General features: G+C 62.7%; 47 protein-coding genes and 1 tRNA gene (1 of these 48 only partly in view). 19 read left to right on the plus strand and 29 right to left on the minus strand.

The genetic code is table 11. The features are described 5' to 3' along the window. The 10 genes from HU770_RS18470 to HU770_RS18515 form a co-directional block, all read right to left on the minus strand. Positions 1–1,210: the 5' portion of a S9 family peptidase gene (locus HU770_RS18470; protein WP_186664775.1), read on the minus strand. 623 nt of this gene lie to the left of the window's left edge; only the first 1,210 of its 1,833 coding nucleotides appear in the window; its start codon is at positions 1,208–1,210; its stop codon lies off the left edge, out of view. Then, positions 1,176–2,306: a pyrroloquinoline quinone biosynthesis protein PqqE gene (gene pqqE, locus HU770_RS18475; protein ID WP_077068780.1), complete on the minus strand. Its 1,131-nt coding sequence runs from the start codon at positions 2,304–2,306 to the stop codon at positions 1,176–1,178. Before pqqE ends, HU770_RS18470 begins: the two co-directional genes overlap by 35 nt. Position 2,307: 1 nt before the next feature. Beyond that, on the minus strand, positions 2,308–2,583 hold the full coding sequence (pqqD, locus tag HU770_RS18480; protein ID WP_033703078.1) for a pyrroloquinoline quinone biosynthesis peptide chaperone PqqD: 276 nt from the start codon (positions 2,581–2,583) through the stop codon (positions 2,308–2,310). Beyond that, positions 2,580–3,335 (minus strand): pyrroloquinoline-quinone synthase PqqC, encoded by a 756-nt coding sequence (gene pqqC, locus HU770_RS18485; RefSeq protein WP_047583697.1) that lies wholly within the window; start codon positions 3,333–3,335, stop codon positions 2,580–2,582. The genes pqqD and pqqC overlap by 4 nt, the downstream gene beginning before the upstream one ends. Positions 3,336–3,344: 9 nt before the next feature. Then, complete coding sequence (pqqB, locus tag HU770_RS18490) at positions 3,345–4,256, minus strand: pyrroloquinoline quinone biosynthesis protein PqqB (protein ID WP_186658671.1); 912 nt, start codon at positions 4,254–4,256, stop codon at positions 3,345–3,347. A gap of 78 nt (positions 4,257–4,334) precedes the next feature. Continuing rightward, complete coding sequence (gene pqqA, locus HU770_RS18495) at positions 4,335–4,406, minus strand: pyrroloquinoline quinone precursor peptide PqqA (protein ID WP_003243383.1); 72 nt, start codon at positions 4,404–4,406, stop codon at positions 4,335–4,337. 170 nt (positions 4,407–4,576) lie between these two features. Continuing rightward, positions 4,577–6,853 carry a pyrroloquinoline quinone biosynthesis protein PqqF gene (gene pqqF / locus HU770_RS18500; RefSeq protein ID WP_186664778.1) on the minus strand — a complete coding sequence of 759 codons (2,277 nt, stop codon included), beginning with the start codon at positions 6,851–6,853 and terminating at the stop codon, positions 4,577–4,579. Positions 6,854–6,865: 12 nt separating this feature from the next. Then, entirely contained in the window at positions 6,866–7,660 is a 795-nt protein-coding gene (locus HU770_RS18505; RefSeq protein WP_186658681.1) for a carbon-nitrogen hydrolase family protein, read from the minus strand. 14 nt (positions 7,661–7,674) lie between these two features. After that, positions 7,675–9,357 carry an NAD(P)/FAD-dependent oxidoreductase gene (locus HU770_RS18510; protein WP_047583699.1) on the minus strand — a complete coding sequence of 561 codons (1,683 nt, stop codon included), beginning with the start codon at positions 9,355–9,357 and terminating at the stop codon, positions 7,675–7,677. A gap of 237 nt (positions 9,358–9,594) precedes the next feature. Continuing rightward, complete coding sequence (locus HU770_RS18515; RefSeq protein WP_033703070.1) at positions 9,595–10,056, minus strand: Lrp/AsnC family transcriptional regulator; 462 nt, start codon at positions 10,054–10,056, stop codon at positions 9,595–9,597. 114 nt (positions 10,057–10,170) lie between these two features. Here HU770_RS18515 and HU770_RS18520 point away from each other — a divergent pair, with 114 nt between their 5' ends. The 4 genes from HU770_RS18520 (at position 10,171) to HU770_RS18535 (ending at position 15,718) form a co-directional block, all read left to right on the plus strand. Beyond that, the gene (locus tag HU770_RS18520) at positions 10,171–10,725 is read left to right on the plus strand and encodes a serine acetyltransferase (RefSeq protein WP_186658684.1); all 555 of its coding nucleotides are present in this window, start codon (positions 10,171–10,173) and stop codon (positions 10,723–10,725) included. A gap of 128 nt (positions 10,726–10,853) precedes the next feature. Beyond that, complete coding sequence (locus tag HU770_RS18525) at positions 10,854–11,525, plus strand: hypothetical protein (RefSeq protein WP_033703068.1); 672 nt, start codon at positions 10,854–10,856, stop codon at positions 11,523–11,525. Between the two features lie 350 nt (positions 11,526–11,875). After that, positions 11,876–14,308 (plus strand): membrane-bound PQQ-dependent dehydrogenase, glucose/quinate/shikimate family, encoded by a 2,433-nt coding sequence (locus HU770_RS18530; protein ID WP_186658756.1) that lies wholly within the window; start codon positions 11,876–11,878, stop codon positions 14,306–14,308. A 117-nt stretch (positions 14,309–14,425) separates the two neighbouring features. Next, positions 14,426–15,718, plus strand: coding sequence for a carbohydrate porin (locus HU770_RS18535; protein WP_186658687.1), 1,293 nt, complete (start codon positions 14,426–14,428; stop codon positions 15,716–15,718). Positions 15,719–15,804: 86 nt separating this feature from the next. Here the strand turns inward: HU770_RS18535 and HU770_RS18540 are convergent. From HU770_RS18540 to rpsU, 5 genes are all read right to left on the minus strand, one after another. Beyond that, positions 15,805–15,881, minus strand: a tRNA-Ile gene (locus HU770_RS18540). Positions 15,882–15,896: 15 nt separating this feature from the next. Beyond that, positions 15,897–19,640, minus strand: coding sequence for a bifunctional diguanylate cyclase/phosphodiesterase (locus tag HU770_RS18545; protein ID WP_186664781.1), 3,744 nt, complete (start codon positions 19,638–19,640; stop codon positions 15,897–15,899). Positions 19,641–19,771: 131 nt separating this feature from the next. Beyond that, complete coding sequence (gene rpoD / locus HU770_RS18550) at positions 19,772–21,619, minus strand: RNA polymerase sigma factor RpoD (protein ID WP_033703065.1); 1,848 nt, start codon at positions 21,617–21,619, stop codon at positions 19,772–19,774. A 67-nt stretch (positions 21,620–21,686) separates the two neighbouring features. After that, positions 21,687–23,669, minus strand: coding sequence for a DNA primase (gene dnaG, locus HU770_RS18555; RefSeq protein ID WP_186658693.1), 1,983 nt, complete (start codon positions 23,667–23,669; stop codon positions 21,687–21,689). Positions 23,670–23,979: 310 nt separating this feature from the next. After that, positions 23,980–24,195, minus strand: a complete 216-nt coding sequence (gene rpsU, locus HU770_RS18560) for a 30S ribosomal protein S21 (RefSeq protein ID WP_003255575.1) — start codon at positions 24,193–24,195, stop codon at positions 23,980–23,982. A gap of 204 nt (positions 24,196–24,399) precedes the next feature. Here rpsU and tsaD point away from each other — a divergent pair, with 204 nt between their 5' ends. Further along, the gene (gene tsaD, locus HU770_RS18565; RefSeq protein WP_047583864.1) at positions 24,400–25,425 is read left to right on the plus strand and encodes a tRNA (adenosine(37)-N6)-threonylcarbamoyltransferase complex transferase subunit TsaD; all 1,026 of its coding nucleotides are present in this window, start codon (positions 24,400–24,402) and stop codon (positions 25,423–25,425) included. Positions 25,426–25,431: 6 nt separating this feature from the next. Here the strand turns inward: tsaD and plsY are convergent, their stop codons facing one another. Continuing rightward, on the minus strand, positions 25,432–26,001 hold the full coding sequence (plsY, locus tag HU770_RS18570) for a glycerol-3-phosphate 1-O-acyltransferase PlsY (RefSeq protein WP_033703062.1): 570 nt from the start codon (positions 25,999–26,001) through the stop codon (positions 25,432–25,434). A gap of 74 nt (positions 26,002–26,075) precedes the next feature. Between plsY and folB the strand changes: the two genes are divergently transcribed. Continuing rightward, positions 26,076–26,432: a dihydroneopterin aldolase gene (gene folB / locus HU770_RS18575; protein WP_033703061.1), complete on the plus strand. Its 357-nt coding sequence runs from the start codon at positions 26,076–26,078 to the stop codon at positions 26,430–26,432. Further along, positions 26,423–26,932 carry a 2-amino-4-hydroxy-6-hydroxymethyldihydropteridine diphosphokinase gene (gene folK, locus HU770_RS18580; RefSeq protein ID WP_033703059.1) on the plus strand — a complete coding sequence of 170 codons (510 nt, stop codon included), beginning with the start codon at positions 26,423–26,425 and terminating at the stop codon, positions 26,930–26,932. The genes folB and folK overlap by 10 nt, the downstream gene beginning before the upstream one ends. A 56-nt stretch (positions 26,933–26,988) precedes the next feature. On the opposite strand, the gene HU770_RS18585 is transcribed toward folK, so the two are convergent. The 11 genes from HU770_RS18585 to HU770_RS18635 all read right to left on the minus strand — a co-directional run bounded on the left by HU770_RS18585 (position 26,989) and on the right by HU770_RS18635 (position 41,020). Continuing rightward, complete coding sequence (locus tag HU770_RS18585; RefSeq protein ID WP_186664785.1) at positions 26,989–28,107, minus strand: multifunctional CCA addition/repair protein; 1,119 nt, start codon at positions 28,105–28,107, stop codon at positions 26,989–26,991. A gap of 60 nt (positions 28,108–28,167) precedes the next feature. After that, positions 28,168–29,736 carry a SpoVR family protein gene (locus HU770_RS18590; protein ID WP_033703057.1) on the minus strand — a complete coding sequence of 523 codons (1,569 nt, stop codon included), beginning with the start codon at positions 29,734–29,736 and terminating at the stop codon, positions 28,168–28,170. Continuing rightward, the gene (locus tag HU770_RS18595) at positions 29,733–31,004 is read right to left on the minus strand and encodes a YeaH/YhbH family protein (RefSeq protein WP_033703056.1); all 1,272 of its coding nucleotides are present in this window, start codon (positions 31,002–31,004) and stop codon (positions 29,733–29,735) included. The genes HU770_RS18590 and HU770_RS18595 overlap by 4 nt, the downstream gene beginning before the upstream one ends. Positions 31,005–31,145: 141 nt before the next feature. Next, complete coding sequence (locus tag HU770_RS18600; RefSeq protein WP_027594382.1) at positions 31,146–33,068, minus strand: PrkA family serine protein kinase; 1,923 nt, start codon at positions 33,066–33,068, stop codon at positions 31,146–31,148. A gap of 283 nt (positions 33,069–33,351) precedes the next feature. After that, positions 33,352–33,681, minus strand: a complete 330-nt coding sequence (gene glpE, locus HU770_RS18605; RefSeq protein WP_047583863.1) for a thiosulfate sulfurtransferase GlpE — start codon at positions 33,679–33,681, stop codon at positions 33,352–33,354. Between the two features lie 14 nt (positions 33,682–33,695). Next, positions 33,696–34,562, minus strand: coding sequence for a symmetrical bis(5'-nucleosyl)-tetraphosphatase (locus tag HU770_RS18610; RefSeq protein WP_186664789.1), 867 nt, complete (start codon positions 34,560–34,562; stop codon positions 33,696–33,698). Further along, positions 34,562–34,942, minus strand: a complete 381-nt coding sequence (gene apaG, locus HU770_RS18615; protein ID WP_033703052.1) for a Co2+/Mg2+ efflux protein ApaG — start codon at positions 34,940–34,942, stop codon at positions 34,562–34,564. Before apaG ends, HU770_RS18610 begins: the two co-directional genes overlap by 1 nt. 154 nt (positions 34,943–35,096) lie before the next feature. Then, complete coding sequence (rsmA, locus tag HU770_RS18620) at positions 35,097–35,897, minus strand: 16S rRNA (adenine(1518)-N(6)/adenine(1519)-N(6))-dimethyltransferase RsmA (protein ID WP_033703051.1); 801 nt, start codon at positions 35,895–35,897, stop codon at positions 35,097–35,099. Next, positions 35,894–36,883: a 4-hydroxythreonine-4-phosphate dehydrogenase PdxA gene (pdxA, locus tag HU770_RS18625; protein ID WP_186664792.1), complete on the minus strand. Its 990-nt coding sequence runs from the start codon at positions 36,881–36,883 to the stop codon at positions 35,894–35,896. Before pdxA ends, rsmA begins: the two co-directional genes overlap by 4 nt. After that, the gene (gene surA / locus HU770_RS18630; protein ID WP_033703048.1) at positions 36,880–38,199 is read right to left on the minus strand and encodes a peptidylprolyl isomerase SurA; all 1,320 of its coding nucleotides are present in this window, start codon (positions 38,197–38,199) and stop codon (positions 36,880–36,882) included. Before surA ends, pdxA begins: the two co-directional genes overlap by 4 nt. Then, positions 38,180–41,020 carry an LPS-assembly protein LptD gene (locus tag HU770_RS18635; RefSeq protein WP_186658704.1) on the minus strand — a complete coding sequence of 947 codons (2,841 nt, stop codon included), beginning with the start codon at positions 41,018–41,020 and terminating at the stop codon, positions 38,180–38,182. Before HU770_RS18635 ends, surA begins: the two co-directional genes overlap by 20 nt. A 130-nt stretch (positions 41,021–41,150) precedes the next feature. Here HU770_RS18635 and HU770_RS18640 point away from each other — a divergent pair, with 130 nt between their 5' ends. Genes HU770_RS18640 through HU770_RS18650 form a run of 3 tightly spaced genes read left to right on the plus strand, consistent with a single transcriptional unit; the run spans position 41,151 to position 43,604 of the window. After that, positions 41,151–42,170, plus strand: a complete 1,020-nt coding sequence (locus HU770_RS18640; RefSeq protein WP_033703045.1) for a phosphotransferase — start codon at positions 41,151–41,153, stop codon at positions 42,168–42,170. Further along, positions 42,167–42,838 carry an N-acetylmuramate alpha-1-phosphate uridylyltransferase MurU gene (gene murU / locus HU770_RS18645; RefSeq protein WP_186664795.1) on the plus strand — a complete coding sequence of 224 codons (672 nt, stop codon included), beginning with the start codon at positions 42,167–42,169 and terminating at the stop codon, positions 42,836–42,838. The genes HU770_RS18640 and murU overlap by 4 nt, the downstream gene beginning before the upstream one ends. A gap of 1 nt (position 42,839) precedes the next feature. Beyond that, on the plus strand, positions 42,840–43,604 hold the full coding sequence (locus HU770_RS18650; protein ID WP_033703043.1) for a TerB family tellurite resistance protein: 765 nt from the start codon (positions 42,840–42,842) through the stop codon (positions 43,602–43,604). A gap of 41 nt (positions 43,605–43,645) precedes the next feature. On the opposite strand, the gene HU770_RS18655 is transcribed toward HU770_RS18650, so the two are convergent. After that, positions 43,646–44,644: an alpha/beta hydrolase family protein gene (locus HU770_RS18655; protein ID WP_186658710.1), complete on the minus strand. Its 999-nt coding sequence runs from the start codon at positions 44,642–44,644 to the stop codon at positions 43,646–43,648. Positions 44,645–44,739: 95 nt separating this feature from the next. Between HU770_RS18655 and HU770_RS18660 the strand changes: the two genes are divergently transcribed. From HU770_RS18660 to trpE, 9 genes are all read left to right on the plus strand, one after another. Then, positions 44,740–47,127, plus strand: coding sequence for a sensor histidine kinase (locus HU770_RS18660; RefSeq protein WP_186664798.1), 2,388 nt, complete (start codon positions 44,740–44,742; stop codon positions 47,125–47,127). Between the two features lie 7 nt (positions 47,128–47,134). Continuing rightward, positions 47,135–47,767 (plus strand): response regulator transcription factor, encoded by a 633-nt coding sequence (locus HU770_RS18665; protein ID WP_177326514.1) that lies wholly within the window; start codon positions 47,135–47,137, stop codon positions 47,765–47,767. A gap of 305 nt (positions 47,768–48,072) precedes the next feature. Further along, on the plus strand, positions 48,073–49,197 hold the full coding sequence (locus HU770_RS18670; protein WP_033703038.1) for an ABC transporter ATP-binding protein: 1,125 nt from the start codon (positions 48,073–48,075) through the stop codon (positions 49,195–49,197). A gap of 40 nt (positions 49,198–49,237) precedes the next feature. Further along, positions 49,238–50,272 (plus strand): ABC transporter substrate-binding protein, encoded by a 1,035-nt coding sequence (locus HU770_RS18675; RefSeq protein ID WP_186664801.1) that lies wholly within the window; start codon positions 49,238–49,240, stop codon positions 50,270–50,272. 66 nt (positions 50,273–50,338) lie between these two features. Then, entirely contained in the window at positions 50,339–51,586 is a 1,248-nt protein-coding gene (locus HU770_RS18680) for an ABC transporter permease (RefSeq protein ID WP_186664804.1), read from the plus strand. Positions 51,587–51,597: 11 nt separating this feature from the next. Then, a complete protein-coding gene (locus tag HU770_RS18685) occupies positions 51,598–52,425 on the plus strand; it encodes an ABC transporter permease (protein WP_186658720.1) in 828 nt (275 codons plus the stop codon). A 161-nt stretch (positions 52,426–52,586) separates the two neighbouring features. Continuing rightward, positions 52,587–53,261, plus strand: a complete 675-nt coding sequence (gene rpe / locus HU770_RS18690; RefSeq protein ID WP_033703334.1) for a ribulose-phosphate 3-epimerase — start codon at positions 52,587–52,589, stop codon at positions 53,259–53,261. Continuing rightward, the gene (locus tag HU770_RS18695; RefSeq protein ID WP_033703034.1) at positions 53,258–54,076 is read left to right on the plus strand and encodes a phosphoglycolate phosphatase; all 819 of its coding nucleotides are present in this window, start codon (positions 53,258–53,260) and stop codon (positions 54,074–54,076) included. The genes rpe and HU770_RS18695 overlap by 4 nt, the downstream gene beginning before the upstream one ends. A gap of 70 nt (positions 54,077–54,146) precedes the next feature. Next, positions 54,147–55,628 (plus strand): anthranilate synthase component I, encoded by a 1,482-nt coding sequence (gene trpE, locus HU770_RS18700; protein ID WP_186658723.1) that lies wholly within the window; start codon positions 54,147–54,149, stop codon positions 55,626–55,628. Positions 55,629–55,665: 37 nt separating this feature from the next. Here trpE and estP read toward each other — a convergent pair whose 3' ends face one another. Beyond that, a complete protein-coding gene (gene estP, locus HU770_RS18705; RefSeq protein ID WP_186664807.1) occupies positions 55,666–57,555 on the minus strand; it encodes an esterase EstP in 1,890 nt (629 codons plus the stop codon). Positions 57,556–57,671 lie beyond the last annotated feature (116 nt).

The following is a 57,671-nucleotide window of genomic DNA, read 5'->3' on the forward strand; positions in this document are numbered from 1 at the left end:
TGCGGGGGTCGAGCGCCGGGTAGCAGGCCGACGTCGGCCCGCCATGGATAAACACCACCAAGGGTGCGGGCGCCTTGGCGTGCATGGCCGGGTAGAAGAAGCCATGGGCGAGGCCGTTGCCACTGGTGTAGCGAATGGACTGCGGCATGCTGATGGCTTCGGCGGGCAGTACCTCGGCACCCCCTGCCAGCACGCGTACCTCGTGATTGCTGCGGTCGATGGCAATGACTGCCGCCGGGCTGACGGGGGATGCGGCGATGGCATAGAGGTGCCCGTCATCTATGGCCAGGCTGCGAAAGCGCGTGTAGGCACTGGCGAAACGTTCTACCGGTTGCTCGGCGGTGCGCAGCCCCAACTGCCCAAAACCGCCCTCGAACCAACTGGCCACATAGCTTTGCGGCCCCAGGGCCAGCCAACTGCTGGCGCCAAGTTGCCAGGGCGCCGAGGCATGGTCGGCGGGTTCGGCGGGCAGGGCCTGCCAGTGCCCGTTGACTTCCCCCCAGGGCTGCCAGAAACCGTCGCGATCAGACAGGCAATACAAGCGGCCCTGCGCGTCGAAACGCGGTTGTTGCAGAGACTCGTCCTGGCCTGCCACGCAACACGCTGGCCCCCATGCGCCGCTGCTGTCGCGTTGGCGAAGTAGCAGGCGCGTGTGTGTCCAGGGTTGTGCCGGGCGGTCCCATTCGACCCACGCCAGGCGCTGCCCATCACTGCTCACGGTGGGTGATGCGTAGAAGTCGGCGCCTTCAGCCAGCACCTCGCGCGAGCCTTCGCGCAGGGCAATCAGGCGATGCTCAACGGTTTGCCCATGGCGCTCTTCGACCGCCAGCACTTGGCCGTCGTGCCAGTGCACATCGCCGTAGCGGCACTGCTGGTCGTCGGTAAGCCGCTTGGGTACGGCGCCGTCCAGCGTCTGTGTATAGAGCTGCTGATCGTTCTCGTTGACGAAGACCAGCCCTTCACCGCCGAGGCAAAAGCTGCCCCCGCCATATTCGTAAACCCGGCTGCGCACGCTGAAACCATCCGGCGTCAGGCACTGGGCCTGGTGTTGATGCCAGTGCCAGATTCGGCAGGCACCGTCGGCCGGGCGAAACTCGTTCCAGAACAACCCGGTGGGGCCGACCTTGAGCTCGGCGAAGTCGGTACCAGCGGCGACGGCCTGGGCTGCGCTGAATTCAGCCGCGGGCGATGACACGGGAGTTTCGATCATTGCGGAAGGTCATCTCTTCAATGGCGAGTTGGGCGGTTTCTGCCTCCTCGCGGGCCTTGAGGATGATGCCGTGATCCGCCGATTTTGCGCACACCGGGTCGGCGTTGCTGGCATCGCCGGTGAGCATGAAGGCCTGGCAACGGCAGCCGCCGAAGTCCTTTTCCTTCTCGTCGCAGGAGCGGCAGGGCTCAGGCATCCATTGGTAACCGCGAAAGCGGTTGAAACCGAACGAGTCGTACCAGATGTGGTGCAGGTCGTGGTCACGCACGTTGGGGAACTGCACCGGCAGTTGGCGGGCGCCGTGGCAGGGCAGGGCGGTGCCGTCCGGGGTGATGGTGAGGAACAGGTTGCCCCAGCCATTCATGCAGGCCTTGGGGCGTTCTTCGTAGTAGTCAGGGGTGACGAAGATCAGCTTGCACGGGTTGCCTTCGGCCTTGAGCTTGTCACGGTATTCATTGGTGATGCGTTCGGCCCGCTGCAGCTGTGCGCGAGTCGGCAGCAGGCCCAGGCGGTTGAGGTGCGCCCAGCCATAGAACTGGCAAGTGGCAAGCTCGACGAAGTCGGCCTCGAGCGCGATGCACAGCTCGATGATGCGGTCGATCTTGTCGATGTTGTGCCGATGGGTAACGAAGTTGAGCACCATCGGGTAGCCGTGGGCTTTTACGGCACGGGCCATCTCCAGCTTCTGCGCGAAGGCCTTCTTCGAGCCGGCCAGCAGGTTGTTGACCTGCTCGTCGCTGGCCTGGAAGCTGATCTGGATGTGGTCCAGGCCGGCGGTCTTGAACTCGGCGATGCGCGCTTCGGTGAGGCCAATGCCCGAGGTGATCAGGTTGGTGTAGTAGCCCAGCCGGCGCGCCTCGCCGATCAGCGCGGCGAGGTCCTGGCGCACCAGCGGTTCGCCACCGGAAAAACCGATCTGCGCGGCGCCCATTTCGCGCGCCTCGGCCATCACCTTGAACCACTGCGCGGTGCTCAGCTCCTGGCCCTGGGCTGCGAAGTCCAGCGGGTTGGAGCAGTACGGGCATTGCAGCGGGCAGCGGTAGGTCAGCTCGGCCAGCAACCACAGCGGCAGGCCGACCTCGGGCGTGGCCGGCAGGTCAGGCGAGGACGATCCAGTGTTCGCCACGGGCCACCTCCATGAACTGCTCGATGTCGTCGGCCACTTCCGGGACATCCGGGAACTGCTGGGCCAGTACGGCAATGATCGCCGCGACGTCGCGTTGGCCGTCGATCAGGCCGCCGATCAGCGCGGCGCTGTCGTTGAGCTTGATCATGCCCTCGGGGTACAGCAGCACATGGCCTTTCTGGGCCGGCTCGTATTGGAAGCGGTAGCCGGGGCGCCAGTTCGGCACCTGCTTGCGATCGAAACTCATAGGGCGATCCCCTTGTGCCAGACCCGTTCCTGGGTGACCGAATGATAAGGCGGGCGGTTCAGCTCGTAGGCCATGCTCATGGCATCGAGCATGCTCCAGAGGATATCCAGCTTGAACTGCAGGATCTCCAGCATACGCTCCTGGCCCGCGCGGGTGGTGTAGTGCTGCAAGGTAATCGCCAGCCCGTGCTCGACATCACGCCGGGCCTGGCCCAGGCGGGTGCGGAAGTATTCGTAGCCGGCCGGGTCGATCCAGGGGTAGTGCTGTGGCCAGCTGTCCAGGCGCGACTGGTGGATCTGCGGGGCGAACAGCTCGGTCAGCGAGCTGCTGGCCGCCTCTTGCCAGCTGGCGCGGCGGGCAAAGTTGACGTAGGCGTCTACGGCAAAGCGCACGCCGGGCAGCACAAGCTCCTGGGAGCGCAGTTGCTCAGGGTCCAGGCCAACGGCCTGGCCAAGGCGCAGCCAGGCTTCGATACCCCCGTCTTCGCCAGGGGCGCCATCGTGGTCGAGCAGGCGCTGGATCCACTCGCGGCGCACTTCGCGGTCCGGGCAGTTGGCCAGGATCGCGGCATCCTTCATCGGGATGTTGACCTGGTAGTAGAAGCGGTTGGCTACCCAGCCCTGTATTTGCTCACGGGTGGCGCGGCCCTGGTACATCGCCACGTGATAGGGGTGATGAATGTGGTAGTAGGCGCCTTTGGCGCGCAGGGCCTGCTCGAACTCGGCAGGGGACATCGGCAATGGGTCGCTCATCAGGCCTCCTTACAACGTGATGCTCATGCCATCGAAGGCGACTTCTACGCCCCGACGCTGGACCTCGGCCCGTTCAGGCGAGTCTTCATCGAGAATCGGGTTGGTGTTGTTGATGTGGATAAGTACCTTGCGCTGGCGCGGGAAGCCATCGAGCACTTCGAGCATGCCGCCTGGCCCGTTCTGCGCCAGGTGGCCCATCTCGCGGCCGGTGCGGGTGCCGACGCCACGGCGCTGCATTTCATCGTCTTCCCACAAGGTGCCGTCGACCAGCAGGCAGTCGGCACCGTGCATCATCGCCAGCAGCTTGTCGTCGACCTGGCCAAGGCCTGGGGCGTAGAACAGCTTGCCGCCGGTGCGGGTGTCTTCGACCAGCAGGCCCAGGTTGTCGCCCGGGTGAGGGTCGAAGCGGTGCGGTGAATAGGGCGGCGCGGCGCTGCGCAGGGGGAAGGGGGTGAACCGGAGGTTGGGGCAGGCGTCGATGACGAAGCTGCCTTCCAGCTCGATGCGGTTCCACTGCAGGCCGCCGTTCCAGTGGCTGAGCATGTTGAACAGTGGGAAGCCGGTGGTCAGGTCCTGGTGGACCATGTCGGTGCACCAGACCTGATGCGGGCAGCCTTCGCGCAGGCTGAGCAGGCCGGTGGTGTGGTCGATCTGGCTGTCGAGCAAGACGATGGCATTGATGCCGGTATCGCGCAGGGCGCGGGCCGGTTGCATCGGCGCAAAGGCCTGAAGCTGGGCGCGGATATCGGGCGAGGCGTTGCACAGGACCCAGTGCTCGCCGTCGTCGGACAGCGCGATGGACGACTGGGTGCGCGCCGTGGCACGCAGGCTGCCGTCGCGATAGCCCTTGCAGTTGACGCAGTTGCAGTTCCACTGGGGGAAGCCGCCGCCGGCGGCGGAACCGAGAATCTGGATGTACATGGCCACTCTCTACCGGAAAACCGTATCCGAAAAACACAAACGCCCCGGCGGGCCGAGGCGTCGAACCGTAAGCAGAGCTTAGCGGTTGGCGAAGTACATGGTGACTTCGAAGCCGATACGCAGATCAGTGTATGCAGGTTTGGTCCACATGGGATGACTCCTTCCGAACGGGTTGGGTTGGTCAGCTACTTGTTGGGTACCGCCGGGCGCCGGAGGTTCCCTTGACTGAGATTGCGCTATCTTACAAGAAAAATTTGTACTGAAAGGTTAATTATTGGAAAAGCGCCCTTGCAGTTCACGTAACAATACTCCTTTGCTCTTCACCAAGCCGGGCCTGGTGCGGCCGCATTGGCCAGGCAGAGCCAAGGGGCGCGGTGGGCAAGAAGGCTGCCTAGCAGCACGTCCAGATCGGCCTGTTGCGTCATCAGGATAGACCGGTGCAGGTCATTCAGCCTGTCGGATTGTATCGCCATGTGTGCCTGCCATACCCATTCGGCCACCTCGGCATTGGCCATGGCCGACTCGACGAACTGCTCGGCCAAGGCTTGCCGGGCGGTGCAGTCCAGTGTCACGCCCTGGCTTAGCAACGCATGCAGGTGGGCGAGTATTTCGGCATGGCTGGCATGGGGCGACTGCACGCCGAACAGCAGGCCATTGCAGCCTTCTATCTGACGGAAGGCGCTGAAAACGGCGTAGCCCAATTGCAGCTCCACCCGTAGGCGTTGGTACACCGGCCCTTGCAACAACTGGGCGAGCAGGCGGCCGCTGGCTTGCTGGTTGGCCGCCACCGGGCAGAACAGCAGCAGGGCGTTTTCGCTGCCGGCGAGCGCAGTGTCAACCCAGCGACGGCCCTGCCAAATGGGCAGTGGCGTCGCTGTGGCGCCCTGGCCTGGGCAGGCGCCCAGCACGGCGCCAAGGGCGGCCAATTCATCAACGCCCAGCGCCAGGCCGTGCCAGCGGGCAGTTGCCCATACCTGGTCAAGCAGTGGCTGGTCGAGTGTGCAAGGCGGCAACGGCTCGGCATTGCTGCCAAGAATGGCGTCAGGCAGTTGCTTGAGCAGGGCTCTGATCGGGATCTGCGCGGGTTCTGGGTTCGGCTGCCCTTGCCAGCTATCGTGTGAGGGCGCGTTCAGCAAGGCGAGGGCTTCATCGACGGCGCGGAGCACCGCTGAGGGTTGGCCGGCGCAACGTAGCTGCCAATACTCGCCAGCTTCGCTGAACTGCAGTTGCAACGCCGCCTGTTCGGCGCGTTCCTGCAAGGGACGCAAGGCCTGGCCCAGGATGGGAAACAGCGCACGTCGAAGAGGTGAAGGCAGGTGCCAGCGCAGGTACAGCGCCGCGTACTCGCGTGTCGGTGGCAGCGCGTCGCTGATGGCCAATGCCACGGGTAACGGTGCCTTTGCGGCGAGCGGCTCGGCCGTCAGCAGAGGGTCGGCGGCGGGTATCTGCCATTGACCAAGGCTGGCGTAAGGGAGGCTGGCAAGCAGCGCCTCCAGTGCGCGTAAAGCTTGCTTGTCGAGTGCTGAGAAAGGCTGGTCTGCGCTGTCCCGTCGTGCCAGTTCAAGCGGGCTGGCGGCCCGCTCGCGGCTGCGTTGCAGTTGGCCGAACTGGGCATTGAGGTGCTGCAGGTTGCTCTGGCGAATAAAGCCGAACCAGCCGTGCAGCAATGCGATAGCTTCGTCGACAGAGGCGTCGGTACCGAGCTGCAAGTCGATGTGCCAGAGCATCTGCCCGGCGAAAGCATACAGCGGTTCGGCTTTGACTCCCCGCAGCCAGCCGCGCTGGCGAAGCGCGTTCAGCCATCCGCCCGGGCGGCTGTCGCCTAGCAGGTCGATCAGTAAGCCAAGCGCGCGTTCGCCACCTTCGGGCAGGCCTTCATGGGCGAAGATGAACGGCTGATCGGCCGCCAGCAGCGGCGGCGGCATTGCTTGCTCGACACGCCCACCGGCCGGGAACAGGCTGCCAAATTGCCGGCCCAGACGCTCCAGTGCATCCAAGGGTTGTGGGCCGCACAGGCTCAGGGTGACCTGCCCGCCCTGGTAGAAGCGTTGGTGAAACACCCCGAGAGCCCGTTGGAACGCGGGGTCCTGCAGGGCAAGGGTAAACCGGTTGCCGGCATGAAAGCCGCTTAATGGATGCTGCGGCGAAACCGACTGCAGCAAGGCGAACTGCTGTTGTGCCTGCGGGTTACGTGACCAGGCGATGAACTCGGCGTGAATCACCTCACGCTCTTGGCGCTGGCGCTCGATGCCAAGGTCGGGCTCGACCAGCATCTGGCACAGGCGCTCCAGCCCTCCGGCCAGCGCCGCCGGTGGGACTTCGAAGAAGAAGTCGGTGGTGCGCTCACGGGTGCTGGCGTTGACCTGGCCGCCGAGGGACTGGACGTAGCGCATCAGCCCATGCTGCTGCGCGAATGTACGGGTGCCGAGAAAGAACAGGTGTTCAAGGAAGTGGGCCAGCCCAGGCCATTGCGCCGGGGCATCGTGGCTACCCGCGTGCACCCGCAACGCGGCCGCCGCGCGCTTGAGGCGCGGGGCATGGCGCAGGGTCAGCTGCAGGCCGTTGGCGAGGGTGAGGTGGCGCGTAGCGTCAGGCATGAGGGGTTCCGGTCAGCCTTTACTCAGATGCAGCTCCTGGCGCAAATCGGTCAGGTAGGGAAATGCCTTGCGCCCCTCTATCACGCGCTCATGTGCAAGCTCCGCCAGCAACTGGCATTCATCCCGCCCGGCCATGGCCAGCAGGCTGCCATCCGGGCCGATGATGCTGCTCTGCCCGCAATACTGGATTTCATCCTCGGCCCCGCAGTAGTTCGCATACACCAGGTAGCACTGGTTCTCCTGTGCGCGTGCCCGTACCGTCACCTGGCAGATGAAATCGTAGGGCGTCATGTTTGCCGTCGGCACCAGGATCAGTTCCGCGCCCGCCAGCGCCAGGCGCCGGGCGTTCTCCGGGAACTCGATGTCATAGCAGATCAGCATGCCGACTTTCCAGCCATCCAGTTCCACAACCGGGAAGTGATCGGGGCCTGCGCTGAACATCGACCGGTCAAGCTCCCCGAACAGATGCGTCTTGCGGTAGTTGCACAGGCTGCGACCCTGGGCATCGATCAGTTGCACGCTGTTATAGATCGCGCCGTCATCGCCCCGCTCCGGGTAGCCATAGACGATCGCGATGCGATGGGCCTGGGCGATTTCCACCACATCCATGGCCGCTAGGCCATCACTGGCCTCGGCCAGGCGTTCGACCTGGGCCAGGCCGATGTTGTAGCCGGTCAGGAACATCTCCGGGCACACCAGCAGTTGAGCGCCGCGCTCAGCCGCCAGTTGGGCCTGGTGCTGCAGCCGTTGCAGGTTGCCTGGCACGTCCAGTGGGTTGGGTGCGCCTTGGAACAGAGCGATGCGCATGGCGCCTCCTTGTTTCAGTCGGCCAGCGCGATAGGGCCGATTTCATCGAACACATCGCCTGGGCCTGGGTTGTCCGGGTGGGTCTGGCCACCGAAGTGGTTCATGATACCCCACACGGCATTGAGCGAAGTCTGCACCGCGCCTTCTACCCAGGCCGGCGTCCACGACACGTCGTCACCGGCGATGAACATGCCGCGTTGTTCGGCGGGCATGTCCTGCTGCATGAAGTGCGCGTACATGCGCTGGTTGTAGCGGTAATGGCCCGGCAGCGCGCCCTTGAAGGCGCCGAGGAAGTGCGGGTCGGCCTCCCAGGAAATGGTGATCGGGTCGCCGATGATGTGCCCGGCGATATCGGTCTTCGGGTAGATTTTCTTCAAGGCGTCGAGGGCCAGTTGCACGCGCTTTTCGACCGGGTGCGGGAGCATTTTCAGCGCATCGCTCATCCACGCGTAGGACAGGCAGATCACCCCGGGTTTGTCGTCGCCGTTATCGAACAGATAGGTCCCCCGGGTGAGGCGGTCGGTGAGGGTCATGCTCATCAGGTCGCGGCCGGTTTGCGGGTCTTTGTCCTTCCAGAACGGGCGGTCGACCATGACGAAGGTTTTCGACGATTGCATGTAGCGGGTGCGGTCCAGGGCCATCCACATCTTCTGCGAGAACAGCGATTCTTCGCAGTCGATCTGGGTGGTCAGCAGCCAGGTCTGGCAGGTGGCGAGCACGGCGGCGTAATGGCGGGTATCACCCCAGTTGTCGGTGACCGCAAGCCGGCCATCGGCGGCACGGGCGATGCGTTTGACCCCGGTGCGTGGCGCACCCCCGTGTAACGAGCTGAGGCTGGTGCCTTCAGGCCAGTGGGCGCAGCGCTCTGGCGCATGCCGCCAGATACCTTGCGGCACCTGCTCCACGCCGCCCACCACCAGGTGCTGGTGATCGTCGCAGTTGGTCATCACCACGCGAAAGATTTCCAGCATCGAATTGGGGAAGTCCGAGTCCCAGCCACCGGTGCCGAAGCCGACCTGGCCGAACACCTCCCGGTGCTGGAAGCTCAGCTTGGCGAATGAGCGCGAAGTGGCGACGAAGTCGTAGAAGGTGCGGTCGTCCCACAGGGGCACCAGCGTGTTCCACAGTTCTTTGAGGCGCGGTACGTCACGGTCGCGGATCGCCTGCTGGATGTCGGCAAATTGAGCGCCGCTCTCCAGCGCGTCGGCCCAGGCGTTGGCCACTTCATGGAACAGCTCAGGCAGGTCGGCGACTTTCTCGGCGTAGTAGGTCTGGCCTTCCAGGTCGATCACCGTGCTGCCGGAGGCCGGCGTCAGCGGGTTGGGGAAGGGTTTGGTCTCCAGGCCCAGCTTGTCCACATAGTGGTAGAAGGCCGTTGAAGAAACCGGAAAGCGCATGCCGCCGAGCTCGGCGATGATTCCGTCGGTGCCGTTGAAGGCTTGCGAGCGCAACCGGCCACCGAGCTTCGAGGCCTCATAGACCACCGGTTTGAGGCCCAGCTTCATCAGCTCGTAGGCCGCCACCAGGCCGGCGATACCGGCACCCACGATCGCCACTTCTTCGCCATGCCGCTGGGCAGGAATGCTGCCCAGGCCAGCCGGGTGTTCCAGCCAGTCATCGAAGGCGAAGGGGAAGTCCGGGCCGAAGATGGTGATGGGTTTTTTGCCGTCGGCGGGGTGGCGGTTCTTGTTGTTCATGAAGTGACCTTGCCAGAGGGGCTGCGCGGAGGGCGGAGCCTGAGTATAGGAGATGCCTGGGGGTCATTTTAGGGAGCGGGGTGTTCGTAATTAAGGTGCAGAGTGTTGGAGGAATGTAGTGGTTTTAGTCGAAATGTATCCAATTAAAGTCATTATGACGAATCAGGCCAGCGTGGCGGGAGAATCCACGGTTTAGGAGGCATACTCGCCAGTCAGTAAGCCTGATCGCCAGCCACTTCAGAGCGGCTGCCCGCGGTCGACCTTGCTGCTCAAGATGATCGACGTAGTGGTTTTTTCCACCCCGTCGACACTGCCGATCTGGTCGAGCATCTGGTCCAGTTGTTCTGGCGAATCGGTCCGCAGCCAGGCCACATAATCGAATTCGCCACTCACCGCGCACAATTGCTGCACCTGCCCCATGGCACTCAAGCGCCGCACCACTTCCTTGCCGGAGCGGGGCTGCACCTTGATCCCGACATACGCCTGCAAACCACCCCCGATCACGTGCTGGCCAAGGCGCACGCCGTAGCCTGAGATCACCTTGTTCTTCTCCAGCCGCTCCAGGCGCGAGTTGACCGTGGTGCGCGCAATACCGAGCAGGCGGGCGAGGGTGGCAACGCTTTCGCGGGCATTGATCTGCAGCAGGGCGATCAGCTGGCGATCGATTTCATCCAGCGTGATGGGGCGGGCATCCGACATGGCAAGTCTCTACAGTGGGCCCGCTAGCCTAGCCAGCCAGTGGCCGCCAGGGCAAGGCTGCGTCGCTGGCTTTCTTTCGGCATCATGGCAGGCCGTACGCAGTGGAGCCATGCCATGAACCTCGCAAACCTGCTCGAATGCTGGCGACTGGAAGTCTCCAACAAGAAAAAGCCCGGGCGCCGTATCAGCCTGCTGTTCAACGTGCTGCGCCGTGCCCGCAAGGACAACAAGCTGCGCTTTCTCTTCGCCTTCCGCCTGGCCCAGTATCTGGATGCACGAGGCGGCCTGGCCCGGCGGCACGCCAAGCGCATGCAGCAGCGGCTTAATCTGAAGTATGCCGTGGACATCGACATCGGCGCACAGATCGCGCCCGGGCTGCGCATCGCCCACCTGCCTGGCGTGGTGATTACCCGTCACGTGAGCATCGGGCGCAATTTCTTCATTCGGCAGAATTGCTCGATCGGCATCAAGACCCTTGGGCTGCAGGCGTATGCGCTGCGCATTGGCGATAACGTCAGCTTGGGCGCCAACAGCTGCATTGTTGCCGACCGGATCAGCATTGGCGATAACGTGGTGATTGGGGCCATGTCGCTGGTGATGCGCGATATTCCGGCTGACACCACGTTCTACAACCCCCGCCAAGCAGAAATGCGCGGAACCACCCTGTAATCCTTGGTCGTTGATCTTCAGCAAACTTGCCGGCCGGTTGATCTGCGTGGACGGAATGGTGGCCGATTGATATCTTCCGCCGCCCCGCTCACTGCGATTTAACCTCACGTCATGCAAGGATTCGCGCTATGAACAAGATGACAGTCAGCCCCTGGTTGATGGTCTCACCGGATGGGCCGCTGACCTATGCTCGTGGCGGTCAGTTGGTGCATTTGCGCCAAGGTGGACTGGACGGTGCGTGTGGCCCATACAGTGTGGTGATGGCCCTGATTACCCTGGGCGTCATGGGTTATGGCGAAGCCAGGAACATGTATCTCTGGCATGGCAACAGCCGCGAAGGGCGTTTTCGTTCCGAAATACGTAGTTTGGGCGCACTGGTTTCAGAGGGCACCGACCACAAGGACATGCTGAGGCTGGTCGAGTGCTTCAGTGGTGTGGGGGTGGGCGCTGAGTACGTTACCGGCAGTAAAAAAGACATTGTTCAACAGGTCCAGGATTCAATCGACTGCATGTCTGCCCCGATTATCGGGGTGCGCTGGCCTGGTGGCAGTGGCCACTGGATGATGGTGGTCGGTTATCAGGGTTATGAAAACGAGGGTGATTTCCAGATCACTCACTTGTTATGCCTGGACCCCGGCAGCGAAACACCTCGCACAAGTTTGTGGAACGCGGTTATTGAAGTGTTCAACGAAGATGGCAGTTCTGTGGCAAGCGGCCCGCTCCCCTCCATTCATTGGGGGTATGACGGTAAACAGGAAAGCTGCCGTATCGAAGATGCAATCTTGATCTGCAAAGCCTGACCAAGTTGAAATGACAAAGCCGCGCGATGGCGCGGCTTTGTCATTGTTACAGGTTCGTATAAAAGCTGTTGCAGACGCGTTGGTTTATCCTGGCGATAGTCGGACTTATCCTTTAAGCAACGTCAAACCTCGGTATTCAGGTTGCTGACGTTGAATAATTGTTCGTTTTACAAGGTTTCGTGCCAACAGGGCCTTTCTAGCGGCCTGCCTGAATAACTGACCTCTCATCCAACGCTGATGATCTTGGCGATTCTTGCTACTGGCAGGCTGCGCAGCCTGACTTCTCTGGCGGCGTGCTTGCGCCCTGATGGAACAACCATGCATATACCCACAGAGCTTACACAACCATGATGGATGACACGTGTTCCAACGCGGGGAGGCGCTCGTTAAGCAGTGCCGCTCGATTGCTATTTGCGCTACTTGTAATGTGTGTGGCGCTGGGTTTGATTTACGGCGGTTGCAAACTATTGGCACTGGGCGGGTCAAGTTACTACCTGCTGGCGGGGCTTGCCTACGCCGTGCTGGCCGTAGCCGTGTGCTTGCGCAAGCGTATCAGTATTGTACTTTCGATCCTGATATTCCTGGCCACCTGCGCCTGGGCATTTTACGAAGTGGGGCAACTTAGTTACTGGCCACTGCTGCCGCGTCTGGTGGTCCCGGCCATCATCCTGACCCTGAGCCTGTGGGTGGGCGCTGCACTGCCCACTACCTCTTCGCGCACACGCCGAACCGCCAATCGCTCCGGGTTTGCCCTGTTGCTGGCATTGATCGCCACGTTCATCGCCGCCTTCTTCCCACATGGCGGCATCTCGAACCCCATCGCAGCAGGTAGCCTGACAACCCCAGACGCTGCCTCCACAGCCCCGGAAAACTGGGAGTTCTTCGGGCGCAGCGCCTCGGGCACGCGCTTCGCGCCCTACACGCAAATCACCCCGGAAAACGTCAAGGACCTGCAAGTTGCCTGGACCTACCGGACCGGCCGCAGAACCAGCGGCCCAGGTGCGGGTGTCGACGAGAACACGCCATTGCAGATCGGCAACGTCCTGTACTCGTGCACGCCGGAAAACCTGATCACCGCGCTTGATGGCGATACCGGCAAACCTCTCTGGAAGTTCGACCCTCACGCCAAAAGCGAAGAGCACGTGACCTGCCGTGGCGTGGGCTATTACGACATCGACCGGGACGACAGCCTGAGCGCCGAGGTAAAAGCCTCTCACGCCAGCGAGCAGCAATGCCGCCAGCGCATCCTGGTATCGTCGGTCGATGCCCGGCTGTTTGCCCTGGATGCACACACCGGCACCCTTTGCCCCAACTTCGGCGAGGACGGTTACGTTGACCTCAAGAAGGGCATGGGGCCAACGGAAAACAGCAAGCGCTACCACCCGACGTCTCTGCCTGTGGTCATGGGCCACCTCACGGTGGTGGGTGGCTGGGTACGTGACATCGTGGCCGGCGAGCCTTCTGGTGCCGTGCGTGCATTCGATGTGCTGAGCGGTTCGTTGGTATGGGCCTGGGATGTCGGTGCGCCTGAGGGCACCGACACTGCGGCGGCTGACCATCAGTTCGCGCTTGAAACACCTAACGTATGGACCATTCCCACCTACGACAAAGAACTGAATCTGGTCTACCTGCCTACCGGCAATGGCCCACCTGACTATTGGGGTGGCGACCGTAACCAGGTGAAAGAAAAGTTCGGCACAGCCATTGTCGCGGTCGATGCATCGACGGGTAAGGCCAAGTGGGTTTTCCAGACTGTCCATCATGATGTCTGGGACTACGACCTGCCTTCGCAACCCGTGCTGTACGAGATGAAAAACGCCCAAGGCACCAAGACCCCGGTGCTGATCCAGACCACCAAGACCGGCCATATCTTCGTGCTGGATCGCCGCACTGGCCAGCCGGTCACTGAAGTTCAGGAGCGCCCTGTTCCCACTTCACCGGCCGCAGAAGGCGAACACCTGTCACCGACCCAGCCGTACTCGGCGGGTATGCCCGTCATTGGCGCGGACCCGCTGACCGAGCAATCGATGTGGGGTGTGTCCACTTTCGACCAGCTCTACTGCCGGATCATGTTCAAGGACTCGGTGTATGTCGGCCCGTTCACACCGCCCTCTGAAAAGCCGTACATCGAATGGCCAGGGCTGTTGGGTGGCATGAACTGGGGTGGCATTTCTATTGATGAAAACACCGGCATGATGTTCGTCAACGACATGCGCATGCCACTGCGCATGTCGTTGGTAACCCAGGAAAACACCCGCAAGTACAAAGTGTCGACCGATGAGGTGCCTGGCTTCATGGGCACTATTCGGCCGCAGGTCGCGGGCATCTATGGCGGTGTGAAGATCGACATCCTCCAGTCGCCGCTGGGCGTACCGTGCAATACGCCACCGTTTGGCAGCATGAGCGCGATTGACCTCAACACCCAGAAACTGGTGTGGCAGGTGCCACTGGGCACGGTTCAGGATACCGGCCCACTGGGCATCAAGACGCACCTGCAGATCCCTTTGGGTATGCCGACACTCGGCGGCCCTACTTCGACGGCATCCGGCCTGGTGTTCTTCGCGGGCACCCAGGACTACTACCTGCGTGGGCTCGACTCGGCAACCGGCAAAGAAGTGTGGAAGGCCCGCTTGCCAGTAGGTGCCGTAGCAGCGCCGCTGATCTACAAGTCCCCCACGACCGGCAAGCAGTATGTGGTGATTTCCGCTGGCGGCATGAGCCACTCGCCAGATGTGGGCGATTACATCATCGCTTACGCATTGCCTGACGGCAGCAAGCCGTAACGGCTCTGGTGCACTACGAAAAATCCCCGCTCGCGGGGATTTTTTTTCCCGCCAGTCAGCCCATCACGCAAAAGCCAGAACTGTTCAACGACTTCTCAAGCAAGGAACCCGCGCAAAATGTCATTACCCCTCCGCGCCGTGCTGGCCGGCAGCCTGTGCAGCGGTTTATCGCTTTGCCTTCTGCCACTGCCCTGCGCATTGGCCGATACTGCCCACCTGATGACCCAACCTACACTCACCGGTAACTGGGGCGGGCAGCGTCAGAGGCTGGAAGACCAGGGTATCAAGCTGACGGGCGACTACACCTCGGAAACCATTTCCAACCTGCATGGCGGTATCAAACGCGGTACTCGCTATGCACAACAGATACGTTTGGGCGCTCAGTTTGATTTGAGCAAACTGCTCGACACCCCAGATGCCGGGCGCGTGCAAGTACTGCTCAACGATCGTCGCGGCCACAGCGCCACCGAAGACCTGATTGGCAACCGCATGTCCGCGCAAGAGGTCTACGGGGGCGAATATACGCGGCTGACCGAGTTGAGTTACCAGCGCACGCTGTTCTCGCCCGACCTGTCCACCAAGCTCGGTTACATGGTCATGGGCACCGATTTCGGCGGCATGCCGATCCTGGCCAACTTTGTCAGTGCAGGCTTTTGTGCGCATCCGCTGACCATGTCCAGCGGCAGTGGCTGGGGCAACTACCCGACCGCACATTGGGGGGGCGAGTTGCGCTATGACGTCAACCCGTCGCTGACGCTGCAAACGGCACTGTTCCAGGTCAACCCGGGGTACAACGCGCGCGTCTCCAAAGCGTTCGCTATGCCCAGCAACGGCACGACGGGCGCTATCTTGCCGCTGGAGGCGATCATCAATAACCGTGCATTTCTCAATGGCCAATACAAAGTTGGCTGGTACTACGACACGTCCGATTACGCCAAGATTGGCGGCACCGGCAAAAGCAGCAGCCGTACTGGCGCTTACCTGCTGGTGGATCAGGCGATCTGGCGCGACGAGCAAGACCCGGCCAGTGTGCTGAGGTTGTTCGGGCAAGCAGCCACCAGCAACGCCGCGACCTCGCCAATGCGCCGCTGGTACTCGCTGGGCCTGGTTAAACAAAAGCCGTTTGCCAGCCGCCCGCAAGACTCCATTTCCTTTGGCTATGGCCGCGCCGTTATCAACCCGCGCACGCGGGGTGTGCAGGAAGCTGCTGCGGCCTACCCAGAAGACGCTGCCGTCATTACCGGGCTCGATAGCGGGGAGCAAGTACTGGAACTCAACTACGGTGCGCAAGTAACACCGTGGCTACTGCTGCGCCCGGACGTGCAGTACTACATCGAACCTGGGGCTTTCTTTGGCAAGCAAAGAGGCAATGCGCTAGCGGCTGGGTTGCAGGTGAAGATGACGTTTTAACCGTCAACCTTCGGACCCAACCTAGGACTGATACGGGTGCGAAAAACCCGAAAAGCAGAAAGCCGCGCAGTGCGCGGCTTTGAGTTTGGTGGGCCCACACGGACTCGAACCGTGGACCAAAGGATTATGAGTCCTCTGCTCTAACCAACTGAGCTATAGGCCCTCAGAGGTGGCCGGATTATAACGAGGGTTTTGAAAGGGTGCCATCCGAAAGATCGGTTAGTGCTATACGAAGAAACGCCGCAGCGAATTCCTCCGCCGGCAGGGGCAGGCTGACGATGTAGCCTTGGATCTGCTCGCAGCCTTCGGCGGCCAGGAAGCGCTGTTGGGCCTGGTTCTCCACGCCTTCGGCAATGATGGTGAACTGCATGCTGCGGCCCAGGGCAATGATTGCGCGGGCGATGGCGGCGTCGTGGGGGTCCTCGGGCAGGCCGCGGATGAACGACTTGTCGATCTTGAGGATGTCCAGCGGCAGGCGTTTGAGGTAGCTGAGCGACGAATAGCCGGTGCCGAAATCGTCGATGGCCAATTGCACGCCCAGTTTTTTCAACTGGTGCAGCACGGCCAGGGCTTCCTCGGCCTGGCTCATGATGAAGTTCTCGGTGATCTCCAACTGCAGGTCACCCGCCTTCAGTTGATAGGTCTTGAGCAACTGTTCGATGCGCCGCGCCAGGTGCGGGTGACGCAGTTGGGCGCCGGCCAGGTTGATCGACAGGGGGCCGAAGTCTTCGTAGTGCATCTTCCAGAGGTGCATCTGCCGGCAAGCCTGCTCCAGCACCCAGTCGCCCAACTGAAGAATGGTGCCGTTCTCTTCTGCCAGGTGAATGAAATGCTCTGGCGGCACCTCGCCAAAGGTCGGGTGGCTCCAGCGGATCAGCGCTTCGGCACCGACCAGGCTCTGGGTCTTGAGGCTGAGCTTGGGCTGGAAGCACAGGCTCATCTCGTTGCGCTCGACGGCGCGGCGCAACTCATGTTCGAGGGCGATGCGTTCGCTGGCCTGGGCGGTGAGGTCGCGGGTGTAGGCTTCTACACGGTTGCGGCCTTTGGCCTTGGAGCGGTACATGGCAGCGTCGGCATTGCGAATCAGCGTCGAGACGTCGCTGCCGTCCTGGGGGTACAGGCTGATGCCGATGCTGGCGCTGGTGAAGAACTCGTGCTCGCCGGCCTGGAACGGCGCGCTGAAGCAGGCCAGCAACTTGCCGGCGATGCTGTTGGCGTCGCTGGGCCTGTGCAGGCCGGGCAGAAGGATGATGAACTCGTCACCGCCCAGGCGGGCCACGGTGTCGACGTCACGCACCTGCTCTTTCAGGCGCTGGGCGATACCCTTGAGCAACAGGTCGCCGACCGGGTGGCCAAGGCTGTCGTTGATGTGCTTGAAGCGGTCGAGGTCGAGGAACAGGACCGCGCCCTGGCGGTTGGAGACCTGGGCGCAGGTGAGCACCGCCTGCAGGCGATTCTCGAACAACGCGCGGTTGGGCAGGCCGGTCAGTGGGTCGTGGTGGGCCTGGTAGTCGAGCTTGGCCTGGGCGTGCTTGAGGCTGGAGATGTCGGCGAACACGGCGACGAAGTGGGTGATTTCATGCTCGCTGTTGCGCACCGCGCTGATGGTCAGCCAGCCAGGGTAGAACTCGCCATTCTTGCGCTTGTTGTAGATCTCGCCCTGCCAATGGCCTTCGGCGGTCAGTTGGTGCCACATGGCGGCATAGAAGGCGCTGTCGTGCTGGCCGGAGGCAAGCAGGCGCGGGGTCTGGCCGAGCGCTTCGATCTCGCTGTAGCCCGTGATTTCGCTGAAGGCGCGGTTGACCGCGCTGATGCGCTGGTCGATATCGGTGATCAGCACGCCCTCGGCGGTGTTCTCGAACACGGTAGCGGCCAGTTGCAGTTTTTCCTGCATCAGGTGGCGCTCGGTGATATCGCGGGCGATGGTCAGCATGCAGTCGACACCGCCGATCGGCAGGGGCCGGGCAGACAGCTCGCACAGGCGGATCTGCCCATCGCTGCGGCGGATGTGGCAGCTGAAATCACGCACGAAGCCATCACGCTTGAGTTGGTCGACCAGGCGCTTGCGTTCGTTCAGGTCAACCCAGATGCCGAGGTCGAGGGAGGTCTGGTCGATGCTCGGGTTCAGGTCATAGCCGGTGAGGCGGCAGAAGCCCTCGTTCACTTCAATCAGCAGCCCATCACTCTGGCGTGACAGCAGCAGGCCATCGGGCGAGGCGTGGAACGCCTTGGCGAACTTCTCTTCCGAGGTTTGCAGTTGCTCCTGGGTTTCCTTGAGCTGGCTGATGTCGCGCACGGCCACCACCAGCGCCGGTGTGCCATCGAGTTCGAAGGTTTCTGCCGAGGTCAGGCCCGTGAACAGCTGGCCGTTGCTGCGCCGGAAGCTCATTTCGAGGTTGCGGATGCCGCCTTGGTGCAGGCGTTCGAGCAAACGTGGGCCGCTGCCTTCTACGGCCCACAGGTCCAGCTCGGTGGCGGTGCGGCCGATGACTTGGCCCGGGGTCAGGCCGATCTGCTCCTCGAAGGCCTCGTTGACCTCCAGCAGGCAGCCGTCGCTGTGGCGGGCGATCAGCAGGATGTCCGGGCACTGCTGGAACACCGAAGCGAATTTCTGCTCCGACAGGCGCAGGGCATCCTCGGTGCGTTTGGTCTCGCTGATGTCGATCATCAGCCCGCGCATCACCGGCCGATGCCCATGCTCGATCAGGCTGACGATGTTGCGCACCCAGAGCGGTTGGCCATCGGCGCGGATCACCCGGTAGTCGAGGCTGTGATCACGCCTGGCGGCGGTCTCGCTGTCGCAGTAGGCCTGGGCCCAGAGCGCGTCCTCGGGGTGCAGGATGCTCCGCCAGAAGCCCGGTTTGAGCCAATCATGCAGCGGGTAGCCGAGCAGGTCCTCGGCGTGGGGCGAGACATAGCTGTAGGTAAAGTCGTTGGCGTCCGCCTCCCAGGCGATTGCCGACAGGCTTTCGACCAGGCCGCGGTAGTGATACTCGCTGCTGCGCAGTTCTTGTTCCAGGGCGATGCGACGGGAAATTTCCGAGCTGAGCCGACGGTTGATACGAATGACTACTGCGAGAATCGCCACCAGTAGCAGCACTGCAGGCAAGCCATAGATGAGCATGTCGGACCAGAACATGCGCTGGTCCACCACGTTGCCGACCCAGCGCTGCTGAATATGGCTGACTTCGGCGCTGGTCATGTCGGCCATGACCTTATCGAGAATGCCCACCAGCACTTTGTTATCCCGCGGTGCGGCCATGGCCAGCTGGTAGCGGTAGGGCGTTTCGCCGCTGACGTAGAGGCCGTCGAGCTTGAGCTGGCGCAAGCTCCAGATGCTCGAGGCGAGGTCGCCGACCACGGCATCGACCTCGTCTGTGGCCAGGGCTTGCAGCGTTGAACTGACATTGGGCATGGCCACCAGGTTGAGGTCCGGGTGGTGGGTGCGCAGTAGTTCGTGTGGGGCGTAATCCTCGACCACGGCGATTTTCAGGCCGTACAGGTCTTTCAATGAACGGGGTTGTGCACCGCCTTTGTGGGCAAGGATGACAATGGGGAAGTCGAGGTAGGGGCGGGTGAAGGCCAGATAACCCTGACGCTCTGGGGTCGACATGATGCCGGGGAGCAGGTCGAGCTTGCCATCGCGCGCTTGCGCCAACACCTCGGTCCAGCTCTTTGGCTCGACCGGTTTTAGCGTCACACCCAGGCGTTCCTGGATCATGGCGATGTAGTCGGCGGCCAATCCCTGGTACCGGCCCTCCTGGTCGCGAAACTCGAACGGTGGCCAAGAGGCGTCTACGCCCAGGCTCAACTGCGGGTGGGCAGCCAGCCAGGCTTTTTCCTCGTCTGTCAGGGTCAGGGCGCCGGCCGTTGTGGTCCACAGAATCAGGAGCAGCAACAGGATGGCCGGCATCAGGGGCATAGCGGCCTCGCGATCAGAGTGTCTGACGACGAGTGTAGACCGGCATTCAGGGGGATGTGGGGCGGAAGTCGGGCATTGTGTTGCAGCCGGGGCCGTAAAAGAAAAACCCCGGCCTGGGCCGGGGTTTGTTATCACTCGTCGAGGAAGGAGCGCAGATGCTCGCTGCGAGTTGGGTGGCGCAATTTGCGCAACGCCTTCGCCTCGATCTGACGGATCCGTTCACGGGTCACGTCGAACTGCTTGCCCACCTCTTCGAGGGTGTGGTCGGTGTTCATGTCGATGCCGAAGCGCATACGCAGCACTTTGGCTTCGCGGGCGGTCAGGCCCGAGAGCACGTCGCGGGTGGCTTCCTTGAGGCTTTCGACCGTGGCTACATCGATCGGGGACTGCATGGTTGAGTCCTCGATGAAGTCGCCCAGATGCGAGTCTTCGTCGTCACCGATCGGGGTTTCCATGGAGATCGGCTCTTTGGCGATCTTCAGTACCTTGCGGATCTTGTCCTCAGGCATTTCCATGCGCTCGCCCAGCTCTTCCGGGGTCGGTTCACGACCCATTTCCTGCAACATCTGCCGGGAAATACGGTTGAGCTTGTTGATCGTCTCGATCATGTGCACCGGAATACGGATGGTGCGCGCCTGGTCGGCGATCGAGCGGGTGATCGCCTGGCGAATCCACCAGGTGGCATATGTCGAGAACTTGTAGCCGCGACGGTATTCGAACTTGTCCACCGCTTTCATCAAGCCGATGTTGCCTTCCTGGATCAGATCGAGGAACTGCAGGCCACGGTTGGTGTACTTCTTGGCGATGGAGATCACCAGACGCAGGTTCGCCTCGACCATTTCTTTCTTGGCGCGGCGGGCCTTGGCTTCACCGATCGACATGCGACGGTTGATTTCCTTGATCTCGGCGACGGTCAGGCCAGTCTCGGTCTCAAGGTCGATCAGCTTCTGTTGGCAAGCGACGATGGCAGCGTCTTTTTCACCCAGGGCGGCAGCCCACTTGGTGCTACGCTTGGCCAGGTCACCGCTCCAGGTCTGGTCGGTTTCGTTGCTTGGGAACATGCGCAGGAAGTCGGCACGCGGCATGCGGGCGTCACGGACGCACAGTTGCATGATGGCGCGTTCTTGCTGACGCAGGCGGCTCAGTGCATCACGCACGCGCTCGACCAGTACCTCGAACTGCTTGGGTACCAGCTTGATCGGCATGAACAGGTCAGCCAGGGCCTGAAGGGCCGCGATGCTTTCCTTGGCGCTGCGACCGCTCTTCTTCAGCACCTTGTTGGTGACTTGAAGCTGATCGGCAACGGCACCGAAACGCTGAGCTGCTACGACGGGGTCCGGGCCACTTTCGGCCTCTTCCTCGTCATCGCTCTCTTCGCTTTCTTCTTCGTCGTCTGTTTCTTCCTTGGTAGCCGCGGCCTTGGCGCCTGGAACAGGCACTTCTTCGGTCGGGGCAGCGATGTTGTCATCAGGGTCGATGTAACCGCTGAGCACATCGGACAGACGGCCACCTTCGGTGGTGACACGATCGTATTCGCTGAGAATGTAGTCGACAGTACCCGGGAAGTGAGCGATGGCGCCCATGACTTCACGGATGCCTTCCTCGATACGCTTGGCGATTTCGATCTCGCCTTCGCGGGTCAGCAGCTCGACAGTACCCATTTCACGCATGTACATGCGCACCGGGTCGGTCGTGCGGCCGATATCGGTTTCAACTGCCGCCAACGCAGCAGCGGCTTCTTCGGCCGCGGCTTCGTCGGTGTCGGCTTCCGCCAACAGAAGGGCATCCGCATCCGGAGCACTCTCGAATACGTTGATCCCCATGTCGTTGATCATGCGGATGATGTCTTCCACCTGTTCAGGATCTGAAATATCCTCAGGCAGGTGGTCGTTGACCTCCGCGTAAGTCAGGTAGCCCTGCTCACGACCGCGGGTGATCAACTCTTTGATACGAGACTGCTGTTGCGCTTTTCCGGACATAACACCCTATCCACTGAAGGTCTTGGCGGGCAAAAAACAAGCCGAGGATTATACCCGAGCATGGGCCTCACGCGCCAGATGAGGTCGGCGTTTGTGCGGGAACATTCCTGCTAAGCAGGGCGAGAAGCTGAGATTTTTCCTCACTGCTCAACTCGCTTTGACGTGCTTTCCTGAGCAGATGTTCCAGGCTGCGCTCGCGTTGGCGGGCGGACAAGCTAGTTATAGTGTCGAAAAACTGTTGTTCAAGGTTGTCGGCCACGATCAGCCATTCCTTCTCAGCCAATGCCCGCAGTAAACGGCCCTGTTCGGTGCCGTGCCAGCGTGCAATCAGCTGCATTGAGCTTAGCCCAGGATTCTTCTGCGCGGCTTCGATCAATGCCACCAGCAACTGGCTGTAGAGGTGCTCTTCGTCGGCGAAGTGGCTGGCATCTTCCACCTTTCCGGCCAGCAGCGGGTGGTGCAGCAGGGTGCGCAGGGCGGCCAGCGTAGGCGGCTCCACGGGGGCTGGCGTGCGCGGTGGCGCCTCATCGCGTTGCTGCCAGGGCTTGCCGCCTTTGCGGTTTTTGTCCCAGGGCTTGTCGCTCCACGGTTTCTTGCCGCCACCCTTGTTCGGCTTCCATTGCTGCTCTTGCTGCGCCGGGGCGTAGTCGTGCTGCGGCATGTCGCCGAAGTCCGGGGTGTAGCTGGCCATGGCGTCGTAGTCATAGCCCGGGTCGTAGTCCGGTACGCTGCTGTTGGCAGCCGGCTGTTGGGCCAGTTGCTCTACTTGCTGCGGGTCGAGGCCGGTAATTTCTTTCAGGCGGTTACGCATCAGCTGGCGCAGGTTGGCGCCCGGGATTTTTTCGACCAGCGGTGCAGCCAGGGTGGCCAGATGCGCTTTGCCTTCCAGCGAGCGCGGGTCGGCCTCAATGCTCAATTGCTCGAAAAAGTAATCCGCCAGTGGCTGGGCGTGCTGGTTGATGCGTGCCATGAAGGCGTCGGTGCCTTCGGCGCGCACCAGGCTGTCCGGGTCTTCGCCTTCGGGCAGGAACAAAAAGCGTGCGCGGCGGCCGTCCTGCAGCGCCGACAGGGTCGACTCCAGTGCGCGCCAGGCGGCTTTGCGCCCGGCTTGGTCGCCGTCAAAACAGAACAATACGCTGGGCACCACACGGAACAGGCGCTTGAGGTGTTCTTCGCTGGTGGCGGTGCCGAGGGTGGCGACGGCATTGCGCAGGCCTTGCTGGGCCAGTGCGATAACGTCCATGTAGCCCTCGACGACAATGATTTCATCGAGGTTGCGGTTGTGCTTGCGTGCCTCGTAAAGCCCGTAGAGCTCTTGGCCCTTGTGGAAAACCGGGGTTTCCGGGGAGTTGAGGTACTTGGGCTTGTCGTCCCCCAGCACGCGGCCACCGAAGGCGATCACCCGGCCACGGCTGTCGCGGATCGGGAACATCACACGGTCGCGGAAGCGGTCATAGCGCTTGCCGCTCTCGGCGTTCTCGATCAGCAGGCCGGCGTCGATCATCACCTTTTGCTGCAGGCTGTCGGCGCCCAGGTGCTTGAGCAGGTTGTCCCAGCCTGGCGGGGCAAAGCCCAGGCCGAAGTCGCGGGCAATCTCACCGGACAGGCCGCGCCCCTTGAGGTAATCCACCGCCGCCTTGCGGGTCGGGTGGCTGCGCAGGGCCTGGCGATAGAATTCGGTGGCAGCATCCAGTAGCGGGTACAGCGGCGAATCTGTCGGCTGGCGTGGCTTCTGCGCGCGCCGGCCTTCCTCGCGTGGCACTTCCATGCCGGCGGCACGGGCCAGCTCCTCGACTGCCTGGGGGAAGTCCAGGTTGTCGTGGTCCATGACGAAGCCAAGGGCGTTGCCGCCGGCGCCGCAGCCGAAGCAGTAGTAGAACTGCTTGTCGGGGCTGACCGTGAAGGAAGGGGTTTTTTCCTTGTGGAACGGGCAGCAGGCGGAGTAGTTCTTGCCGGTTTTTTTCAGCTGGACGCGCGAACTCACCACGTCGACAATGTCGAGGCGGTTGATAAGGTCGTCAATGAAACTCTGGGGAATCAGCCCGGCCATGGCAGTCTCGTCATCTGGCAACTGGCAAGTCTAATCGCTCACGCGCCGGTTGGGGCGAATGCTGCAAGGGGAAGTGCGAGGGAGGTATGTGCTCGTCGCCAGCCAATGAAGGCTCGTCAGACAGGACGTGCACGCCTGGTCAAGGACCAGCTCTGACGTTTCAGGCAGGTTGCCCTGCTGCAGTTCGCATGACGCGAGTGCGTAGGGGCCTTGAGCTAGCTGCCCAAGTTTGAAGCAATTGTGTAGCAACCGCTGCCATCGGCCCGGCGGTGAGCCGGGCAGGGCAGAAGCTTTGCGTAGAACGTCTGTATTAGTACAGACGAACGGCGCGGCGCTGTTCGCGCTGAACTTTCTTGGCGTGACGCTTAACAGCGGCAGCTGCTTTACGCTTACGCTCTGCGGTCGGCTTCTCGTAAAACTCGCGGCTACGAACTTCAGCCAGTACACCGGCTTTTTCGCAGGAGCGCTTGAAACGACGCAGAGCTACGTCGAAGGGTTCGTTCTCTTTAACTTTGACGGCTGGCATCCAGGGCTACCTTAATTCATTACCGGGGTAGACGTGCTCCTGGCAAAACAAAGGTGTGCTGGAGAACGTCGGTTTTCAAGGGTTGCGGATGTTAACCCTTAGCTGGCCGGAATGCAAAGCCTCTGATCGAAAACCGCTGGTCGGCACCCGACACGGCGACTATCATGCGCGGCTTCGAATTCAGCCCCCACAAGGGACGAACCCATGCTAGTACTGGGATTGGAAACATCCTGCGACGAAACTGGCGTCGCATTATATGACAGCGAACGCGGCTTGTTGGCCGACGCGCTGTTCAGCCAGATCGACCTGCACCGCGTGTTCGGCGGTGTGGTCCCCGAGCTTGCCTCACGCGATCACGTCAAGCGCATGCTGCCGCTGATCCGCCAGGTGCTGGACGAGGCTGGCTGCGTGGCCACCGAGATCGACGCCATCGCCTACACCGCGGGTCCTGGGCTGGTCGGCGCGTTGCTGGTCGGGGCTTCCTGCGCCCAGGCGCTGGCGTTTGCCTGGGACATTCCGGCCATTGGTGTGCACCACATGGAAGGCCATCTTCTGGCGCCCATGCTGGAAGAAACCCCACCCGAATTCCCGTTCGTCGCTTTGTTGGTGTCGGGCGGCCATACCCAGCTGGTACGGGTCGATGGCATCGGCCATTACCAACTGTTGGGCGAGAGCCTGGATGACGCGGCCGGTGAGGCCTTCGACAAAACCGCCAAGCTGATCGGCCTGAACTACCCAGGCGGCCCTGAAATCGCCCGGCTGGCCGAGCAGGGCGTACCGGGGCGCTTTGTCTTCCCGCGGCCGATGACTGATCGCCCAGGCCTGGAATTCAGTTTCAGCGGCCTCAAGACGTTCGCCCTGAACACCTGGCAGCAATGCCGCGATGCTGGCGACGACGGTGAGCAAACCCGTTGCGACGTGTCCCTGGCATTCCAGCAGGCGGTGGTGGAGACTTTGACCATCAAGTGCAAGCGGGCCCTGAAGCAGACTGGCCTGAAGCGGCTGGTGATCGCCGGTGGCGTCAGCGCCAACAAGGCTTTGCGCGCGTCCCTCGAGGACATGCTGGGCAGCATGAAGGGCAACGTGTACTACGCGCGCCCGCAGTTCTGCACCGACAACGGCGCCATGATCGCCTATGCCGGCTGCCAGCGCCTGTTGGCGGGGCAGCAGCAGGACCTGGCGATCAGTGTGCAGGCGCGTTGGCCGATGGAGCAGTTACCGCCGGTCTGAAAGGTGTCAGAAGTGGCGTTCGCGCCCGGCGAACAGGTCGCGCAGGTTGTTGCGATGACGCCAGACGATCATCACCGTGAGTACGCTGATCGGTAGCAAGGCCTCTGGCTCGCGCCAGGCGAGCAGGGGCAGGGTCAGCGGCGTGGCGATCAGCGCCGCCAGCGAGCTGGTGCGGGTGAGGTAGAAGGTCAGTAGCCAGGCGGCGATGGCCAGCAGTGCGGCTGGGAAGTACAGGGCCATGAGCAGGCCGGCGGCAGTCGCCACGCCCTTGCCGCCCTGGAAGCGAAAGTACAGCGGGAACAGGTGGCCCAGCACCGCGCATACGCCAACCCAGGCCTGTGCGTGCAGGTCGAGCCCGGCAAGGCGGGCGAGCAATACTGGCAACAAGCCCTTGCACAGGTCGCCAAGCAGGGTCAGGATCGCCAGCTTGCGGCCTGCCAGGCGTAGCATGTTGGTGGCCCCGGCATTGCCCGAACCGCTGGAACGGGGGTCCGGGCTACCGAACAGGCGGCTGAGGACGATGGCGAAGGACAGCGAGCCGAGCAGGTAGGCGAGCAGCGCCAATAACCAAAACATGCTAACTATTCCGGGCGAGGACGCCCTGATTCTAACGGCGCCAGTCGCCCTTGTCGTGCTGTGGAGAGAAGTGCTTGGACAGAGTGTTCATCGAAGGCCTGGAAGTCGATACCGTCATCGGTGCCTATGACTGGGAGCGGGATATTCGCCAGTGCTTGCGCCTGGACCTGAGTTTCGCCTGGGATAACCGCCCGGCAGCGGCCGGCGACGATCTCAGCCTGGCGCTGGACTACGCCAGTGTTTCGGCGCGTATCCAGGCATTTTCCGAGCAGGCGCGCTTCGAACTGGTGGAAACCTTCGCCGAGCGCCTGGTCGCGGTGCTGATGGAGGAATTCCAGATCCCGTGGGTGCGGCTGAAACTGACCAAGCCAGGCGCGGTCCCCGCTGCCCGTGGCGGTGTTGGCGTGGAGATCGAGCGCGGATGTCTCTGAACACGGTTTATCTGGGCCTGGGCAGCAACATCGACCGCGAGGCGCACCTGTGCGCGGGTCTCGATGCCTTGGCGGGCATCCTCACCGACATGCGTTGTTCGCCGGCGTTCGAGAGCCAGGCGGTGGGTATCAAGAGTGGCCCGTTCATCAACTTCGTGGTGACCGGCAAGACCGATCTGCCACTGATGGAGCTGGACCGCCGGCTCAAGTTCATCGAAGCCGACAACGGCCGCTACGCGCCCGAGCGCAAAGGGCTGCCGCTGGATATCGACGTGTTGATGTATGACGACCTGCACGGCACGTTCGATGGGTTGGTGCTGCCGCGGGCCGAGATTCTGAAAAACGCGTTCGTGTTGTGGCCATTGTCGCTCTTGGCGCCCGAGCTGGTGCACCCTGGGGTGGGCAAGCCCATGGCGCAGGTGTGGCAGGAGGCGCGGATTGATCAGGTGCTGGCCCCGGTCGCCTTCGAGTGGCGAGGGTTGCAGCTGACGCCGGCCTGAGCCTTGCCCTTTCGGTGCCTTGCCGGGCCTCTTCGCGGTGCCCGGCAATCGTGAAATCAGCCTTCTGCAGCGCTTTTGTAGGCCGTCAGCGCCTTTAATCGCTCACCTTTAAGCGACTCGCCCAACGCCTGCCCGGTCAGCCCAGCCTGCACCAGCGGCTTCACATCCACAGCCCTTGCCGCCGCTGCGGCCCCTCGCAGGTAGTCAGCCTGTGGATAAGCCAGGTTGCCCTGGCGCGCGCGCGCATCCATCTCGCAGGCGCTGATGAAGTCGTCGAAGCGCTGTGGCCGCCGATACACATCGAACTTCTGCAACAGCTCCAGCAATGCCGTGGGCGGCAACTCAAGGGCCTGGTTGCATTGAGACAGGCACTCACCCACCAGTATGGCCAGCTCCTGGCAGTCTCGCGGCGCCTTGAAGCGCTGGCTGACCGCCTTGATCGTTGCTGGCTGCAGCTCGCGCAGCAGGCAAGCCCAGCGCACATGCAGTGGTTGATCATGCTGCGCGGCCTGCTCCAGGCCCGCCAAGGCGTGGGGGCTATCCTCAAGCTCTGGCAACAGTGCCTGCAAGGCATCGCAAGCGCGCAAGACCTCGAAGAACACCTGGGGTTGCGGCTCCATCAGCGCGCGCTCGATCTCTTTCCAGCTGCGTTCGGCGGTGAGCGCCTGCAGTTCGCCAGAGGCACTGATCTGACGCATCAGCGCCAGGGTTTCGTCAGCCACCTTGAAGCCCAGTGGCGCGTAGCGTGCGGCAAAGCGGGCAACCCTGAGTACCCGCAGGGGGTCTTCGGCGAACGCGGGGGATACGTGGCGTAAAAGGCGCCTTTCGAGGTCCTCTTTGCCGTGATAGGGGTCGTAAAGCGTGCCGTCGTCGTCCTCCGCCATCGCATTGATGGTCAGGTCGCGGCGGATCAGGTCTTCTTCGAGGGTGACGTCGGGGCTGGCATGGAAGGTAAACCCGCCATAGCCACGGCCACTTTTGCGCTCGGTGCGCGCCAGGGCGTATTCCTCACCGCTTCGGGGGTGGATGAACACCGGGAAATCAGCGCCTACCGGGCGGTAGCCCAGGGCCTGCATCTGTTCGACGGTGGCGCCAACCACCAGCCAGTCGATGTCGCTGACGGGGCGCCCGAGCAAGCGGTCGCGCACGGCGCCGCCAACTTTGTAGATGTGCATGTACAGCCTCCATAACTGCCCACAGGATAACCTGTTGGCAGTTATGCGGGGGCGTCGCTGCTAGAGGTGGTGGATGACGGCCAGGTCCATGCGGCCATAGTCGGCGCTTTCGCCATGCTCACCGCGCGGAGGCATGTGATGGGTCTTCATGACCTGGTCGCCTTGTACGGTCTCCAGGTGAATGTCGAAGCCCCACAGGCGGTGCAGGTGCTTGAGCACTTCCTCGGTCGAGTCGCCCAGCGGTTTGCGGTTGTGTTGTTGGTGGCGCAGGGTCAGCGAGCGGTCGCCGCGGCGGTCGATGCTCCAGATCTGTACGTTGGGTTCACGGTTGCCCAGGTTGTATTGGGCCGCCAGTTGTTCGCGGATGAACCGGTACCCTGCCTCGTCATGGATAGCGGGTACCAGCAGGTCATCACGCTGGTCGTCGTCAAGAATGCTGAACAGCTTGAGGTCGCGGATCACCTTGGGCGACAGGTACTGCAGGATGAAGCTCTCGTCCTTGAAGCTGCTCATGGCGAACTTGATGGTCGAGAGCCAGTCGCTGCCGGCAATGTCGGGGAACCAGTGGCGATCTTCTTCGGTTGGGTTTTCGCAGATGCGGCGGATGTCGGTGTACATCGCAAAGCCGAGTGCATAGGGGTTGATGCCGTTGTAGTACGGGCTGTCGAAACCTGGCTGGAACACCACGCTGGTGTGCGACTGCAGGAACTCCATGATGAAACCGTCGGTGACCAGGCCCTCGTCGTACAGGTCGTTCATCAGCGTGTAGTGCCAGAAGGTGGCCCACCCTTCGTTCATCACCTGGGTCTGGCGCTGCGGATAGAAGTACTGCGCTATCTTGCGCACGATGCGCACCACTTCGCGCTGCCAGGGTTCGAGCAGGGGGGCGTGCTTTTCGATGAAGTACAGGATGTTTTCCTGAGGTTCGGCGGGGAAGCGCGCATCATCACGCTCACCACCCTTCTCCGCGCCCTTGGGGATGGTGCGCCACAGGTCGTTGATCTGCCGTTGCAGGTGCTCTTCACGCTCCTTCTGCCGGCGCCGCTCCTCCTCGGCAGAAATGGGGTAGGGGCGCTTGTAGCGGTCGACACCGTAATTCATCAGCGCGTGGCAGGAGTCGATGAGGTCTTCGACGGCATCGATGCCGTGGCGCTCTTCACACTGGGCGATGTACTGCTTGGCAAACACCAGGTAGTCGATGATCGAACTGGCATCGGTCCAGGTGCGGAACAGGTAGTTGCCCTTGAAAAAGCTGTTGTGGCCATAGCAGGCATGGGCGATCACCAGTGCCTGCATGCACATGGTGTTTTCTTCCATCAGGTAGGCGATGCACGGGTCGGAGTTGATCACGATCTCGTACGCCAGGCCCATCTGGCCCCTACTGTAGGACTTTTCGGTACTGAGGAACTGCTTGCCATAGGACCAGTGGTGGTAGCCCAGCGGCATGCCTACCGAGGCATAGGCATCCATCATCTGTTCGGCGGTAATCACTTCGATCTGGTTGGGATAGGTGTCCAGGGCGTAACGCTCGGCCAGGCGGCTGATTTCCCGGTCGTAGGTCTGGATCAGGTCGAACGTCCATTCGGACCCGGTGGAAATAGGTTGGCGTTTCTGAGCTCTGGCGGTCATGTGGCTAACCTGCGCTGGAAGAGTTCACGGAAGACCGGGTAGATGTCGCCGGCCGATACCAACTGCTGCTGGGCGAACGTGTCGGGAAAGCCTTCGCCGATTCGCTCGTACTCGTACCACAGCGCCTGATGCTCACGGGGGGTGATCTCGACGTAAGTGTAGTACTGCACGTGCGGCATGATCTGCTTGGAGAGGATCTCGCGGCAGATCGGCGAGTCGTCGTTCCAGTTGTCGCCGTCGGAGGCCTGGGCGGCATAGATGTTCCAGTCACTGGCCGGGTAGCGCTCGGCCATGATTTCCTGCATCAGCTTGAGCGCGCTGGAGACGATGGTGCCGCCGGTCTCCCGCGAATAGAAGAACTCTTCCTCGTCCACTTCCCGCGCACTGGTGTGATGGCGGATGAAGACCACTTCGATGCGGTCGTAATTACGCTTGAGGAACAGGTACAGGAGGATGAAGAAGCGCTTGGCGATGTCCTTGGTGGCCTGGGTCATGGAGCCGGAGACGTCCATCAGGCAGAACATCACCGCTTTCGAACTGGGGTTGGGCTGCTTGACCAGCAGGTTGTACTTGAGGTCGAAGGTGTCGAGGAAGGGCAGGCGGTTGATGCGTGCCTTGAGCCGTTCGATTTCTTGCTCGACTTCCTGGATGTCGGTGAAGTTGTCAGGTTCCTCGACCTTCAGGCGGTCGAGTTCTTTCTGCGCTTCGCGCAACAAGGCACGGCTGCTGCCGGTCAGGGCAATACGCCGGGCATGGGCCGAACGCAGGGTGCGAACGATGTTGATGCGTGATGGGTTGCCTTCGTTAGCAATACCGGCACGTACAGTCTTGAAGGTGTCGGCACCGGTCAGGTGGCGTTTGACCAGGTTGGGCAGTTCGAGGTCTTCGAACATGAATTCGAGAAACTCTTCCTGGGTGATCTGGAAGACGAACTCATCCATGCCCTCGCCAGAGTTGCCGGCCTTGCCGCGGCCACCGCCGCCGCCGCCACCCTGGGGCCTGGGGATGTGTTCGCCGGCGGTGAATTCCTTGTTGCCAGGGTGCACGATGGTCTGCTTGCCGCCACGACCGTGGTGCAACACCGGTTCATCGATGTCCCGTCCCGGAATGCTGATCTGCTCGCCATGCTCCATGTCCATGATGGAGCGGCGGCTCACGGCCTCTTCGACGGCCTTTTTGATGTGCTCACGGTAGCGCCGCAGAAAACGCTGGCGGTTGACCGTGCTCTTGTTCTTGCCGTTCAGGCGTCGGTCGATTACGTAGCTCATGGTCCCTCCGGTGACTGGATGCAGCTACAAGCCACGAGCTTCAAGCTGCAAGAAAGAGCAGCCACCGCGGCTGCAAGCTGTGGCGTAGACAGAAGCGCCGACGCCGGGCAGCTTGCAGCTTGCGGCTAGAAGCTTGCCGCTTTATTGCGATTTCCTGACCCGCAGGTACCATTCCGACAGCAAGCGCACCTGCTTGTCGGTGTAACCACGCTCCACCATCCGGGTGACGAAGTCGTTGTGTTTCTTCTGGTCTTCCTTGCTGGCCTTGGCATTGAAGCTGATGACCGGCAGCAGGTCTTCGGTGTTGGAGAACATTTTCTTCTCGATCACCACCCGCAGTTTTTCATAGCTCAGCCAGCTCGGGTTCTTGCCGTTGTTGTTGGCGCGTGCGCGCAGTACGAAGTTGACGATCTCGTTGCGGAAGTCTTTCGGGTTGCTGATGCCGGCAGGCTTCTCGATCTTCTCCAGTTCTTCGTTGAGGGCAATACGGTTGAGGATCTCGCCGGTTTCCGGGTCGCGGTATTCCTGGTCCTGAATCCAGAAGTCGGCGTACAGCACATAGCGGTCGAAGATGTTCTGGCCGTACTCGCTGTAAGACTCGAGGTAGGCGGTCTGGATCTCCTTGCCGATGAACTCGATGTAGCGCGGTGCCAGGTATTCCTTCAGGTAGCGCAGGTAGCGTTCGCGCACTTCGGCCGGGAACTGTTCCTGTTCGATCTGCTGTTCGAGCACATACAGCAGGTGAACCGGGTTGGCTGCGATCTCGTGCGGGTCGAAGTTGAAGACCTTGGACAGGATCTTGAAGGCGAAGCGGGTCGACAGGCCGTTCATGCCCTCGTCGACGCCTGCCGAGTCCCGGTATTCCTGGATCGACTTGGCCTTAGGATCGGTGTCCTTGAGGTTTTCACCGTCGTAGACACGCATCTTCGAATAGATGTTGGAGTTTTCGGGCTCCTTGAGGCGCGAGAGCACGGTGAACTGGGCCAGCATCTTGAGGGTGTCGGGCGCGCAATGGGCCTTGGCCAGCGAGCTGTTGACCAGCAGTTTGTCGTAGATCTTGATTTCGTCACTGACGCGCAGGCAGTAGGGCACCTTGACGATGTAGATCCGGTCGATGAACGCTTCGTTGTTTTTGTTGTTGCGGAAGGTGTGCCACTCCGATTCGTTGGAGTGGGCCAGCAGGATGCCGGTGTAGGGGATCGCCCCCAGCCCCTCGGTACTGTTGTAGTTACCTTCCTGGGTCGCCGTCAGCAGGGGGTGCAGGACCTTGATCGGCGCCTTGAACATCTCGACGAATTCCATCAGGCCCTGGTTGGCCCGGCACAGCGCACCCGAATAGCTGTAGGCGTCGGCGTCGTTCTGTGGGTATTCCTCGAGTTTGCGGATGTCCACCTTGCCCACCAGGGCAGAAATGTCCTGGTTGTTCTCATCGCCGGGTTCGGTCTTGGCGATGGCGATCTGGTTAAGGATCGAGGGGTAGAGTTTGACCACCTTGAACTTGGAGATATCGCCGCCGAACTCCTGCAGGCGCTTGGTGGCCCAGGGCGACATGATGGTGTTCAGGTAGCGCCGTGGGATCCCAAACTCTTCCTCGAGAATGGCCCCATCTTCGGTGGCGTTGAACAAACCCAGTGGTGATTCGAATACAGGCGAGCCCTTGATGGCGTAGAAGGGCACTTTCTCCATCAGCTGCTTGAGCTTCTCGGCCAGCGACGACTTGCCGCCGCCTACCGGGCCCAGCAGGTAGAGGATTTGCTTCTTCTCTTCCAGGCCCTGCGCCGCGTGGCGGAAGTACGAAACGATCTGGTCGATGCATTCTTCCATGCCATGGAAGTCTTCAAAGGCCGGATAGCGCCGAATGACCTTGTTCGAGAAGATCCGTGAAAGCCTGGAATTGTTGGAGGTGTCGACAAGCTCCGGTTCGCCGATGGCCAGCAACAGCCGTTCTGCCGCCGAAGCGTAGGCGCTGCGATCCTGCTTGCACAGCTCGAGGTACTCCTGCAGCGAAAGTTCTTCCTGGCGGGTGGACTCGAAACGTTGTTGGAAGTGGCTAAAAATGCTCATGACGTCACCTCGCTCGATACGTGGAGACGACGCCGGATCAGTCAGCTGATGCTGGCATGCAACCGGGTTCGCCGATTGCTGTATACCCCCCAGAACACCCTTGAAACGCTACCGATGACCCGCACGCCGGTGTACCGGCTCTCCCCTTTTTTGGATGGCCTGGGCTTAAGGATAGTTGGTAATACGCAAGGTCAAGGGCGCGAGGCCGAGAAGTTGCTCGCGACCGTTCGTCAGGTGAGCCGCAAGCCCGCATAGGGCGCGGGCTGCAGTAAAAATGAAAAAATTATTCAGCAGCGCCTTGGGCAGTCTCGCCCGGGTAGGTGGCGCGCCACAGCTCAAAGCCGCCATCGACGCTGTACACCTCCGAGAAGCCCTGGCCGGCCAGGTAGGCGGCGGCGCTCTGGCTGGAATTGCCGTGGTAGCAGACCACCAGGGTCGGTGCATCGAGGTCGGCATTGCGGATGAAATCGGCGACCGAATGGTTATCCAGGTGGGTGGCGCCGCTGATGTGGCCGGCGGCAAAAGCCTGTGGGTCGCGAATATCGACCACTACCGCACCTTGCGCGCGCAGGGCCAGGGCCTGCTCGGGAGGGATGCGCTTGAATTCGCTCATGGGTACGGTTTCCTTCAGGGCTGATCGTTGAGTCTAGTGGGTTGTGCCGGCGTGCGTACGGTGCCGTCGTCGGCGCAGTCGCAGCGATGGTATTCACCGCTGTCGACGTTATAGAGGGTCATGGCACCGCCCCACACGCAACCGGTGTCCAGGGCGATGATGCCGGGCTCGTCGACGCGCCCTTCAAGGGCGGCCCAGTGGCCGAAGATGATCTTCACATGCCGCGAGCGGCGGTCCTTGTGCGCAAACCAGGGCTTGTAGCCTTTGGGGGCTGCGCCCAAGCCTTCCTTGCTCTTGAGGTCGAGCTTGCCCTCGGGGGTGCAGAAGCGCATGCGCGTGAGGTAGTTGGTGATCACCCGCAGGCGCTCGATACCTGTGAGGTTCTTGCTCCACTTGTTCGGCTCGTTGCCGTACATGCCATCGAGGTAGAGCTTGAGGCGCCCGTCGTCCCGCAGCACTTCCTCGACTTCGGCGGCAAGCTCAAGGGCTCGGCCCAGGGTCCACTGTGGCGGTATGCCGGCATGTACCATGGCGATACCGCGGGGCTCGTCGTAATGCAGCAGTTTTTGCCGGCGCAGCCAGTCGAACAGCAGGTCGGCGTCTGGCGCTTCGAGGATTGCGCCCAGGGTGTCGCTCTTTTTCAGGCGTTCGACGTTGTGCCAGGCGGCCAGCAGGTGCAGGTCATGGTTGCCCAGCACGCACACCAGCGAGTCACGGATCGAGTAAAGGTAGCGCAGGGTTTCCAGCGACTCGGGGCCGCGGTTGACCAGGTCACCGACCAACCAGAGGCGGTCGACGGTGGGGTTGAAGCGCACGCGTTCGAGCAGGCATTTGAGCGGTTGCAGGCAGCCTTGCAGGTCACCGACGGCGTAGGTCGCCATCAGTGCAGGGCTCCGGGTACCGCCAGGCGGAAGGGGGCGATCTGGGCATCGAAGCGTTTACCGTCTTCGGCGAACATCTGGTAGCTGCCCTGCATGGTGCCGACGCGGGTGCTGATGACCGCGCCACTGCTATAGGTATGGCTCTGGCCCGGGTCGATGTTCGGTTGCTGGCCGACCACGCCGGCGCCGCGCACTTCCTCGACTTCGCCATCACCGTTGGTGATCAGCCAGTGTCGGGACAGCAACTTGGCCGTGACCGAGCCGTTGTTCTGCACGGTAATGGTGTAGGCGAAAGCGAAACGACTGTTTTCGGGGTCGGATTGTTCTTTGAGGTAGCGGGTCACGACGCTGACGTCGATCTGATAGCGGGGATCGGACATGCAAAGGCCTTGGGCGAACTGACGCAATAATGCAGTCTAGGCCATTGGCGGGGGGGAGGGCCAGCGGTGTGGTCGCGGGCAGGCATGTCAGCAGGGGTGGGGGTGGTGCCGGCCTCTTCACGGGTGAACCGCGAAGAGGCCGGTGCAGGCGCTATCAGGCTTGTTGGTCAGCCAACTGGTCTGCCAGGCGCACGAAGGCCGCCAGGTCCAGCTGCTCAGGCCTCAGGCTGCCATCAACACCAGCGGCTTCGATCGCCTGGCTGTCGAGCAGGCCTTTGAGGGTGTTGCGCAGTGTCTTGCGACGCTGATTGAAGGCTTCGCGAACGACCCGCTCCAGCAGCAGGTGGTCCTTGGCTGGGAACGGCAGCACTTCGTGTGGCACCAGGCGCACGATGGCCGAGTCCACCTTTGGCGGCGGGTTGAACGCGCCAGGGCCGACGTTGAACAGGTGTTCGACCCGGCAGTGGTACTGCACCATGATCGACAGGCGGCCCCAGTCACCGCCACCCGGGCCTGCGGCCATGCGCTCGACCACTTCCTTCTGCAGCATGAAGTGCATGTCGCGGATCAGCCCGGCGTGGCTGAGCAGGTGGAAGATCAGCGGGGTGGAAATGTTGTAGGGCAGGTTGCCGACCACCTTGAGGCTGCGCGGTGGCACGCCGAGCTGGTTGAAGTCGAACTTCAGGGCGTCGCCTTGGTGCAGGCGGAAGTTGTCACGGCCGGCAAACTTGTGCTGAAGGATCGGCACCAGGTCCTTGTCCAGTTCCACCACGTCCAGCTGTGCACCGCTGCCCAGCAGGCCCTCGGTGAGGGCGCCCTGGCCTGGGCCGATTTCCAGCAGGTGTTCACCCGCCTTGGCGTGGATGGCGCGCAGGATGCGGTCGATGATGCCGGCGTCGTGCAGGAAGTTCTGACCGAAGCGCTTGCGCGCCCGGTGTTGGTATTGCTCGTTCATGGTCGGTTCTCGGCCATCTGGTAGGCGGTTTCCAGGGCAACCCGCAGGCTGCCGGTATCAACCTTGCCGGTGCCGGCCAGGTCCAGGGCGGTGCCGTGGTCGACCGACGTGCGGATGATCGGCAGGCCCAGCGTCACATTGACGGCGGCGCCGAAGCCTTTGTACTTGAGTACGGGCAGGCCCTGGTCGTGGTACATCGCCAGCACTGCGTCGCAGTGCTCCAGATATTTGGGGGTAAACAGGGTATCGGCCGGCAGCGGTCCACGCAGGTCCATGCCTTCGGTGCGCAGGCGGGCCAGTGTCGGTTCGATGATGTCGATTTCTTCGCGGCCCAGATGGCCGCCTTCTCCGGCGTGCGGGTTGAGGCCGCAGACCAGGATGCGAGGGTTGGCAATGCCGAACTTGTCGCGCATATCGGCGTGCAGGATGCGGGTGACACGCTCGACGCGTTCAGCGGTGATCGCGTCGGCAATCTCGCGCAGCGGCAGGTGAGTGGTCACCAGGGCCACGCGCAGGCCGCGGGTCGCCAGCATCATCACCACTTGCGCGGTGTGGGTCAGCTCGGCGAGGAGCTCGGTATGCCCGGAAAAGGCAATGCCGCTCTCGTTGATCACGCCCTTGTGCACAGGGGCGGTGATCATCCCGGCGAAATGCCCGTCCAGGCAGCCAGTGCCTGCGCGGGTCAGGGTTTGCAGGACGAAGGCGGCATTGGCCTTGTCCAGCTGGCCTGCCGTCACGGCGGTGGCCAGGGGTGTATCCCAGACATACAGGCTGCCCGCAGGCGCTGGCTGGTCGGGCCAGTGATCTGGCGCTACCGGCAGCAGGTTGACGGCCAGCCCCAGCTGCGTGGCCCGCTCGGCGAGCAGGTCACGGCTGGTGATGGCAATCAGGGGGTGGGGCTGGGCGTCTGCGGCGAGCAGCAGGCACAGGTCGGGACCTATGCCGGCTGGTTCACCGGGGGTGACGGCGAAGCGCAGGGGCTTCACTGTGCAGCCTGGTCGGCGCCAGGCAGCTTGATTTCAACGTAGGCTTCGTCGCGGATCTGGCGCAGCCAGGTCTGCAGCTCTTCGTCGTACTTGCGGTTGCGCAGCACGTTCAATGCCTGCTGTTCACGCGCCTGTTCGGTGCTGTCGGTGGCGCGGCGGCCCAGCACTTCCAGGACGTGCCAGCCGTACTGGGTCTTGAACGGTTTGGTGACTTCGCCTTGGGCTGCGTTGGCCATCTGCTCACGGAACTCAGGCACCAGGCTGTTTGGGTCGACCCAGTTGAGGTCGCCGCCGTTAAGCGCCGAGCCCGGGTCTTCCGAGAAGCTCTTGGCCAGCTCGCCGAAGTCTTCGCCGTTCTTGATGCGGTCGTACAGGCGTTCGGCCAATTGCTCGGTGGCTGCGTCGCTGCGGATTTCGCTCGGCTTGATCAGGATGTGGCGTACATGCACTTCGTCACGCAGCACGTTCTCGCTGCCACCACGCTTCTCCTCGAGCTTGAGGATGATGAAGCCGTTGGGGATACGGATTGGCTGGGTGACATCGCCAGTGGCCATGTTGCTGAGCATCTTGGCGAAGTCAGGTGGCAGCTGGCCGGCTTTACGCCAGCCCATCTCGCCGCCTTCCAGGGCGTTCTCGCTGGCGGAACGGGCGATGGCCAACTGGCCGAAGTCCGCGCCTTGCTTGAGCTGCTGGTAGACATCGCCGGCCTGCCGGGCGGCCGCCTGGATGGCGTCGGAGTTGGCGCTTTCCGGGGTCGGGATAAGGATGTTGGCCAGGCGGTACTCTTCCGAGAGCTGCATCTTGCCCAGGTCCGAGTTGAGGAAGTTTTTCACTTCCTGCTCGGAAACCTGAATGCGCTCGGCCACACGGCGCTGGCGCACGCGGCTGATGATCATCTCGCGCTTGACCTGCTCGCGAGCGTCGTCGAACGACAGGCCATCATGGGCCAGGGCCGCGCGGAACTGGTCCAGCGACATGCCGTTGCGCTGGGCAATGGTGCCGATGGCCTGGTTCAGCTCCTCATCGGTGATGCGGATGCCGGAACGCTCGCCGATCTGCAGTTGCAGGTTTTCGACGATCAAACGCTCGAGCACCTGCTGTTCCAGGGCGCTGGTCGGTGGCGCGCCGGCGCCACGTTTGGCGATGGTTTGCTGAACTTCATGGACGCGCTGGTCCAGTTGGCTCTGCATGACCACGTCGTTGTCGACGATGGCCACCACGCGGTCCAGGGGTTGTACCGCGGCATGCACCGCGCCACTCAGCAAAGCGGCGCCCAGCAACACTGGGCGCAGACGATCAATAAGCTTGGTCTTCACGTGTACGGTAACCTTGAATGCCTTCGTCGAGGAAAGATTCGACCTTGTTGCCCACTACACCACCGAGGCCTTTCAGCACGATCTGCAGGAAGATACCGTGGTCGCCTTTTTCGTTCGCTGGAAGGGCTTGGCTGAAGTCGTCGTAGTCGATCCAGTAACGGTTGATCAGGCGCAGCTTCCAGCAGCAGTTGTCATACTCGAAACCGCCCATGGCTTCCAGGGTGCGGTTGCGGTTGTAGTCATGCTGCCAGCGAGCGATGACGCTCCACTGCGGAACGATCGGCCAGATGACCGAGAAGTCATGCTGCTGGATCTTGTAGTAGTCCTTGATGTAGTTCTCGCTGCCTGGCACACCGTAGTCGCCGCCGCCCACTTTCCAGGTACCGGTCTGGGAGTCGTAGGAGATGGTGTCGTTGCGGTAGCGATAACCGAGGTTGACCACCTTGTTCGGGTTGTCTTCAGGCTGGTAGTGGAACATCGCGCTGCCCGAGCGGGTGCTGCGGCTGTCCGGGTCCCAGTTGAAGTCCGAATTGAAGCGCCAGTCGCGGTTGAACGCATAGTTGTACACCAGGGCGTACGGCGAAACGTCGGCCTGCGAGTCGGCGCGGGTCTTGTAGTTGATACCCGGCAACTGGACCTTGCGATCCTTGAAGTAGTAGGCCTGGCCGATGCTGAAGCTCTGCCGCTCGAAGCCGTCGTCCTCGATCCAGCGCGTGGTCACGCCCAGCGACAGTTTGTTCTCGTCGCCGATGCGGTCGGTGCCGCTGAAGCGGTTGTCGCGGAACAGCGAGTCGTAGCTGAACAGCGTTTCACCCGAGTCGAACAGCGGGATGTCCTTCTGGTCCTTGTACGGGACGTAGAGGTAGAACAGGCGCGGTTCAAGGGTTTGCTTGTAATTGGTGCCGAACATCGAGGTGTTGCGGTCGAAATACAACCCGCTGTCCACGCTGAAGATTGGCACGTCACGGTTCACCGTGCCGCTGTAGCTGCCGTAAGCTACCGGATCAGCTGCCTGCAGCCTGATAGCGTCGGCCTTGCCTTTGCTGTCCAGGTCGAGATCGTAATGGGTGTAGGCGTACTTCAGTTTCGGCGTCAGGTAGCCGTAGCTGGCTTCCATCGGCAGGCTGATCGATGGCGCGAAGTTCAGGCGCGTACCGTTGGCACGGGCGATACCGGCAATGTTCTGGTCAAGCCGTCGGCCGCCCAGCACTTCTCCGGTAATCGGGTCCGTTACAACGCCAGCAGTTCTGTCTGGCACGCCGTCCTTGTTGAATACCAGGTCGTCTTTCAGATCCCGATCAAAGCGAACCGCTTCAGTCTCATAAGCAAGGTTCAGCCCACCCGGCTCGAACGGCAGTTTACCGTTGAAGGTGATCTGCGGCAGGCGGTCATACGGCGTGATCTGCGAGATGGTCGCCATCTCGTAGGCATGCACGTTCAACCGCGCGGTGTAGCTGTCGCCACGGTAGGTCAGGGCGCCCTGCTGGTTGAGCAGGTCCTGGGTCTCTACGCCGATCTGGTCGGATTCGAGGTCCTGGAAGTAGAACGGGTCGCTGATGTCGGTGTAGTCCACCTCGGCCATCAGGCGCTCGTCCAGGCCACCCTTGTGCTGCCAGTTGACCATCCAGCGCTGTTCTTTGTAGTCAGTCTGGTCTTTACGGTCGTCGTTCTTGTCGTTCAGGTACGCGCCGCCGAACTGGCCTTCGCTGGACGGGGTCAGGTAACGGAACTCACCTTCCATCAGCAGGCCGCGCTTGGTCATGTAGCGCGGGTACAACGTGGCGTCATAGTTGGGCGCCAGGTTGAAGTAGTACGGGGTGACCAGCATGAAGCCGGTGTCGCTGCTGCTGCTGAACGAGGGCGGCAGGAAGCCGGACTGGCGACGGTCGTCGATCGGGAAGTAGATGTACGGTGTGTAGAACACCGGGAAATCCTTGACCCGCAAGGTGACGTTGGTCGCCGTGCCGAAACCGGTGGCCGGGTTCAGGGTGATGTTGTTGCCCTTCAGCTGCCAGGCGTTGCTGCCCGGTTCGCAGGTGGTGTACGTACCGTCCTTGAGACGGATGATGGCGTTTTCGCCACGTTTGGCGTACAGGGCGTTGCCGCGGATATGCGACTTGTGCATCACGTATTCGGCGTTGTCGACCTGGGCTTCGCCCGTGTCGAGCTGGATCTGCGCCTCGTCACCGACCACCAGCGAGCCGTTGTCACGGATCTTGACGTTGCCCTTGAGCTCGCCACGGTTCTCGGTCTGGTAGAGGTTGGCCTCGTCGGCCTCGGCCTGCATGCTGCCCTGGCGCATCACCACGTTACCGGCGAGGGTAGCGATCTGCTGCTCCTGCTGGTACTTGGACACCTTGGCATTGATGTAGGTCGGCGACTCGTCCTTGGGCGTGGTGTCGGCCATGCCAGGGCGGGTCGGCTCGATGTACGCGCCACCGCAGTACGGGCCGGTTTCGGCCAGCTGGGCGGCGGTGAGCTTGTCACGCGGGACCCAGTCGAGGTGGCTGTAGTCTTCGCTGCGCGACTTCAGGCCACGGCCCTTGGCCTCGGTGACCAGCATCGGCTTGTCCGCGGTTTCGGCTTCGCCCGCCTGGGCTTCGGTACCGGAACTGAGGGCAGCACCCTCGTGCACCGGACGCGGCGGCAGGTTGTTGACAGGCGCCTTGGGCTTGCAGTCCCAACCACCGGAGGCGGACACTTGGCAGTCGAACTGTTCGGCTGCCACGACGTACGACGTGGCCAGAGGTTGCAGGGCCAGCAAACCGCCGGTGACCAGCAACGGAAACTTTCTACGAAACGCGGGGGATTTCAATGCCATCTTATTAGTCCGGGCTTCCTGCGTGCCATCTGCCCGCGTGTGGGGCCGCACGCCTCTCGATGGTCTGAAAAAGATGCTGGATAATAAAGCATGACCCGCTTGACGGCTAGGGCCGTCGGAGACCCTTGTAATGCCTGATCACGATGTACGCTTGCAACAACTGACTGTCTGGCTCGATGAGCAGCTCAACACTATTTTCCAAAACAACGCCTGGGGCGAAGTGCCAGCAGGCAGCCTGACTGCCGCCAGCAGCGATGCGAGCTTCCGCCGCTACTTCCGCTGGCAGGGCGCAGGCCATAGTTTCGTGATCATGGATGCCCCCCCGCCGCAGGAGAACTGCCGACCGTTCGTCGCCATCGATCACCTGCTGGCCAGTGCCGGCGTGCACGTGCCGGTGATCCATGCCCAGGACCTGGAGCGCGGTTTCCTGCTGCTGGGCGATCTGGGCCACCAGACCTACCTGGACATCATCGATGGCCAGAATGCCGATGGCCTGTTCAGTGATGCCATCGATGCGCTGCTGGCGTTCCAGCGCCTGCCGATGGACGCGCCACTGCCGAGCTACGACGATGCCCTGCTGCGCCGGGAAGTCGAACTGTTCCCCGAGTGGTACGTCGGGCGAGAGCTTGGCCTGGCCTTCAGCGAGGCTCAGAAGGCCGCCTGGCAACGTGTCAGCCAGGCGCTGATCGACAGTGCCCTGGCCCAGCCCAAGGTGCTGGTGCACCGCGACTACATGCCGCGCAACTTGATGCACAGCACGCCAAACCCAGGCGTGCTGGACTTCCAGGACGCGGTCTACGGCCCGGTCACCTACGACATCACCTGCCTGTTCAAGGATGCCTTCCTCAGCTGGCCGCAGGCCCGGGTAGACGGCTGGCTGCGCAATTACTGGCAAAAAGCGCAGGCTGCCGGTATTCCCGTGCAAGCCGATTTCGAGGCATTTCAGCGCGCCAGCGACCTGATGGGGGTGCAGCGTCACCTCAAGGTGATCGGCATCTTCGCCCGCATCTGCCACCGCGATGGCAAGCCGCGCTACCTGGCGGACGTCCCACGTTTCTTCGCCTATATAGATGAAGTGATCGGTCGCCGTCCCGAATTGGCGGAGCTGGGCGAGCTGATTGCCGAACTCAAGGCCGGAGCACAGGCATGAAAGCGATGATCCTGGCAGCGGGCAAGGGCGAGCGCATGCGCCCCTTGACCCTGCACACGCCCAAGCCACTGGTGCCGGTAGCAGGCCAGCCGCTGATCGAGTACCACTTGCGCGCCCTGGCGGCAGCCGGTGTTACCGAGGTGGTGATCAACCATGCCTGGCTGGGCCAGCAGATCGAGGACCACCTGGGTGATGGCAGCCGTTTCGGCCTGAGCATCCGCTATTCGCCCGAGGGCGAACCGCTGGAAACCGGCGGCGGGATCTTCAAGGCACTGCCGTTGCTGGGCGAGGCGCCGTTCCTGCTGGTCAATGGTGACGTCTGGACCGACTACGACTTCACCCGCCTGCTGGCGCCGCTTGCGGGCCTGGCGCACCTGGTGCTGGTAGACAACCCGGGGCATCACGACCGTGGCGACTTCCGCCTGGCCGGCACGCAAGTGCTGGATGGCGATGAAGCGCCGGGTACCTTGACCTTCAGTGGCCTCTCGGTGCTTGACCCCGCGTTGTTCGAGGGTTGCCAGCCGGGGGCTTTCAAGCTGGCGCCTTTGCTGCGCCAGGCCATGGCGGATGGCAAGGTCACGGGCGAGCACTACCGTGGCCATTGGGTCGATGTCGGCACGCTGGAGCGCCTGGCCCAGGCCGAGCGCCTGATCGGCGAGCGCGCCTGAGATGTGGTGGCCAAGCACGGTGATTGGTGCCGGCGCCGGTTTTGCCGTCGCCAGCATCCCCGGCGCCTTGCTCGGCGCTCTGCTCGGGCAGGCCATGGACCGGCGCCTGAGGGTGCGTGGCTGGGAGGACATGCGCGAGCGCCTGGGCGGGCGCCCGGCCCTGCGCGACGAGGAGTTGCTGTTCGTGCTGCTCGGCAGGTTGGCCAAATGCGATGGGCGGGTGGCCGAGCAGCATATCCAGCAGGCGCGCCAAGAGATGGTACGCCTGGACCTGGCTGAGGCGGCCCGGCTGCGGGCCATTGCCGCGTTCAACCGTGGCAAGGCCGGCAAGGACCGGCTGGCCGGCCATCTGCGCCGTATCCGCCAGCAACCGCATGCTGCAGAAGGGACCTTGCGTGCTTGTTGGCGCATGGTCTGGGCCGACGGCAAGGTTGGCAGCAAAGAGCGCGAGATGCTGTTGGACTGGGGGCAGAAGCTGGGTTTGAGCCGGCGCCAGGTGCAAGCCATGTCGCTGGAGTACGAGCCGCGCAAGGCAGGGCTGGACGGTGGCACCATGACCTATGCGGCGGCCTTGCGACTGTTGGCGGTCGAGGCTGATACCGAGGGCGACAAGGTCAAGCAGGCCTATCGCCGGCTGATCAGCCGGCATCACCCGGACAAGCTGGCGGGTAGCGGCGCTACGGAAGCCCAGGTGCGCGAGGCGACCGAACGGACCCGTGAGTTGCATCAGGCGTATGGGCTGATTCGCAAGCGGCGGGGGTTGTAGTCAACAGCCGAGGGCCGCACTACGGCCCCGGCAGCTTGTAATCAGTCTTGCGGGTTCAGCCACCCGCGCACCCGGCGGAACAATTGCTCCTGTTCAGCGGCCTTGTTGCCAGGCATGGCAATCAGCGACAACTGCCGGTACTGGCTGTCCTTCTGCCGCTTGCTGGCCTGCAGGCGCAATGCTGCAGCACGGCGATCACCGGTGCGGGTGGCGTAATACAGGTCGGCGGTCGGCACCTTGAGGGTGGGGGCCAGGCTTTCCAGGTCATGTTCCACCCGTGCCGGCGTCTGCGCGGCGACCATCACCAGTTTCTGCACCTGTGCGGGTTGCTTCTCGCTCAGGTAGCGGGCCGCCCAGTACGCGCCACTGCCATGGCCGATCAGCACGATGCTGCGCGCGTCATGCTGTTGCGCGTAGGCCACCGCGGCGTCGAGGCGGGCGAAGATGCGTTCGGCATCGGCAGGGTCGTTCTGCTCGCTGGCCTGCTCGGCGTCGGTGCTTTCTGCGGCATCGGCATCGGCGGCTGTCGCCTGGGCGACGTTGGCGTTGGCATCGGTCGGGGTGTCCTTGGCTGGCGCACTTTCGCCGTTGTCGTTGGCCGGTGCCTCGGTGGGCTTGGCTTCAACCCGCGCCTGCGGGCTGTCGGCGAGCAAGTCGGGCAAACTTACGCTCAGGCTGTGCCAGCCGACGTCGGGGAACTTGCGCCGCAGCGGGCCGACGGCGTTCGGCCAGTCGGCCGTCTCACCGGCACCGGGCACGATGATTACCGCACCTTGCGGGTCGTTGCTGTTGGCCGGTTTCCACAGTGCCAGAAAGCGCTCGGCGCCTGCCTGCAGGGTTTGCTGCTCGGCCTTGGGCACCAGGCGCTCCAGGGCCTGGGCGTCTTCCTGGCTGCGTTCCAGCAGGGGTGGCCGGGTGGCCTCGACGGGCGCGGCTTCGGTGGTGGTGGAAGGTTTTTCAGCGTCGGCGGCCATGGCGCCGAGCGGAAGGATCGAGGCTAGGCAGCACAGTGCCAGCGTCGTGCGATAAAGTGTGGACATGCGTCAACCCAAGGCCAGAATGATACCGGCAGCCTAATAGTATTTGCCCGTGACGGCCATGCTGCATGGCCGCCCTTGCCAAGACGAGCGTGTAGATGAAGCGAATGCGTCGCCTGTTGGTTATCGGCTGCTTGTGGCTACCCTTGATCGCGCTGGCAAGGCCCGAGGCAGTGCCGAGCGTAGCCCTTGAACCCGCGCAGCAGCAGTGGCTGGAGGCCCATCGCAGCCTGCGGGTCGGCCTGGTGTTGCAGGCGCCGTATGCGCAGTTCGACCGCCGTCTGCAGCAACTTTACGGGGCCAATGTCGAGCTGGTGAGCGCGTTGGCCCAGGCGCTGAGGCTGGACCTGACCTGGCGTAACTTCGCCGATCAGGCCAGCCTCGAACACGCCTTGCAGGCCGGCGAAATCGACTTCGCCCCCGGCCTTACCCAGACCCCGGCGAGCCTGCGGCTATGGCTGTTCAGCGACCCGTACATGCGCGTGCCGCAACTGGTGGTCGGCCCGCGCACGGGCGCCATGGCGGTGGAGCTGGAAACGCTCGAACCCGACCAGCGCGTCGCCGTGCGCATGCCCAGCCCGTTGGCGGATTACCTGCGTAGCAACTACGGCAACCTCAACCTGCAAGGCGTGCCCAACGAGCGCGAGGCGCTGCAGTTGATCGTGGGTGGCCAGGCCCGTTACGCGGTGCTCGATGAAGCCCAGCTCAGCCGGCTGTCGCGCGAGAGCGAGTTCGGCGAGCTGGCGGTGGTCGGCGATATCGGCTTGCCGCAACTGCTGCGGGTGGGCTCGCGGCGTGACTGGCCGCTGTTGGCCGACGTGCTCGAACGGGGCTTGCAGGCCATCCCGGCCAAGGCGCTGGAGCAACTTCACCAGCGCTGGCTGCAACCCAAGTACCCGCGTTTGAGTGAGTCGGCCGGCTTTTGGCAGAACCTCGCCTTGCTGTTCGGCATGTTGCTGCTGTGCGCGCTGGCCACGCTGACCTGGCAGCGCCGGCAACAGCGCCAGCTGGAACGCAGCCTGCTGGCAACGCGCGAGAACCTGGCCGAACGCCAGGTACGTGAAGAGGCGCTGCGCCTGAGCCAGTTCGCCATCGACCAGAGCACCGTGGGTATCCTGTGGGTCAACTGGGACAGCCATGTGCGTTACGCCAACCATGCCGCAGAGCGCATGCTGGGCTATGGGCAAGGTGAGTTGCTGGAGCGCCCGCTGATCGACTTCGAGCCCAACCTGAACATGGACCGCTGGCTGGAACTATGGCGGGGCGCGCGCGCGGGCGGCGGCGGTGTGGGGCAGTTCGAGACCCGCTGCCTGCGCGCGGACCGCAGCTTGCTGCCGGTGGAGCTGTCGTTGAGTTTTCTGCGCTTTCGCGACGCCGAGTACCTGGTGGTGTATATCGCCGATGTCACCGAGCGCCATCGCGCGCTGGCCGCGCTGCGCGAAAGCGAAGCGCGGCTCAAGGGCATCGCTGGCAACGTGCCGGGGCTGGTGTTTCGGCTGGAGCGTGACCCGGCCGAGGGCGACCTGGAGTTCCCCTACATCAGCGAAGGCAGCGAGGCGTTGGTTGGTTATGCACCCGCCGAAATCCAGCACCCGCAGATGGGCCTGCGCAATCTGGTGCACCCCGAAGACCGCAGCGACTATCACCGGGTGCAGGACCTGGCCCTGGCCAGCAACCAGGACTGGTCATGGCAGGGGCGCATCCTGACGCGCCAGGGTGAACAGCGTTGGGCCGACATCAAGGCCAGTACCCGGCGCCTGGCCGATGGCCGGGTGGTGTGGGACGGTATCGTCTGGGACATCACCCAGGGCAAGCGGGCAGAACTGGCGCTGGCGCGCTCGCAGGAGCAGCTGCGCGAGTTGTCGGCGCACCTGGAAAGCGTGCGCGAGGAAGAAAAGGCCCGTATCGCCCGTGAGGTGCACGATGAGCTGGGGCAGATGCTGACCGTGCTCAAGCTTGAGGTGTCGATGTGTGAACTGGCCTTTGCCGAACTCGACCCAGGGCTGAACGAGCGCTTGTCGAGCATGAAGCGCCTGATCGCCCAGCTGTTCCAGCTGGTGCGCGACGTGGCCACGGCACTGCGCCCGCCGATTCTCGATGCCGGCATCGCCTCGGCCATAGAATGGCAGGCGCGGCGTTTCGAGGCGCGTACACAAATCCCCTGCCTGGTGCAGGTACCGGATAATCTGCCAGCATTGAGTGATGCCAAGGCCATCGGGCTGTTTCGTATTCTGCAGGAGGCGCTGACCAACGTCATGCGCCACGCGCAGGCGCACAGCGTGGAGATCGAACTGGTGCGTGAGCATGGGCAACTGCGTATGACCGTCAGCGACGACGGCAGCGGTTTTTGCCGCGACCAGACCCGGCCCACCTCGTTCGGCCTGGTGGGCGTGCGCGAACGGGTGCTGATGCTGGGGGGCAGCATGACGCTGGACAGTGAACCGGGCGAGGGCACCAGCCTGAGCGTGGCCATTCCGTTGGAGTAGGAGACCGATCGTGATTCGAGTGCTGGTGGCAGAAGACCACACCATTGTCCGTGAAGGCATCAAGCAATTGATTGGCCTGGCCAAGGACATGCAGGTGGCGGGCGAGGCTGGCAACGGCGAGCAGTTGCTCGAAGCCTTGCGCCATACCCCCTGTGAAGTGGTGTTGCTGGATATATCGATGCCGGGCGTCAACGGCCTGGAGGCCATCCCGCGCATCCGCGCCCTGAACGACGCCCCTGCGATCCTGATGCTGTCGATGCACGACGAGGCGCAGATGGCGGCGCGGGCGCTGAAGGCTGGCGCCGCCGGTTATGCCACCAAGGACAGTGACCCCGCCTTGCTGTTGACCGCCATTCGCCGGGTTGCCGGGGGCGGGCGCTACATCGACCCGGCATTGGCCGACCGCATGGTCTTCGAGGTCGGCCTGACCGAGTCCAGGCCCTTGCATACCCTGCTCTCGGAGCGTGAGTTCTCGGTATTCGAGCGCCTGGCCCAAGGCGCTAACGTCAATGACATCGCCCAGCAACTGGCGCTGTCGAGCAAGACCATCAGCACCCACAAGGCGCGGCTGATGCAGAAGCTCAAGGTCAACTCACTGGCGGAACTGGTGAAGTACGCCATGGAGCACAAGTTGGTCTGAGTGTTCTGGTTGCGACATGGCCTGACGGTTGGCAATGAGCGAGTACTGTGGGAGCGGGCTTGCCCCGCGAAAGGGCCGGCAAGCTCAACCTCATTGCCCGGGGTGGCGCATTCGCGGGGCAAGCCCGCTCCCACAAGGTGAAGTGGTGTGCCTGGGGTCTATTCCAATTCCGCCATTCTTGTAGGGCGATCCCTACACAGAATCTTCCATATGGATGATGGCATTCTCTCAGTACCCCCGATTTTCGGGCACTTGCGTCTTGTCTAGTCTTTGCCTACGCAGTCATCAAACAAGAAGGTGCAGGCATGAGCGAGGCGAATTCGAACGCTGCAACCAGCGAAACGCTGGTCAGCTTCCGTGGTGTGCAGAAGAGCTACGACGGCGAGTCGCTGATCGTCAAAAACCTCAACCTGGACATCCGCAAGGGCGAGTTCCTTACCTTGCTCGGCCCGTCCGGCTCGGGCAAGACCACCAGCCTGATGATGCTGGCCGGTTTCGAAACCCCCACCGCTGGCGAAATCCAGCTGGCCGGGCGCTCGATCAACAACGTGCCGCCGCACAAGCGTGACATCGGCATGGTGTTCCAGAACTACGCGCTGTTCCCGCACATGACCGTGGCCGAGAACCTGGCCTTTCCGCTGAGCGTGCGCAACCTCAGCAAGACCGACATCAGCGAGCGGGTGAAGCGTGTGCTGAGCATGGTCCAGCTCGACGCCTTCGCCAAGCGCTACCCCGGCCAGTTGTCGGGCGGCCAGCAGCAGCGGGTGGCCCTGGCCCGTGCCCTGGTGTTCGAGCCGCAACTGGTGCTGATGGACGAACCGCTGGGCGCGCTCGACAAGCAACTGCGCGAACACATGCAGATGGAGATCAAGCATATCCACCAGCGCCTGGGTGTAACCGTGGTCTACGTGACCCACGACCAGGGCGAGGCGCTGACCATGTCTGACCGGGTGGCGGTGTTCCACCAGGGCGAAATTCAGCAGATCGCCGACCCTCGCACCCTCTATGAACAGCCGTGCAACACCTTCGTGGCCAACTTCATCGGCGAGAACAACCGCATCAACGGCACCTTGCTGGCCAGCGATGGCCACCGTTGCCAGGTGCAGCTGGCGCGGGGCGAACGGGTCGAAGCGCTGGCGGTGAATGTCGGCCAGGCCGGCGAGCCGGTGACCTTGTCGATCCGCCCGGAGCGTGTGCGCCTCAATGGCCACAGTGAAAGCTGCGTCAACCGCTTTTCTGGCCGTGTGGCCGAGTTCATCTACCTGGGCGACCACGTACGGGTGCGCCTGGAAGTCTGTGGCAAGGCCGACTTCTTCGTGAAGCAGCCGATCGCCGAGCTCGACCCGGCCTTGGCCGTGGGCGATGTGGTACCGCTGGGCTGGGAGGTGGAGCACGCCCGCGCGCTCGATCCGATTGCCGAAGCCCATTGATGGATTGCTTCACCAACCCTGTACTGTGGAGAGAATAATAATGCGCAAGCAGTTGAAACTGACCGCCCTGGCCCTGGGGCTGTTCGCCGCTGGCCAGGCCATGGCGGCCGACCTGACCGTGATCTCTTTCGGCGGCGCCAACAAGGCCGCCCAGACCAAAGCGTTCTACGAGCCGTGGGAGAAGGCGGGTAACGGCAAGATTGTCGCCGGCGAGTACAACGGCGAAATGGCCAAGGTCAAAGCCATGGTCGACACCAAGAGTGTGTCCTGGAACCTGGTGGAAGTAGAGTCGCCAGAACTGTCGCGCGGTTGCGACGAGGGCATGTTCGAAGAGCTCGACCCGGCGTTGTTCGGTGATCAATCCGACTACGTCCCCGGCGCCATCCAGCCCTGCGGCGTAGGCTTCTTCGTTTGGTCCACGGTAATGGCCTACAACGCCGACAAGCTCAAGACTGCGCCTACCAGCTGGGCCGACTTCTGGGATACCAAGCAGTTCCCGGGCAAGCGTGGCCTGCGCAAGGGCGCCAAGTACACCCTGGAATTCGCCTTGATGGCCGACGGCGTTGCGCCCAAGGACGTGTACACGGTGCTGGCTACCAAAGAAGGCCAGGACCGTGCCTTCAAGAAGCTCGACGAACTCAAGCCAAGCATTCAGTGGTGGGAAGCCGGTGCCCAGCCGCCTCAGTTCCTGGCCTCGGGTGACGTGGTCATGAGCTCGGCCTACAACGGCCGGATTGCCGCCGTGCAGAAAGAGAGCAACCTCAAGGTGGTGTGGAACGGCGGCATCTACGACTTCGATGCCTGGGCCATTCCAAAAGGCGCCAAGAACGCCGAAGAGGCGAAGAAATTCATCGCCTACAGCGTCAAGCCCGAGCAACAGAAAATCTACTCCGAGAACATCGCCTACGGCCCGGCCAACGCCAAGGCCGTCAGCCTGCTGTCGGACGAGGTGAAGAAAGACATGCCGACCACGCCTGAGAACATCGCCAACCAGGTGCAGATCGACGTGGCCTTCTGGGCCGACAACAGCGAGCAGCTCGAGCAACGCTTCAACGCCTGGGCGGCGAAGAAGTAAAGCGCCTCGTCGGAGCGCCAGGGCTTGCACTGGCGCTTCCCGTTTACCTGTTTTGCGGAGTTCGCCATGGCCATTGCAGTGCCCCTCAACGAAGGCGCAGGTCCTAGTCTCAAGCAGCGCCTCAAGCACGCCGAGCGGGTCAACCGCTGGAAGGCGCAGGCGTTGATCGCGCCGCTGGCGCTGTTCCTTCTGCTGGTGTTTCTGGTGCCGATCGCAGCGCTGTTGTACAAGAGCGTCGGCAACCCAGAGGTGGTCGCCGGCCTGCCGCGTACCGTCGAAGCGGTGTCCCAGTGGGACGGCAAGAGTTTGCCCGGCGAAGACGTGTACAAGGCACTGAGCCAGGACCTGGCCGAGTCGCGCAAGAAGCAGACCCTGGGCGACCTCTCCAAGCGGTTGAACATGGAGCTGGCCGGCTACCGTAGCCTGTTGACCAAGACCGCCCGGGCGCTGCCGTTCAAGGCTGAACCGGCCTCCTATAAAGAAGCGTTGCAGACCCTCGATGAGCGCTGGGGTGACCCGGCCTACTGGCAGGCGATCCGCCGCAACACCAGCACGGTCACCTCGTTCTACCTGCTGGCATCGCTCGACCACCGTATCGATGACCTCGGCGAGCTGGCCAAGGCCACGCCCGACCAGTCTATCTACCTGGATATCTTTGCCCGCACCCTGTGGATGGGTGTGGTGATTACCGCCATCTGCCTGGTGCTGGCCTACCCGCTGGCCTACCTGTTGGCCAACCTGCCGGCCCGGCAGAGCAACCTGCTGATGATTCTGGTGCTGCTGCCGTTCTGGACCTCGATCCTGGTGCGGGTGGCCGCGTGGATCGTGCTGCTGCAGTCGGGCGGCTTGATCAACAGTGCGCTGATGGCTATTGGCATTATCGATCAACCGCTGGAACTGGTGTTCAACCGCACCGGCGTGTACATCTCCATGGTGCATATCCTGCTGCCGTTCATGATCTTGCCGCTGTACAGCGTGATGAAGGGCATTTCGCCCAGCTACATGCGCGCGGCCATCTCGTTGGGTTGCCATCCGTTCGCCAGCTTCTGGCGGGTGTACTTCCCGCAGACCTACGCCGGGGTTGGCGCGGGTTGCCTGCTGGTGTTCATCCTGGCCATTGGCTACTACATCACCCCGGCATTGCTGGGCAGCCCGAACGACCAGATGGTCAGCTACTTCGTGGCGTTCTATACCAACACCAGCATCAACTGGGGCATGGCGACCGCGCTGGGTGGGTTGTTGCTGCTGGCGACCGTGTTGCTGTACCTGATCTATAGCTGGCTGGTCGGCGCCAGCCGCCTGCGCCTGAGCTGAGGAGCCTTGTCATGCTGAGCCCATACATGTCACCCGTGGAGCGGGTCTGGTTCTACAGCCTGCGCGTTCTTTGCGGCCTGATTCTGCTGTTCCTGATATTGCCGGTGTTGGTGATCGTGCCGTTGTCGTTCAACAGTGGCAGTTTCCTGGTGTACCCGCTGCAGGGCTTTTCGCTGCAGTGGTACCAGGACTTCTTCGGCTCTGCCGAGTGGATGCGGGCGTTGAAGAACAGCATCATCGTCGCCCCGGCGGCCACGGTGCTGGCCATGGTGTTTGGTACGTTGGCGGCGATCGGCCTGACCCGGGGCGATTTCCCGGGCAAGTCGCTGGTGATGGCGCTGGTCATCTCGCCGATGGTGGTGCCGGTGGTGATCATTGGTGTGGCCAGTTACCTGTTTTTCGCCCCGCTGGGGCTGGGCAACAGTTTTACCTCGCTGATTCTGGTGCATGCGGTACTGGGTGTGCCGTTCGTCATCATCACCGTGTCGGCGACATTGCAGGGCTTCAACTACAACCTGGTACGCGCCGCTGCCAGCCTGGGTGCCTCGCCGCTGCTGGCGTTCCGTCGGGTGACCCTGCCGTTGATCGCGCCGGGGGTGATCTCGGGGGCGCTGTTTGCCTTCGCGACGTCGTTCGATGAGGTGGTGGTGACGTTGTTCCTTGCAGGGCCGGAGCAGGCAACCCTGCCACGGCAGATGTTCAGTGGTATTCGCGAAAACCTGAGCCCGACGATTGCGGCGGCGGCGACCTTGCTGATCGCGTTTTCGGTGGTGCTGCTGCTGACCCTGGAGTGGCTGCGTGGGCGTAGCGAGAAGTTGAGGACCCAGCAGCCGGGCTGATCCCTGTATTGCTTGTACCGGCCTTGTGGATGCGGGCTTGCCCCGCGCAGAGGCCGGTACAGGCTGGAGCACCTCGTCGACACGGATTGATACCAATCAGCCTCTATCCGTTTGCCTGAGTTACAATGCGCGCCACCGTGATTCTGCCCTACAGGTGCGCCATGCAGCCCTACGCTATTGCCCCCTCCATTCTCTCCGCCGATTTCGCCCGCCTGGGCGAGGACGTCGACAAGGTGCTGGCCGCTGGTGCCGACATCGTTCACTTCGATGTGATGGACAACCACTACGTACCCAACCTGACCATCGGCCCGATGGTCTGCACCGCCCTGCGCAAGTACGGCCTGACCGCGCCGATCGACGTGCACCTGATGGTCAGCCCGGTTGACCGTATCATCGGTGACTTCATCGAAGCCGGCGCCACCTACATCACCTTCCACCCGGAAGCCAGCCAGCACATCGACCGCTCGCTGCAGTTGATCCGCGACGGCGGTTGCAAGGCCGGCCTGGTGTTCAACCCGGCGACCAGCCTGGATGCCCTGAAGTACGTGATGGACAAAGTCGACATGGTCCTGCTGATGAGCGTCAACCCAGGCTTTGGCGGGCAGAAGTTCATCCCCGGCACCCTGGACAAACTGCGTGAGGCGCGTGCGCTGATCGACGCCAGCGGCCGTGATATCCGCCTGGAAATCGACGGTGGCGTCAACGTCAACAATATCCGCGAAATCGCCGCCGCTGGCGCCGACACCTTCGTCGCCGGCTCGGCAATCTTCAATGCCCCGGACTACCAGGAAGTCATCGCCAAGATGCGCGCCGAATTGGCTCAGGCCCGCCCATGAGCGGCTTCGAGCAGCTGTTCCCGGGGACGCTGCCCAGGCTGGTGATGTTCGATCTGGACGGTACCCTGATCGACTCCGTGCCAGACCTGGCCGCCGCCGTGGACCGCATGCTGCTCGAACTCGGGCGCCCGCCGGCAGGCCTTGATGCGGTGCGCCACTGGGTGGGTAACGGTGCTCAGGTGCTGGTGCGCCGTGCGCTGGCAGGGGGTATCGAGCACGCGTCGGTGGACAATGCGCTTGCCGACCAGGCCCTGGCGCTGTTCATGGATGCCTATGCCGAAAGCCACGAACTGACCGTGGTTTACCCCGGCGTGCAAGACACCTTGCGCTGGTTGCGCAAGCAAGGCGTGGAGATGGCGCTGATCACCAACAAGCCCGAGCGCTTTGTTGCCCCGCTGCTGGACCAGATGAAGATCGGCCGCTACTTCCGCTGGATCATCGGCGGCGACACCCTGCCACAAAAGAAACCCGACCCCGCAGCCCTGCTGTTCGTCATGCAGATGGCCGGCGTCACGCCGCAACAGTCGCTGTTCGTCGGCGATTCGCGCAGCGATGTCCTGGCCGCCAAGGCCGCGGGTGTGCAGTGCGTAGGCCTGACCTACGGCTACAACCATGGCCGGCCGATCAACGACGAGTCGCCCAACCTTGTGATCGACGATCTGCGTGCGCTGCTGCCCGGTTGCGCAGACCCGGCCACTGGGATAACGTTGGCGGACCTTCAAGCCTCACAAGACAGAGAGTCCACCGTGGCGGTTACTGGCAAATTCTGGATGAAAGTCATCAAGGCCCTGGCCCGTTGGCGTTGGCGCGCCTGACTTCTGCCCGCCGGCGCCTGCCGGCCCGTCCGTTTGCCTGACCCTATTGCTGCTTGCCACGAGGCTACTCATGACCCGCGAAGAATTCCTGCGCCTGGCCGCTGCCGGCTACAACCGCATCCCCCTGGCCTGTGAAACCCTGGCCGACTTCGACACGCCGCTGTCGATCTACCTGAAACTGGCTGATCAGCCCAACTCCTATCTGCTCGAGTCGGTACAGGGCGGGGAGAAATGGGGCCGTTACTCGATGATCGGCCTGCCGTCGCGCACCGTGATGCGCGTGCATGGTTATCAGGTGAGCATCCTGCAGGATGGCGTCGAGGTAGAGCGCCATGACGTCGACGACCCGCTGGCCTTCGTCGAGTCGTTCAAGGACCGTTACAAGGTCGCCGATATCCCTGGCCTGCCACGTTTCAATGGCGGCTTGGTCGGCTACTTCGGTTATGACTGCGTGCGCTATGTGGAGAAGCGCCTGGGTGCAAGCCCGAACCCGGACCCATTGGGTGTGCCGGATATCCTGCTGATGGTGTCCGATGCCGTGGTGGTGTTCGACAACCTGGCCGGCAAGATGCACGCCATCGTGCTGGTAGACCCGGCCGAGGAACAGGCTTTCGAACAAGGCAAGGCACGCCTGGCAGGGTTGCTGGAGACATTGCGCCAGCCTATCACCCCGCGCCGGGGCCTGGACCTGAGCGGCCCGCAGGCGGCCGAGCCGGAGTTCCGCTCCAGCTATACCCGCGAGGATTACGAAAACGCGGTTGGCCGCATCAAGGAGTACATCCTGGCGGGTGACTGCATGCAGGTGGTGCCGTCCCAGCGCATGTCGATCGACTTCAAGTCGGCGCCCATCGACCTGTACCGTGCCTTGCGCTGCTTCAACCCGACGCCGTACATGTACTTCTTCAATTTCGGCGACTTCCATGTGGTCGGCAGTTCGCCCGAAGTGCTGGTGCGGGTCGAGGACAACCTGGTCACCGTGCGCCCGATTGCCGGCACCCGCCCGCGCGGTGCTACCGAGGAAGCGGACCGTGCCCTGGAAGACGACCTGCTGTCGGACGAGAAAGAAATCGCCGAGCACTTGATGCTGATCGACCTGGGCCGCAACGACGTGGGCCGTGTGTCGGCGACGGGCAGTGTGCGCCTGACCGAGAAGATGGTGATCGAGCGTTACTCCAACGTGATGCACATCGTTTCCAACGTCACCGGGCAGTTGCGCGAGGGCCTGACCGCGATGGACGCATTGCGCGCGATTTTGCCTGCCGGGACCCTGTCGGGTGCACCGAAGATCCGTGCGATGGAGATCATCGACGAGCTGGAGCCGGTCAAGCGGGGCGTTTACGGTGGCGCGGTGGGCTATTTTGCCTGGAACGGCAACATGGATACCGCGATTGCCATCCGTACCGCGGTCATCAAGGACGGCGAACTGCATGTGCAGGCGGGTGGCGGTATCGTGGCGGACTCGGTGCCGGCGCTGGAATGGGAAGAAACCATCAACAAGCGCCGGGCGATGTTCCGTGCGGTGGCCTTGGCTGAGCAGACATCTGCCAAGTAGGTGATGGGGTTTTGGGGCCGTAAAGCGGCCCCAAAATTCAGAAGTCCACACTCACCGCCAAGCTCACCCCCTGCTGCTTCAACTCATCACTCTTGCGCCAGTTGTAGTTCCCCCGCACATGCACCCCCGCCACCAGCTCATGGCTCAGCCCCACGCTGGCCCGGGTCAGGTCGCTATGCGGCGTATACCCGGTCAGGGTGAAGTCGTTGGCCGGTAACGTCGTCAGGTGCATGGTCACATCCTGCTGGTCATCCTCGAACTCGTGTTCCTGAGCGACCTCGGCAAACACCCGGGTACTCGCAGCCACTTGCACACTGCCTAGCAGCCCGATGCCCAGCCGGCGGGAGGTGCGCTCCTGGTCATCGAAACCCAGCGCGGTCGAGCGCCCGCTCTTTTCGTCATAGCCATCGACTTTGACCCGGGCATAATCGGCGCTGATGAACGGCGCCAGTTGCCAGGGGCTGCTCTCGGCGGCCAGGTTATAGCCCAGCCGACCCGTCAGCGCCCAAGCCTCGCCGTCGGTATCGCCTTTCTCGCTGCGGTCATTCACGCCGAGGGCGAAGGTGCGCTTGAGGTCGCTGTAGTCCAGGTGGCCGGCAGTCAGCGCGGCATCTGCCCACCAGCGATCCTGGCGATATTGGGCGAAAGCGGTGGCCAGGTAGCTGTCGAGCTTGTAGTCCGAGTCCTGTTCCCCTGCCTCCAGTTTCTGCCGGTAAACGCCGCCCGCCAGGCCCAGGCGCCAGGCATCGTTCACGCGATAGCTGCCACCCAGCGTCAGGTTGTAGCCACGGCCGTCGCCGCTGGCCGCGCTGTGCTGGCCGTCAAAGTCCAGGTCCTGGGCACCGGTGGCAACGAATGCCTGCCACTGCCCCACGGCTTGCCAGGGTGTTTGCCACTGGTTGCGCAGTTCGTCCTGGTGGGCGCGCAGGCTGGCGTGGGCCATTTCCGGCAGCAGGGTCAGCTCCCACGGTGCGGAGATGACCGAGTAGGCGTAGTCGGCAATCAACTGCTGGCCGGCAATGGTCGGGTGCACCGAGTCGTTGAACAGCAGCTTGGTCGGGTCGGGGGTGGTGCCGTTGACGCCGTATACCGGGTTTTCGACGCAGCTGTTGCCGCTGTAGCAGGTGCCGACCAGGTTCTGGCCGCTGGCCAGGCCGAACTGACTGGGGCTGGCCAAGGCCTCACCCAGCAGAACGGGGATGTTCAGTGGGATGATTTCGGCGTCGATCTGCCCGAGCTGATTGAGCAGCGACTGGTTGAACACGCTGGAGAGCTGCGACAGCGGGTTTTGCTGTGGGGTGCCGCTGAAGTTTGGCGTCTGGCCCAGGTCGGGTAATAGCCAGACCATGATGTAGCGCGCGCCACCTTGTTGCAGAGCCTGGGCACTGGCGGCCAGGCGGCCTCCGGCAGCTGCAGCGTCGGCGGGGCTGTTTACCAGGCCCTGAAGGAAGTCGTTGCCGCCGCCGGTCAGGTAATAGAGTGCATTCGGGTCGGCACGTAGGCCGTTGGCCAGATAACCAGGGCGGTCTCGCAGTACCGCGCCTGCACCAAAGTTGCCTGGCGGAATGACGGTCTCGGACGTTGTAGTGATCGAATCGAGAATCTGCTGCGTCGTGTAGCCACCCACCGCCCAGTTGTTGCCATCAGGCTGGATGCCCACTGACGTGGAAGGGTTGAGTTCGTCAGGGGAGATACCCAGCCGACCGCCGAGAATCATCGGCGATACCGGTGCATAGTTGCCATCGGCATCGCGGTTGGTAAAGCGCATGCCTGCGGTGCCTCCGGTCAGGTCCGGAAACTGCCCGGCATCACTCAGGCTGTCGCCAAACACGATCAGGGTCGAGTAAGGGGAGGGTGCGGCGAACGCCTGGCTGCAGGCCAGGGCCAATGTGGCGAGGGTAAAACGCAACAATGGAGCTTTTCGCATCTGGGAACATCCTTTTCATTGTTTTTATGAGCACTACCCGATCGACCTTAGCAAATCGTGGCGCTTGTCTCCCAAGTCCATTCGTTTTCCAGTGTTTACAGGCATATTGCGCCCGT

Source organism: Pseudomonas sp. SWRI68, from assembly GCF_014269165.1.
GTDB classification, from domain to species: domain Bacteria; phylum Pseudomonadota; class Gammaproteobacteria; order Pseudomonadales; family Pseudomonadaceae; genus Aquipseudomonas; species Aquipseudomonas capeferrum.

Bases quoted from the DNA above. Each gene is read 5' to 3' on its own strand.
- pqqD (WP_033703078.1), bottom strand. From the start codon at position 2,583: ATGAGTTTCGATCGCAAGCAGGTGCCGAACTGGCGCCCCGGCTACCGC.
- pqqC (WP_047583697.1), bottom strand. From the start codon at position 3,335: ATGAGCGACCCATTGCCGATGTCCCCTGCCGAGTTCGAGCAGGCCCTG.
- pqqB (WP_186658671.1), bottom strand. From the start codon at position 4,256: ATGTACATCCAGATTCTCGGTTCCGCCGCCGGCGGCGGCTTCCCCCAG.
- pqqF (WP_186664778.1), bottom strand. From the start codon at position 6,853: ATGCCTGACGCTACGCGCCACCTCACCCTCGCCAACGGCCTGCAGCTG.
- HU770_RS18505 (WP_186658681.1), bottom strand. From the start codon at position 7,660: ATGCGCATCGCTCTGTTCCAAGGCGCACCCAACCCACTGGACGTGCCA.
- HU770_RS18510 (WP_047583699.1), bottom strand. From the start codon at position 9,357: ATGAACAACAAGAACCGCCACCCCGCCGACGGCAAAAAACCCATCACC.
- HU770_RS18515 (WP_033703070.1), bottom strand. From the start codon at position 10,056: ATGTCGGATGCCCGCCCCATCACGCTGGATGAAATCGATCGCCAGCTG.
- HU770_RS18520 (WP_186658684.1), top strand. From the start codon at position 10,171: ATGAACCTCGCAAACCTGCTCGAATGCTGGCGACTGGAAGTCTCCAAC.
- HU770_RS18525 (WP_033703068.1), top strand. From the start codon at position 10,854: ATGAACAAGATGACAGTCAGCCCCTGGTTGATGGTCTCACCGGATGGG.
- HU770_RS18530 (WP_186658756.1), top strand. From the start codon at position 11,876: ATGGATGACACGTGTTCCAACGCGGGGAGGCGCTCGTTAAGCAGTGCC.
- HU770_RS18535 (WP_186658687.1), top strand. From the start codon at position 14,426: ATGTCATTACCCCTCCGCGCCGTGCTGGCCGGCAGCCTGTGCAGCGGT.
- HU770_RS18545 (WP_186664781.1), bottom strand. From the start codon at position 19,640: ATGCCCCTGATGCCGGCCATCCTGTTGCTGCTCCTGATTCTGTGGACC.
- rpoD (WP_033703065.1), bottom strand. From the start codon at position 21,619: ATGTCCGGAAAAGCGCAACAGCAGTCTCGTATCAAAGAGTTGATCACC.
- dnaG (WP_186658693.1), bottom strand. From the start codon at position 23,669: ATGGCCGGGCTGATTCCCCAGAGTTTCATTGACGACCTTATCAACCGC.
- rpsU (WP_003255575.1), bottom strand. From the start codon at position 24,195: ATGCCAGCCGTCAAAGTTAAAGAGAACGAACCCTTCGACGTAGCTCTG.
- tsaD (WP_047583864.1), top strand. From the start codon at position 24,400: ATGCTAGTACTGGGATTGGAAACATCCTGCGACGAAACTGGCGTCGCA.
- plsY (WP_033703062.1), bottom strand. From the start codon at position 26,001: ATGTTTTGGTTATTGGCGCTGCTCGCCTACCTGCTCGGCTCGCTGTCC.
- folK (WP_033703059.1), top strand. From the start codon at position 26,423: ATGTCTCTGAACACGGTTTATCTGGGCCTGGGCAGCAACATCGACCGC.
- HU770_RS18585 (WP_186664785.1), bottom strand. From the start codon at position 28,107: ATGCACATCTACAAAGTTGGCGGCGCCGTGCGCGACCGCTTGCTCGGG.
- HU770_RS18590 (WP_033703057.1), bottom strand. From the start codon at position 29,736: ATGACCGCCAGAGCTCAGAAACGCCAACCTATTTCCACCGGGTCCGAA.
- HU770_RS18595 (WP_033703056.1), bottom strand. From the start codon at position 31,004: ATGAGCTACGTAATCGACCGACGCCTGAACGGCAAGAACAAGAGCACG.
- HU770_RS18600 (WP_027594382.1), bottom strand. From the start codon at position 33,068: ATGAGCATTTTTAGCCACTTCCAACAACGTTTCGAGTCCACCCGCCAG.
- glpE (WP_047583863.1), bottom strand. From the start codon at position 33,681: ATGAGCGAATTCAAGCGCATCCCTCCCGAGCAGGCCCTGGCCCTGCGC.
- HU770_RS18610 (WP_186664789.1), bottom strand. From the start codon at position 34,562: ATGGCGACCTACGCCGTCGGTGACCTGCAAGGCTGCCTGCAACCGCTC.
- apaG (WP_033703052.1), bottom strand. From the start codon at position 34,942: ATGTCCGATCCCCGCTATCAGATCGACGTCAGCGTCGTGACCCGCTAC.
- rsmA (WP_033703051.1), bottom strand. From the start codon at position 35,897: ATGAACGAGCAATACCAACACCGGGCGCGCAAGCGCTTCGGTCAGAAC.
- HU770_RS18635 (WP_186658704.1), bottom strand. From the start codon at position 41,020: ATGGCATTGAAATCCCCCGCGTTTCGTAGAAAGTTTCCGTTGCTGGTC.
- HU770_RS18640 (WP_033703045.1), top strand. From the start codon at position 41,151: ATGCCTGATCACGATGTACGCTTGCAACAACTGACTGTCTGGCTCGAT.
- murU (WP_186664795.1), top strand. From the start codon at position 42,167: ATGAAAGCGATGATCCTGGCAGCGGGCAAGGGCGAGCGCATGCGCCCC.
- HU770_RS18650 (WP_033703043.1), top strand. From the start codon at position 42,840: ATGTGGTGGCCAAGCACGGTGATTGGTGCCGGCGCCGGTTTTGCCGTC.
- HU770_RS18655 (WP_186658710.1), bottom strand. From the start codon at position 44,644: ATGTCCACACTTTATCGCACGACGCTGGCACTGTGCTGCCTAGCCTCG.
- HU770_RS18660 (WP_186664798.1), top strand. From the start codon at position 44,740: ATGAAGCGAATGCGTCGCCTGTTGGTTATCGGCTGCTTGTGGCTACCC.
- HU770_RS18670 (WP_033703038.1), top strand. From the start codon at position 48,073: ATGAGCGAGGCGAATTCGAACGCTGCAACCAGCGAAACGCTGGTCAGC.
- HU770_RS18675 (WP_186664801.1), top strand. From the start codon at position 49,238: ATGCGCAAGCAGTTGAAACTGACCGCCCTGGCCCTGGGGCTGTTCGCC.
- HU770_RS18680 (WP_186664804.1), top strand. From the start codon at position 50,339: ATGGCCATTGCAGTGCCCCTCAACGAAGGCGCAGGTCCTAGTCTCAAG.
- HU770_RS18685 (WP_186658720.1), top strand. From the start codon at position 51,598: ATGCTGAGCCCATACATGTCACCCGTGGAGCGGGTCTGGTTCTACAGC.
- rpe (WP_033703334.1), top strand. From the start codon at position 52,587: ATGCAGCCCTACGCTATTGCCCCCTCCATTCTCTCCGCCGATTTCGCC.
- HU770_RS18695 (WP_033703034.1), top strand. From the start codon at position 53,258: ATGAGCGGCTTCGAGCAGCTGTTCCCGGGGACGCTGCCCAGGCTGGTG.
- trpE (WP_186658723.1), top strand. From the start codon at position 54,147: ATGACCCGCGAAGAATTCCTGCGCCTGGCCGCTGCCGGCTACAACCGC.
- estP (WP_186664807.1), bottom strand. From the start codon at position 57,555: ATGCGAAAAGCTCCATTGTTGCGTTTTACCCTCGCCACATTGGCCCTG.